Source organism: Streptomyces sp. NPDC048389 (genome assembly GCF_040706335.1).
GTDB lineage: Bacteria > Actinomycetota > Actinomycetes > Streptomycetales > Streptomycetaceae > Streptomyces.
This window is the reverse complement of the sequence record NZ_JBEZKP010000006.1, coordinates 1-56,019: the sequence shown is the minus strand read 5'-3', so window position 1 is coordinate 56,019 and position 56,019 is coordinate 1. Positions and strand designations below refer to the sequence as shown.

Annotated in this window: 51 protein-coding genes (1 of these 51 only partly in view); 26 read left to right on the top strand and 25 right to left on the bottom strand. The window is 72.3% G+C overall.

Annotated elements, in window-relative coordinates; all coding sequences use genetic code 11:
* Positions 1–1,364: the 3' portion of a PucR family transcriptional regulator ligand-binding domain-containing protein gene (locus tag AB0903_RS06750; RefSeq protein WP_366699679.1), read on the top strand. 325 nt of this gene lie to the left of the window's left edge; 1,364 of the gene's 1,689 nt are visible here — the last part of the coding sequence; its start codon lies off the left edge, out of view; its stop codon occupies positions 1,362–1,364.
* 310 nt (positions 1,365–1,674) lie between these two features.
* Here AB0903_RS06750 and AB0903_RS06745 read toward each other — a convergent pair whose 3' ends face one another.
* Entirely contained in the window at positions 1,675–2,424 is a 750-nt protein-coding gene (locus AB0903_RS06745; RefSeq protein WP_366699677.1) for a cation transporter, read from the bottom strand.
* Positions 2,424–2,759, bottom strand: a complete 336-nt coding sequence (locus AB0903_RS06740; protein WP_366699675.1) for a metalloregulator ArsR/SmtB family transcription factor — start codon at positions 2,757–2,759, stop codon at positions 2,424–2,426. Before AB0903_RS06740 ends, AB0903_RS06745 begins: the two co-directional genes overlap by 1 nt.
* Positions 2,760–3,270: 511 nt before the next feature.
* Between AB0903_RS06740 and AB0903_RS06735 the strand changes: the two genes are divergently transcribed.
* A complete protein-coding gene (locus AB0903_RS06735) occupies positions 3,271–4,068 on the top strand; it encodes a hypothetical protein (RefSeq protein WP_366699673.1) in 798 nt (265 codons plus the stop codon).
* Positions 4,065–4,583: a protein phosphatase gene (locus tag AB0903_RS06730; RefSeq protein WP_366699671.1), complete on the top strand. Its 519-nt coding sequence runs from the start codon at positions 4,065–4,067 to the stop codon at positions 4,581–4,583. The genes AB0903_RS06735 and AB0903_RS06730 overlap by 4 nt, the downstream gene beginning before the upstream one ends.
* Here AB0903_RS06730 and AB0903_RS06725 read toward each other — a convergent pair whose 3' ends face one another.
* The 3 genes from AB0903_RS06725 to AB0903_RS06715 form a co-directional block, all read right to left on the bottom strand.
* Positions 4,584–4,940, bottom strand: coding sequence for a hypothetical protein (locus AB0903_RS06725; protein WP_366699669.1), 357 nt, complete (start codon positions 4,938–4,940; stop codon positions 4,584–4,586).
* A gap of 281 nt (positions 4,941–5,221) precedes the next feature.
* Positions 5,222–6,376 (bottom strand): hypothetical protein, encoded by a 1,155-nt coding sequence (locus AB0903_RS06720; protein WP_366699667.1) that lies wholly within the window; start codon positions 6,374–6,376, stop codon positions 5,222–5,224.
* 48 nt (positions 6,377–6,424) lie between these two features.
* The gene (locus tag AB0903_RS06715; protein ID WP_366699894.1) at positions 6,425–7,279 is read right to left on the bottom strand and encodes a GntR family transcriptional regulator; all 855 of its coding nucleotides are present in this window, start codon (positions 7,277–7,279) and stop codon (positions 6,425–6,427) included.
* 59 nt (positions 7,280–7,338) lie between these two features.
* On the opposite strand from AB0903_RS06715, the gene AB0903_RS06710 reads away from it, so the two are divergent.
* A complete protein-coding gene (locus tag AB0903_RS06710) occupies positions 7,339–8,184 on the top strand; it encodes a (2Fe-2S)-binding protein (RefSeq protein ID WP_366699665.1) in 846 nt (281 codons plus the stop codon).
* 222 nt (positions 8,185–8,406) lie between these two features.
* A complete protein-coding gene (locus AB0903_RS06705; protein ID WP_366699663.1) occupies positions 8,407–9,489 on the top strand; it encodes a DUF2637 domain-containing protein in 1,083 nt (360 codons plus the stop codon).
* A 74-nt stretch (positions 9,490–9,563) separates the two neighbouring features.
* On the opposite strand, the gene AB0903_RS06700 is transcribed toward AB0903_RS06705, so the two are convergent.
* Positions 9,564–9,998 (bottom strand): ATP-binding protein, encoded by a 435-nt coding sequence (locus AB0903_RS06700; RefSeq protein ID WP_366699661.1) that lies wholly within the window; start codon positions 9,996–9,998, stop codon positions 9,564–9,566.
* Positions 9,999–10,179: 181 nt separating this feature from the next.
* A complete protein-coding gene (locus AB0903_RS06695) occupies positions 10,180–11,955 on the bottom strand; it encodes a protein phosphatase 2C domain-containing protein (protein ID WP_366699659.1) in 1,776 nt (591 codons plus the stop codon).
* A gap of 706 nt (positions 11,956–12,661) precedes the next feature.
* Here AB0903_RS06695 and AB0903_RS06690 point away from each other — a divergent pair.
* Together AB0903_RS06690 and AB0903_RS06685 are read left to right on the top strand one after the other, a co-directional pair.
* Complete coding sequence (locus AB0903_RS06690; RefSeq protein ID WP_366699657.1) at positions 12,662–13,654, top strand: helix-turn-helix domain-containing protein; 993 nt, start codon at positions 12,662–12,664, stop codon at positions 13,652–13,654.
* A 17-nt stretch (positions 13,655–13,671) separates the two neighbouring features.
* A complete protein-coding gene (locus tag AB0903_RS06685) occupies positions 13,672–14,157 on the top strand; it encodes a DUF456 domain-containing protein (protein WP_366699655.1) in 486 nt (161 codons plus the stop codon).
* 70 nt (positions 14,158–14,227) lie between these two features.
* On the opposite strand, the gene rsgA is transcribed toward AB0903_RS06685, so the two are convergent.
* Both rsgA and AB0903_RS06675 read right to left on the bottom strand, forming a co-directional pair.
* The gene (gene rsgA / locus AB0903_RS06680) at positions 14,228–15,325 is read right to left on the bottom strand and encodes a ribosome small subunit-dependent GTPase A (RefSeq protein WP_366699892.1); all 1,098 of its coding nucleotides are present in this window, start codon (positions 15,323–15,325) and stop codon (positions 14,228–14,230) included.
* 335 nt (positions 15,326–15,660) lie between these two features.
* Positions 15,661–16,695: a PHP domain-containing protein gene (locus AB0903_RS06675; RefSeq protein WP_366699653.1), complete on the bottom strand. Its 1,035-nt coding sequence runs from the start codon at positions 16,693–16,695 to the stop codon at positions 15,661–15,663.
* Between the two features lie 330 nt (positions 16,696–17,025).
* On the opposite strand from AB0903_RS06675, the gene AB0903_RS06670 reads away from it, so the two are divergent.
* Complete coding sequence (locus tag AB0903_RS06670; RefSeq protein ID WP_366699651.1) at positions 17,026–17,463, top strand: subtilase-type protease inhibitor; 438 nt, start codon at positions 17,026–17,028, stop codon at positions 17,461–17,463.
* 71 nt (positions 17,464–17,534) lie between these two features.
* On the opposite strand, the gene AB0903_RS06665 is transcribed toward AB0903_RS06670, so the two are convergent.
* Both AB0903_RS06665 and AB0903_RS06660 read right to left on the bottom strand, forming a co-directional pair.
* On the bottom strand, positions 17,535–18,320 hold the full coding sequence (locus tag AB0903_RS06665; protein WP_366699649.1) for a hypothetical protein: 786 nt from the start codon (positions 18,318–18,320) through the stop codon (positions 17,535–17,537).
* Entirely contained in the window at positions 18,320–19,582 is a 1,263-nt protein-coding gene (locus AB0903_RS06660; protein ID WP_366699647.1) for a VWA domain-containing protein, read from the bottom strand. The genes AB0903_RS06665 and AB0903_RS06660 overlap by 1 nt, the downstream gene beginning before the upstream one ends.
* Positions 19,583–20,878: 1,296 nt before the next feature.
* Here AB0903_RS06660 and AB0903_RS06655 point away from each other — a divergent pair.
* From AB0903_RS06655 to AB0903_RS06635, 5 genes are all read left to right on the top strand, one after another.
* Positions 20,879–21,493, top strand: a complete 615-nt coding sequence (locus AB0903_RS06655; protein WP_366699890.1) for a hypothetical protein — start codon at positions 20,879–20,881, stop codon at positions 21,491–21,493.
* A 13-nt stretch (positions 21,494–21,506) separates the two neighbouring features.
* Positions 21,507–21,680 carry a hypothetical protein gene (locus tag AB0903_RS06650; protein WP_366699645.1) on the top strand — a complete coding sequence of 58 codons (174 nt, stop codon included), beginning with the start codon at positions 21,507–21,509 and terminating at the stop codon, positions 21,678–21,680.
* 104 nt (positions 21,681–21,784) lie between these two features.
* The gene (locus AB0903_RS06645) at positions 21,785–22,180 is read left to right on the top strand and encodes a BlaI/MecI/CopY family transcriptional regulator (RefSeq protein WP_366699643.1); all 396 of its coding nucleotides are present in this window, start codon (positions 21,785–21,787) and stop codon (positions 22,178–22,180) included.
* Positions 22,181–22,189: 9 nt separating this feature from the next.
* On the top strand, positions 22,190–22,717 hold the full coding sequence (locus tag AB0903_RS06640) for an amino-acid N-acetyltransferase (RefSeq protein WP_366699641.1): 528 nt from the start codon (positions 22,190–22,192) through the stop codon (positions 22,715–22,717).
* A 146-nt stretch (positions 22,718–22,863) separates the two neighbouring features.
* Positions 22,864–23,202: an Lsr2 family protein gene (locus AB0903_RS06635; RefSeq protein ID WP_366699639.1), complete on the top strand. Its 339-nt coding sequence runs from the start codon at positions 22,864–22,866 to the stop codon at positions 23,200–23,202.
* On the opposite strand, the gene AB0903_RS06630 is transcribed toward AB0903_RS06635, so the two are convergent.
* Positions 23,181–23,744 (bottom strand): SCO3374 family protein, encoded by a 564-nt coding sequence (locus AB0903_RS06630; RefSeq protein WP_366699637.1) that lies wholly within the window; start codon positions 23,742–23,744, stop codon positions 23,181–23,183. The genes AB0903_RS06635 and AB0903_RS06630 overlap by 22 nt on opposite strands.
* A gap of 431 nt (positions 23,745–24,175) precedes the next feature.
* Between AB0903_RS06630 and AB0903_RS06625 the strand changes: the two genes are divergently transcribed.
* Positions 24,176–26,701 (top strand): ATP-dependent Clp protease ATP-binding subunit, encoded by a 2,526-nt coding sequence (locus tag AB0903_RS06625; protein ID WP_366699635.1) that lies wholly within the window; start codon positions 24,176–24,178, stop codon positions 26,699–26,701.
* A gap of 94 nt (positions 26,702–26,795) precedes the next feature.
* Here AB0903_RS06625 and dacB read toward each other — a convergent pair whose 3' ends face one another.
* Complete coding sequence (gene dacB / locus AB0903_RS06620; protein ID WP_366699633.1) at positions 26,796–28,397, bottom strand: D-alanyl-D-alanine carboxypeptidase/D-alanyl-D-alanine-endopeptidase; 1,602 nt, start codon at positions 28,395–28,397, stop codon at positions 26,796–26,798.
* A gap of 564 nt (positions 28,398–28,961) precedes the next feature.
* On the opposite strand from dacB, the gene AB0903_RS06615 reads away from it, so the two are divergent.
* Positions 28,962–29,636: a M23 family metallopeptidase gene (locus AB0903_RS06615; RefSeq protein WP_366699631.1), complete on the top strand. Its 675-nt coding sequence runs from the start codon at positions 28,962–28,964 to the stop codon at positions 29,634–29,636.
* 100 nt (positions 29,637–29,736) lie between these two features.
* Here the strand turns inward: AB0903_RS06615 and cseC are convergent, their stop codons facing one another.
* The 6 genes from cseC to AB0903_RS06585 all read right to left on the bottom strand — a co-directional run bounded on the left by cseC (position 29,737) and on the right by AB0903_RS06585 (position 35,237).
* A complete protein-coding gene (cseC, locus tag AB0903_RS06610) occupies positions 29,737–31,098 on the bottom strand; it encodes a two-component system sensor histidine kinase CseC (protein ID WP_366699629.1) in 1,362 nt (453 codons plus the stop codon).
* 10 nt (positions 31,099–31,108) lie between these two features.
* Complete coding sequence (cseB, locus tag AB0903_RS06605) at positions 31,109–31,813, bottom strand: two-component system response regulator CseB (protein WP_366699627.1); 705 nt, start codon at positions 31,811–31,813, stop codon at positions 31,109–31,111.
* A 20-nt stretch (positions 31,814–31,833) separates the two neighbouring features.
* A complete protein-coding gene (locus AB0903_RS06600) occupies positions 31,834–32,502 on the bottom strand; it encodes a hypothetical protein (RefSeq protein ID WP_366699625.1) in 669 nt (222 codons plus the stop codon).
* Positions 32,490–33,065, bottom strand: coding sequence for a SigE family RNA polymerase sigma factor (locus AB0903_RS06595; protein WP_366699623.1), 576 nt, complete (start codon positions 33,063–33,065; stop codon positions 32,490–32,492). The genes AB0903_RS06600 and AB0903_RS06595 overlap by 13 nt, the downstream gene beginning before the upstream one ends.
* 294 nt (positions 33,066–33,359) lie before the next feature.
* Positions 33,360–34,274, bottom strand: a complete 915-nt coding sequence (locus tag AB0903_RS06590; RefSeq protein WP_366699621.1) for an A/G-specific adenine glycosylase — start codon at positions 34,272–34,274, stop codon at positions 33,360–33,362.
* Between the two features lie 309 nt (positions 34,275–34,583).
* A complete protein-coding gene (locus AB0903_RS06585) occupies positions 34,584–35,237 on the bottom strand; it encodes a phosphatase PAP2 family protein (protein ID WP_366699619.1) in 654 nt (217 codons plus the stop codon).
* A gap of 174 nt (positions 35,238–35,411) precedes the next feature.
* On the opposite strand from AB0903_RS06585, the gene AB0903_RS06580 reads away from it, so the two are divergent.
* A complete protein-coding gene (locus tag AB0903_RS06580; RefSeq protein ID WP_366699617.1) occupies positions 35,412–36,254 on the top strand; it encodes a hypothetical protein in 843 nt (280 codons plus the stop codon).
* A 214-nt stretch (positions 36,255–36,468) separates the two neighbouring features.
* Here AB0903_RS06580 and disA read toward each other — a convergent pair whose 3' ends face one another.
* Both disA and radA read right to left on the bottom strand, forming a co-directional pair.
* Positions 36,469–37,593, bottom strand: a complete 1,125-nt coding sequence (disA, locus tag AB0903_RS06575; RefSeq protein ID WP_366699615.1) for a DNA integrity scanning diadenylate cyclase DisA — start codon at positions 37,591–37,593, stop codon at positions 36,469–36,471.
* 44 nt (positions 37,594–37,637) lie between these two features.
* The gene (gene radA / locus AB0903_RS06570; RefSeq protein WP_366699613.1) at positions 37,638–39,080 is read right to left on the bottom strand and encodes a DNA repair protein RadA; all 1,443 of its coding nucleotides are present in this window, start codon (positions 39,078–39,080) and stop codon (positions 37,638–37,640) included.
* Positions 39,081–39,264: 184 nt separating this feature from the next.
* On the opposite strand from radA, the gene AB0903_RS06565 reads away from it, so the two are divergent.
* A complete protein-coding gene (locus AB0903_RS06565; protein ID WP_366699611.1) occupies positions 39,265–40,947 on the top strand; it encodes a hypothetical protein in 1,683 nt (560 codons plus the stop codon).
* A 405-nt stretch (positions 40,948–41,352) separates the two neighbouring features.
* Here the strand turns inward: AB0903_RS06565 and AB0903_RS06560 are convergent, their stop codons facing one another.
* Positions 41,353–42,165, bottom strand: a complete 813-nt coding sequence (locus AB0903_RS06560; protein WP_366699609.1) for a hypothetical protein — start codon at positions 42,163–42,165, stop codon at positions 41,353–41,355.
* Positions 42,166–42,205: 40 nt separating this feature from the next.
* On the opposite strand from AB0903_RS06560, the gene AB0903_RS06555 reads away from it, so the two are divergent.
* From AB0903_RS06555 to ilvD, 4 genes are all read left to right on the top strand, one after another.
* Positions 42,206–43,138 carry a Ppx/GppA phosphatase family protein gene (locus AB0903_RS06555; RefSeq protein WP_366699607.1) on the top strand — a complete coding sequence of 311 codons (933 nt, stop codon included), beginning with the start codon at positions 42,206–42,208 and terminating at the stop codon, positions 43,136–43,138.
* 22 nt (positions 43,139–43,160) lie between these two features.
* Entirely contained in the window at positions 43,161–43,979 is an 819-nt protein-coding gene (locus tag AB0903_RS06550) for a sugar phosphate isomerase/epimerase (protein ID WP_366699605.1), read from the top strand.
* Positions 43,976–44,584 (top strand): TetR family transcriptional regulator, encoded by a 609-nt coding sequence (locus tag AB0903_RS06545; RefSeq protein WP_366699603.1) that lies wholly within the window; start codon positions 43,976–43,978, stop codon positions 44,582–44,584. Before AB0903_RS06550 ends, AB0903_RS06545 begins: the two co-directional genes overlap by 4 nt.
* 243 nt (positions 44,585–44,827) lie before the next feature.
* Positions 44,828–46,678, top strand: coding sequence for a dihydroxy-acid dehydratase (gene ilvD, locus AB0903_RS06540; RefSeq protein WP_366699601.1), 1,851 nt, complete (start codon positions 44,828–44,830; stop codon positions 46,676–46,678).
* A gap of 34 nt (positions 46,679–46,712) precedes the next feature.
* Here ilvD and AB0903_RS06535 read toward each other — a convergent pair whose 3' ends face one another.
* On the bottom strand, positions 46,713–48,917 hold the full coding sequence (locus AB0903_RS06535; RefSeq protein WP_366699888.1) for a serine/threonine-protein kinase: 2,205 nt from the start codon (positions 48,915–48,917) through the stop codon (positions 46,713–46,715).
* Positions 48,918–49,280: 363 nt separating this feature from the next.
* On the opposite strand from AB0903_RS06535, the gene AB0903_RS06530 reads away from it, so the two are divergent.
* The 5 genes from AB0903_RS06530 to proC all read left to right on the top strand — a co-directional run bounded on the left by AB0903_RS06530 (position 49,281) and on the right by proC (position 52,835).
* A complete protein-coding gene (locus AB0903_RS06530; protein ID WP_366699886.1) occupies positions 49,281–49,535 on the top strand; it encodes a peptidase in 255 nt (84 codons plus the stop codon).
* Between the two features lie 33 nt (positions 49,536–49,568).
* A complete protein-coding gene (locus tag AB0903_RS06525; protein ID WP_366699599.1) occupies positions 49,569–50,087 on the top strand; it encodes a hypothetical protein in 519 nt (172 codons plus the stop codon).
* A gap of 222 nt (positions 50,088–50,309) precedes the next feature.
* Positions 50,310–51,077: an ABC transporter ATP-binding protein gene (locus AB0903_RS06520; RefSeq protein WP_366699884.1), complete on the top strand. Its 768-nt coding sequence runs from the start codon at positions 50,310–50,312 to the stop codon at positions 51,075–51,077.
* A complete protein-coding gene (locus AB0903_RS06515) occupies positions 51,074–51,811 on the top strand; it encodes an ABC transporter permease (protein ID WP_366699597.1) in 738 nt (245 codons plus the stop codon). The genes AB0903_RS06520 and AB0903_RS06515 overlap by 4 nt, the downstream gene beginning before the upstream one ends.
* A 214-nt stretch (positions 51,812–52,025) precedes the next feature.
* Positions 52,026–52,835, top strand: a complete 810-nt coding sequence (gene proC / locus AB0903_RS06510) for a pyrroline-5-carboxylate reductase (protein WP_366699595.1) — start codon at positions 52,026–52,028, stop codon at positions 52,833–52,835.
* A 302-nt stretch (positions 52,836–53,137) separates the two neighbouring features.
* Here proC and AB0903_RS06505 read toward each other — a convergent pair whose 3' ends face one another.
* Positions 53,138–53,902 carry an SDR family oxidoreductase gene (locus AB0903_RS06505; RefSeq protein WP_366699593.1) on the bottom strand — a complete coding sequence of 255 codons (765 nt, stop codon included), beginning with the start codon at positions 53,900–53,902 and terminating at the stop codon, positions 53,138–53,140.
* 400 nt (positions 53,903–54,302) lie between these two features.
* Positions 54,303–55,301, bottom strand: a complete 999-nt coding sequence (gene trpS / locus AB0903_RS06500; RefSeq protein WP_366699591.1) for a tryptophan--tRNA ligase — start codon at positions 55,299–55,301, stop codon at positions 54,303–54,305.
* Positions 55,302–56,019: the final 718 nt, after the last annotated feature.

Here is a 56,019-nt window from a genome sequence, read left to right as displayed (position 1 = left end):
CGTTCGCGACTATCACCGAGTACGTCGTACGCCAGGTCTCCGGGGAACGGGCGGGTGACCTCGCGGCTGTCGTCGACAGACACAGACGGCTGATGACATCCGGCCCCGCGGGCGGTGGGCCGGACGCCGTCCTGGACCTGCTCGGCTCCGATCTGGACCTGCACGCCTGGGTCCTGTCCCCCACCGGAAGGCAGATCGCGGGCGTCGGCGAAGGACTGCCGACCGAGGTCGGCGCGGCACTCGCCGGTGAACACCTGGCCGCCGTACGCCACGGCCGGCGGGCCCCGCACCGGGCCGTCGCACGGGGTGTGACGTACTCGCTCTTCCCGATCCGCAACACCGGACGGGGCGCCGCCGCCCCCGCCGTGCGGGACGTGCGGGAGGGCGTGCTGTCCGACTGGCTGCTCGCCGTGGAGGCGGACGCCGCCGACTGGCCGGCCGCGCGGCTCGACCTGCTGCAGGGCGTCACCCAGCTGATCGCCGTCGAACGGGACCGGCGCGAGGCGGCCCGCACGGTACGGCGCCGGCTCGCCCAGGAGGTCCTGGAACTCGTCCAGACCGGCGCGGCCCCCGCGGAGATCGCGGCGAGGCTGCGGGTCGCCGCGCCCGTGCTGCTGCCGGGGCTGGGGAGCGCACCGCACTGGCAGGTCGTGGTCGCCCGGGTCGACTGGGGCGGCGACGCGGCCGTGGAGACCGGGCAGGTGACCCAGTCCCTCCTCGAGGAGATCCTCATCGACCCTGCCGCGACCGGGCAGGACTCCGCGGACCGGATCGCGGTCGCCCACAGCGGCGACGAGGCGATCGCGCTGGTGCCCCTGCCGGCGGTGAGCCTCGGCGGCCCGGAGGACGCCCCGCCCCCCTCCGAGGCCGGATTGCACGCCGACGCGCTCCTGGAGTCCGTACGCACCCCGCTGGCCGCGGGCCTCGCCGACGACGGCCGCCTCACGCTGGGCGTCAGCGCGGCAGTGCACTCCGCGGAAGGACTGCGCGGAGCCCTGGAAGAGGCCCGGCACGCCCGCCGGGTCGCCGCCGCGCGTCCGGGCCTGGTCTGCGCGGCCGGCCACCACGAACTGGCGTCGCACGTCCTGCTGCTGCCGTTCGTACCTGACGACGTACGCCGCGCCTTCACCGCGCGGCTGCTGGACCCGCTGCGCGACTACGACCGGCGCCACCGGGCGGAGCTCATCCCCACGCTGGAGGCGTTCCTCGACTGCGACGGCTCCTGGACCCGCTGCGCAGCCCGCCTGCATCTGCATGTGAACACGCTCCGCTACCGGGTGGGCCGGATCGAACAGCTGACGGGCCGGGACCTGTCGCGCCTGGAGGACAAGCTCGACTTCTTCCTGGCGCTGCGGATGAGCTGACGGGCGCGGCTCTCGGCCCGGGAGCCTGCGCAGCCCACGGCCGCACCGCGGCGACGACCCGAGCACCCTCGTGGTCGCCCACGGACGCGGTCGTTGCCGTCGCGGTCGTTGCCGTCGCCCACGGACGCGGTCGTTGCCGTCGCCCACCGCCACGCTCGTCCACGCCACGGTCGCCACCCGCGTCGACGGCGAGGTCGAACGGCCGGTCACCGTCGCCGTGTTCCAGCCGCCGGTTCACGCGGCCCGGCCGGTCGGGAGGCTCCGGTGCCGGCCGGTCGCCGTGAGGCGAGTGCTGCCCGGGCGCGGCGGTTCACCGGCCGGCCGCGCTCCCGGGCGTGCTCCCGGGCGCGCAGCAGGCGCATCCCGGTCGGCAGCCGCACGGATCTTCCCCGGCTGCGGCCGGACCGGTGGCCGGCTTCGCGGGGGCCGGCGCGCAGCAGCCCCTGCCCTGCCAGGCGTCGCGGCCTTCCTTGAGGGCGATGGCGGCGATGACCAGGGCGGCGACCGGGTCGGCCCAGGTCCACCCGAGAGCGGCGTTGAGGAGCAGCCCCACCAGGAGCACGGCGGACAGATAGGTGCACAGCAGGGTCTGCTTGGAGTCGGCGATCGCGGACGCGGAGCCGATCTCCCGGCCCGCGCGGCGCTGGGCGGCGGACAGGAACGGCATGACTGCCAGCGACAGAGCGGCGATGACGAGGCCGGGGACGGATCGCTCCGCCTCAGCGCTGCCCGCGAGCGCCCGGACCGCGTCGGCGCCGACATAGGCGGCGAGCGCGAAGAACGACACGGCGATGATCCGCAAGGTGGTCTTCTCGCGGGCCTCACGCACTTTGTGATCGCGTGCGGAGAACTGCCAGGCGACCGCCGCGGCCGAGGAGACCTCGATGACGGAGTCCAGTCCGAAGCCGATCAGCGCGGTGGACGATGCGAGCATCCCGGCGGTGAGGGCGGCGATCGCCTCGACCACGTTGTAGGCGATGGTCGCGGCGACCAGCAGGCGTATCCGGCGGGCGAGCGCGTCACGCCGGGCCGGGGACGGCGCGAGCGGTGTCACGGTCATCAGCAGCACCCTTCCTGACGCGCGTCGCCACAGGTCCGGTCGGTCTCGACGGCCACCACGGCGCTCCGCAGGTCGTCGAGTGCGTGACCGAAACGCTCATCGGCCAGCTCGTACCGGGTGCGGCGCCCATCGGGAACGGTGACCACCAGGCCGCAGTCCCGCAGACACGCCAAGTGGTTCGAGAGCCGGGTGCGGGAGATGCCGAGCGCGTCGGCGAGATCGGAAGGGTAGGCGGGGGCTTCGCTCAGGGCGAGCAGGAGCCGGCAGCGGATCGGGTCGGCGAGCGCGCGGCCGAACCGGGCCAGCACCTCGATGTCGGAGGCAACGGTGAGCACGTCATGACAGTACAGGTATTGCTGAATTCAGGAAACCTTGAACTATGAGTTCGCGTCAGCGGGTACGGGAGGCCGAGGCCGACACCTCCGCCCCACGCCCTCGGCAGCTCCATCCCCGGCCCCCCGCACCTCACCGCGCGAAGCGCGGTACCAGCCCGGCGGCACACCCCGGGGACGGCGTGCAGTGGCGGGCGATCGCCGTGTCACCCGGATCAACCCTCGCCGCCGTCATCCGTGGGGGTCATGGAAAGACTCGCTTGATTGACGCCGACGCGGCAGCGGCGCATCCGCGCCGGTCACACCTCCGAAGGTGCCGACACCCCGTCAACGACAGAGGCCACGTCGCCCTGGCGGGTCCCGGTGACGGCACCCCCGGCGGCCCGGCCGACCACCGAAAGATTGTGAACTGATTCACCTGACCTCTTGGCCAGGCGTGCCGATCCGTGCTGAGATGCGGTCTGACTCAACAGCTCAATGGCGTGCTCGGGGAGGGCAAGTGGCGCATACCGCCATGTCTGGTTCCGGAACCACAGCAGGTGACGATCCACTCCAGACCGCGGTATGGCGGCTGCGTTCGCGCGGCTGTTGGACCGATGCGGCGGCCCTTCTCGAGCCCCGTGCCGCGGAGCCCGCGGCGGCGTTGGAGAGGGCGGGGCTGCTGATCGAGCGCGCTCTGTTCACCTGCGACGGTTGGGCGGAGGCGGAGGACGCGCTGCGAGGCGCGGAGGCCGTCGCCCGCGACGACGAGGAACGCGGCGGCGCGGCGAGCGAGCGCGGCCGGCTCGCCTACGCGGCGACCCGCCTCGGGGTCCGGGACCGGGCCGACGAGGCCCGTTCGGCGCTGGGCAGGGCGACGGCGCTGCTCGCGCCCTCCTCGCCGCGGCGGCCGCTGCTGGACTTCCGGCGGGGCCTGGTCTCCGAGCACATCGCGGACTCCCCGCAGGCGGCCCTCGCCGCCTACCAGCGGGCGCACGCGGGCGCGCAGGCCCAGGACGACCCGCTGCTGCTGTCGTTCACCTGGCAGCAGTTGGCCGGACTCGCCCTGAGCGACGGCGATTCGGCGACGGCACGGCAGGGCTTCTCCGAATGCCTGCGCATCAGGGAGGAGCTGGGCTATCTGATCGGGACGGCGCCGGCGCTGGCGGGTCTCGCGGACTGCGAGCCGGAGCCGGAGGCGGGCCGGCTGCGCGCGGAGGCGTACCGGCTGTTCCGGCTGCTGGGCGGCGTACCGGTGTGGCTGGGTGCCCAACTGTCCCCCGTCGTACCGCCGCAGGTCTCCCTGGCCGAGCCCGAGCCCGCCGGCCAGTGAGGACCCGTCGCAGACAGGGCGACGTCCCCGAGCCGCGGACGCGGTGGGACGAGATCACCACCGGCCTGTGGGTCGGCGGCCATGTCTGGTCCGGCGGCGGCCGACGGCACCAGGACGTGGTCGTGGCCGACGAGTTCGACGTCGTGATCAGCCTCTACACGCGGGACGGCCACGGCCCCGCGGACGGCGTCGAGCACCATGTCGTCCCCATCCCGGACGACTGGCTCACCGCCGACGAGATCGACCGTGTGCACCGGGTGGCGCTGACGGCCGCCGACGCCGTTCGGGCACGCCGCCGGGTCCTGGTGCGCTGCTACTCGGGCTACAACCGCTCCGGGCTGGTCGCCGCCCAGACCCTGATCGAGCTGGGTCACGACGCGGAAGGCGCCATCGACCGGGTCAGACTGCGGCGTTCCCCCTGGGCGCTGCACAACGCGGCGTTCGAGCAGTACCTGCTGACCGGGCTGGACATCGCCTCGCTGCTGTCGGGACTGGAGCCGCCGCGCGAGAGCTGATCAGGCGAGCCAGCCGAAGACCCGCTCCGGGTTCATGGCGACCAGCGCCAGGACGACCGCCACACCGACCCAGACGAAGGCGCGGGCCCTGCCTCGCGGCTTCGGCGCCTGCCGGTCGGGCCAGGCCCGCCAGCCGTCGGGCTGCGCCCGGACCGGCTTCCCCCGGCGCGCGAGACGCCGCACCCTGCCCTGCTGCCCGGCCGCCTCCTCGTCGGCGCGCCGCAGCCGCTCGGTGACCATCCGCGCCCGCGCGGACGGCTCCTTGGGCGCGGCCAGCCGCGCGGGGCCCTCGCTCTCGAGCTGGAACTTCGCCCACTCCTCGTCGGGTATGGGCGACTCCGGCAACTCCGCGGCCATACTTCCCCCCTCACAGGACAACCGGCGCCACAGGTTAGTGCAGCACCGGCTGAGGGACACGTCGGGTGACCGACGGCGGCGGCACCGTGCCGCGCGAGGCCGACGGCGAGGTGGAGCCCGTCGGCGTCAGCAGCCGGTCGCGGCAGGGCGGTTGCTTCGGCGAGGGCGGGACCCGCACCGGGGCCGTCGCGGCGCGCGCCGACAGCGTCGCGCTCGAACCCGCTCCGCCCCGGCAGCCGTTGCCACCCCGGCGGAGCCCAGCCCCGGAGACACGCGCGGCCCTAGCGGGGCCGCAGGGCGACCAGCGTGCCGTCCGTGCCGACGCAGAGTGTGCCGTCCGGCGTCACCGCGACGGCGCGGACCGCCGGGCCGGGACGGAACGGGAGCACCCGGCGTGCCCCCGGGAGGAACAGCCTCACCAGGCCGTCCGCCCACGCGACAGCGAGGGCTTCCCCCGCCGGTGTGGGTCCCGCGTGCAGGGCGACGACCGGGTACGGGCGCTCCGTCACGGCCGGACGGTGCCCGGCGGCGCCCGGCGACCAACTGTGTACGACGCCGTCGGCGCCTCCGCTGTGGACGGTGGGGGAGGCCGCCCCCGCGGTGGCCGACAGCGCGGTCACCCGGCCGGAGTGCAGCGCCGCCTGATGCAGGCCGTCCAAGCCGAAAGCGTGCACGGAGCCCATGCGGTCGCCGACCAGCACGGTGTCCGCCACGGCGGCGAGGGCCGTGCCCGGATGGCTCTCGAGGGTGGCGGCGACGGCCTTCGTCAGCGGTGTCTCGGTGCCACCGTGCCGATGGAGACGGCCCCGTTCGTCGAGGAGCAGCCAGGTGTCGTCGTCCAGTGCGGCAACCGCCCTGGCACGGGCGGCCGTCGACGGCCGCGGGCCGTCTTCGTCCACCGTGCGTACGCCGCCGCCCGGGTCGGCCACCACAAGGGCGCCCGACGCGACGGTCAGTGCGGCGACCGGGCACGACCGGGACCACTCCACGGTCCACGGCGCCCGCTCGGACAGTCGGGTCAGTGCTCCGCGCATCCGTGGTTCGGCGTCCGGCGGCAGGGAGGCAAGCAGCACGAGGGCGCGCCTGGCGGGGCCCTGGTCGCGGATCAGTGACTGGCCGGCCCGCAGCCAGGCCGCGCGCAGACCGCCGTGCTCCTCGGCCGCGGACTCGTAGGCGGAGGTGACGTGGAGGGGGTCGGCCGAGCAGACCGACTCCGGGTCGTCGAGGTCGGGCGCGCGGCGGTCCTCCGGCTCGTCTCCGGGGGCCTCGACAACAACCCGCAGCCGACCGAACCCCCGCAGCAGGGACACCAGTTCGGCGATCTCATCGGGGTCCTGACCGGCCGGCGCGAGCCGCACGGTGCGCGGCGCACCGGACAGCAGGGCGGACAGCAGTCCGGCCGGGGTTCCGGCCACCACGCCCAGCTGGTTCGCCACCGTCCATACCGTGCCGCGCACGTCGTCGTCCCGTCAGTGTCCGATGGTTCAGGCGTCGGAGCCCGCGAAGTGCTCCCGGACCAGCGACCGGACCACTGGCAGGTCCTGTGCGACCAGGGCCTCCAGCAACGCCATGTGCTCCGCCGCGTCGGCGATCAGGTCGGCCCGGCGGGTGGCGGGGGCGCTGGTGAGGGGCCACTGGGAGCGCCGGTGGAGGTCGTCCGCCACGGCCAGCAGCTGCTCGTTGCCCGCGAGGGCGAGGACCGCGCGGTGGAAGGCGCGGTCCGTCTCCGCGTAGCTCGACCGGTCGCCGGTCGCGGCCGCCGCGGCCGTCGCCTCGGCCAGCGGACGCAGCGAACGCCAGCGGTCCGCCGGGACCGTACGGGCCAGCCGGAGCATGACGGGGACCTCGATCAGTGCCCGGACCTCCGCCAGCTCGGCCAGTTCGCGGGCGCTGCGCCGGGAGACGCGGAAGCCGCGGTTCGGCACGACCTCGACGGCGCCCTCGATGGCCAGTTGCTGCATCGCCTCGCGTACCGGCGTCGCGGAGACGCCGTAGCGCTCGCCGAGGACGGGCGCCGAGTAGACCTCGCCGGGCACCAGGTCACCGTCGACGAGGGCCGTGCGCAGGGCATCCAGGATCTGGCCGCGTAGCGAGTGGCGCTGCACGAGACGGGGGGCGGGCGGCTCGCTGTGGGTGTGCTCGCCGCGGGCCTGTTCCCGCGGTACTGCTCCGGGGCCTTGCTGGGCGGGGACGCGGGCGGACCCGTACGGCCGCGAAAGAGGGAGGTCGCGCGTTCCGGCCTGCTCCACTCGGGCCCTCCTCCGACAGTCGGCCTGGCCCGGCTCGCTGTTGCGGGGCCCTGAGTGCACGATAGGCGGCCCGGGCCACAGTTCAAACATCGAAGACATCGGGTAAGGTAAGGCTAACCTGCTAACGATCGCGATTCGGTGGTCCCGGCATGACCGTTCCTGCCTTGCTGTCCGGCCTCGCCTCCCCGGTGGCCGATGCCTACGCGCGCCTCGCGGAGGTCTTCCCCGGGCTGAGCGTCATGGAGCTGCCCGAGGGGGCACCGCCGCCCTCCGGCGCCGGATGGGTCGCAGCGGCCGACCTCGCGGCCGGCGGCGCGGCGCTCGAGTCCTTCCTCGCCTGGGACGACGCCCAGGTGCTGCGGGACTACGGGCAGCGGGCCCGCCCGGACGTCGTCGCCAGCTTCGGTCTGCACCGCTACGCCTGGCCCGCCTGCCTGCTGGTCACCGTCCCCTGGTTCCTGCACCGCCGGGTGCCCAGGGTCCCCGTGGAGGGTGTCGCCTTCCACCGCGCGCTGGGCCGCATGACCGTGCGGGTGCCGGACTTCGCGTGCCTGCCGGACGACCCTGCCGCACACCTGCCCGGCGCCCGTGTCGTAGCGGACGAGGAGGCCCTGCGCGACGAGGTCCGCGCCGCCGTGGCCGAGCACCTCGGCCCCGTCCTCGACGGATTCGCCGGACCGATGCGCCGTGGCAAGCGAGCGCTGTGGGGCATGGCGACCGACGAGATCGTCGAGGGCCTGTGGTACATCGCACACCTGCTCGGCGAGGAACGGCGCGCGGTGTCGGAACTCGAGCGGCTGCTGCCGGGCACGACGAAGCCGTACGTGGGCACGGCCGCGTTCCGCGAGCTGACCGGTCCGAACGGCGAGCGGCTGCCGACCCGCGACCGGGCGAGCTGCTGCCTGTTCTACACGCTCCGGCCCGAGGACACCTGTGTCACCTGTCCGCGTACCTGCGACGCCGACCGGGTGACCCGGCTGTTGCAGACGGCGTAGGCAGCCGAGTAGGCACCCGGCACCATTCCACGCCACTCTTTCGGGTGGCATGAATTCGAACTCAACTCTTAGCTCTCCGGTGTCAGTTCGACCAGGTCGCACCTATTCGCGTGCCGAGCGACCCCGTTGGCGTTCTCTTGCACGGAAAGCCCCCTGCATGTCCCCCCTGTTCGGCCACTATGGCGGCCGAAACGCCCTACCGCGATGCAAGGGACACCGCACATGAGACTGACCGACATATCGCTGGACTGGCTGCTTCCGGGCGCCGTGATGATCCTGGGAGTCCTGGCAGCGGTGGCAGTGCTCGCGCGCGGCAAGCGCGCCGGTGACAAGGCCGCGGAGGACTCGTGGGAGCGCAGCGAGGAGCGGCGCAGGCGCAAGGAGGCCGTCTACGGCACCGCCTCGTACGTACTTCTCTTCTGCTGCGCCGCCGTCGCGGCCGCGCTCTCCTTCCACGGCTTGGTGGGCTTCGGCCGGGAGAACCTGAGCCTGAGCGGCGGCTGGGAGTACCTGGTCCCCTTCGGGCTGGACGGGGCCGCCATGTTCTGCTCGGTCCTCGCCGTGCGCGAGGCCAGCCACGGCGACGCCGCCCTCGGTTCCCGGCTGCTGGTGTGGACGTTCGCCGGAGCGGCCGCCTGGTTCAACTGGGTGCACGCGCCGAGGGGGCTCGGACACGCGGGCGCGCCGCACTTCTTCGCCGGCATGTCCCTGTCCGCGGCCGTGCTGTTCGACCGGGCGCTGAAGCAGACCCGCCGCGCGGCACTGCGCGAACAGGGCCTGGTGCCCCGCCCGCTGCCGCAGATCCGGATCGTCCGGTGGCTGCGGGCACCCAGGGAGACCTTCGCGGCCTGGTCGCTGATGCTTCTGGAGGGCGTACGCACCCTCGACGAGGCGGTCGACGAGGTACGCGAGGACCGGCGGCAGAAACAGCAGAACCGGATGCGCCGGCGCGACCGGGAGAAGCTGGAGCGCGCCCAGATCCGGGCGCTCAACCGCCAGCACCGCACCTGGGGCCTGGGGCGGGCCGACCGCGGCGGGGCGCAGTTGCCGGCCCTCGGTCCGGCGACGGGCAGCGGGCAGCAGGCCGGGGGCTCGTCGTCCGCCGTGGAGCCCGTCATAGCCGAGCCCGTCACAGCGGAGCCCGGACAACTGCCCGTACGGGCCCGGCCCTCACTGCAGGCCGTGAAGCAGGCCGGAACGGAACCGGTCACGGTCGACCTCACGGCTGAGGACGACACGCAGACGCTGCCGCGTCTCGACTCCTTGGAACGAAAACTCAAGGATCTCGAGCAGCAGTTCGGCTGAGCGGCAGTTCAGGCCGGGCGGCGGTTCAGGCCGGGCGGGTGCGCACCGCGGTGGCCCGGCCCCCGACCAGGGGGTCAGGCCACCCCCGCGTGCAGTTCGAACCAGATCACCTTGCCCACCCCGTGCGCGGTGCGCACACCCCAGGCGTCGGCCAGACGCTCCACCAGGATCAGCCCTCTGCCGCTCGTACCGAGGCCGGCGTTCGGTGCGTCGGAAACGGGCAGTCCCGCCATGAAGTCCTGGACCTCGACATGGAGCCTTGAGTCCTCGACGGTGGCCGTGACCACCGCTCCGTGCTCGGTGTGGATCAGCGCGTTGGTCACCAGCTCGCTTGCGAGCAGCTCGGCCACGTCCACCGCGTCCGCCGCCGCGCCCTTGTCCGGGTCGGGCCACTTGCCGAGCAAATCGCGTAAAGCGTGGCGCACTTCGGGTACGGCCGTGAGATCACCGCGGCCGAGTCTGCGATGCAGTCGAGCGCGAACTCCCGCGCCCCCGTGACGTCCAGTCATTTTCCCCCACCCACACGTCGGAACAAGCTTCGGCTTCACAACGGTCACCGGATGCATGCCCCGCCCGCGGAGCACCACTCATGTCGATTCCGTCAGCTGTCGCCGCCGACACGACGGATGGCCGCGGCGGACGGAGTCCCGTGGTCCGTCAACCCGGGACCGGGCCGCCGCACCTGTGCGGTTACGCCTCCCAGACGGCGACCGCCGTCCGGTCGTCGGCGTAGCCCTTGACCCGGAGCTGCGTGTCGGCGAGGAACTGCGCCATGCCCGGCGGCGGGGACCCGTGCCAGCGCTCGGCGAGCTCCTGCGCGAGCGCCGCCTCACCGCGCACCGGTTCGGCGAGGCCGTTGCTGCACAGCAGCAGCGTGTCGCCGGGGCGGGCCACGGAGGCGCGGAACCGGAACGGTTCGGCCGGCGGGGGCGGCGGGGCCTCGATGTACGGCGACGCGGGCGTGGGGATGCCGAAGTCCATGGTGAGCCGGTCACCGTCGGGCGTCGCCTCGGGCACGGCCGACCCGAAACCCACAACCGGCGCGCCGGTGACCTCCGACCGGTCGGGGACGGGCGGTTCCAGATCCTGCCAGACCCCGTCCCGCAGCCGGAACAGTCCGCCGGCGCCGACACCGAAGAACACTCGGGTACGGCAGGCGGGGTCGGCGGAGAGGAGCAGGCACCGCAGCCCTGCCGTGTACGTCTCCGGCTCCAGACCCAGCTCGGTGGCGCGGGCGCGGAGCTTGCCGAGGCTGCGGTCGGTGAGCCGGTGCAGGCCGGACTTCAGGTCGCCCAAGCGGCCGGCCCTTATGTCCTCTGCGAGGCGTGCGTGACTGCGGCCGACGGCACCGCCGATCCAGCGGCAGGCATCGGCGGCGGCGAGATGCGCGGTCCCGGCGACGCGGTCGCCGCCGGCGAGGGCGACGAACACCAGCGCGGCGGGGCCGGTGCCGAAACGCGCGGTGAGCAGCGCATCGCGGCGGGGCTCGCCACGGAACCGCGCGGAGTCGCCCCGTACGGAGGCGGCCCGCAGTGTGTACGTGCCGTACCGGGCACCGTCGAGCACGGTGTCGGGGACGAGCCGGTCCAGCGCGTGCGCCTCTGCGGCGGGCAGCGCGGTCGGCTCCGCGTCGTACGTGGGCGGCCCACCCCCGACGACCCCGCCCCGTGGCGCCTGCACGGGCACGACGCCCCGCCCGGCGGCGGGGGACGCGGCGGCCGGGGGCCGGGCCGGTAGCGGCGGCGCGGGCGCGTCGCCGCTCGGGCGGGGCGGGAGCGCGTCTCCCGCAGGGCCCGGCGGCGGCGCGTCTCCCGCAGGGCCCGGCGACGGTGCGAGGGTGCCGTCGCCCGGGCCCCGCGAGGGTGCGGGGGCGCCTTCGCCCGGGCCCGGCTCACCGCGTGCCGGACCGGGCGCCGGACCGGGCGGGACGGCGGGTGTGTCGCCGTCCGGGGCGGATGCGCCGGGGCGCGTCTCGTGGACCTGCTCGTTTGACGCCGGCGGCGGGGCCTGGACGGGGTCGGCGCGCCGCGGATCCGATTGCTCCCTCGCCACCGGCGGCCCGGACCTGCCGGGCGCCGGGTCGGCGGCCCGGGGGTCCGGCGGTGCTGCCGGGCGTGGCGGTGCGGGAGCGTCGTCGTGCGGGCCCCCCGCGCCGGAAGGCGGCATCTGCGCCGACGGGGCGCGGGTGGGGCGCGGCGGCGGTTCCGGGTCCGGGGCGTCCCCACCGGGCGACCCGGCCCGGACCGGCCGGGGAGGCGAGGCGGGCGGGGCGGGGGTGGGGTGGTGGTCCCACCAGGCCGCGGGGCGGGTGGTCACCGTGTCGGCCACCGAGTCGAAGCGGTCGTCGAGGGTGTCACCGGACGACGCGGCCGGCGGGCCGGTGTCCGGGGCGGAGTCGTCGTACAGCCTGCTCCACCAGTCGTCCTCGGTGGTGGGCCGGTCGGGCATCTCCCCCTGCTCGCTCATGTCCCTATTGTCGACCTCACCACCGGCCGGAAAACGGGCATTGACGAAAAGACACCCGCCAAGGGTCCGTCGGCCGGCCCAACCCCCCACGGACAGGGCGCCCGCCGGACCGGTCCCCGACCGGCGTGTCGGCGCGCTGAGCCGTCAACGCACCGTCTACGCGTCGGTCACGAACCGGGAGACGAAGTCGCCCTTGGTGTCCGTCGGTTCGGTTCCCACGGTGACGGACCTGCCTTCCCCACGGGGTCCACGATCGCGGTCCACTGCTCGTTGCCGCGCCGGTCCGTCGCCGCCTCGGTCCACGCCTCGCCCCCGTCGTACGGATACGACGGCTTCGTGGCCGGTGAGCGCACCCGGCTCACGACCCGCGTGGTGGTGCGCAGCGCGATCCGCAGGCGACGTCACCGGCTTCCTGCCGCCCGGCGGCCGCCGACAGCACCGCTGCCGTGACGCCAGGACGGCCAGGACGGCCAGGACGGCGGTGGTCTCCGGCCCCACTGCCGTACGCGACATCAGGCGCATCACCCTCCCGTCCGAATCCAGCCGCATGCGGACACAAAGGTCTTCCGGCCGGGGGCTGCAGGTGCTGCGGTGGCACCACATTGGCAGAGCGACCGCCGGTGCGGGGATGATGTCCGCGGCGGGTTCACGCCGTGGCCGGTTTCCGCCACGACGGCAGACGGTCGCAGGTCCGGGGAGGGTTTCGTTGCTTGGAGCGATAGGGCTCGACGAGAAACAGGAGTCGGCCTACCGCGCGCTGGTCGCGCTCGGAGCCGCGGAGATCGCTGATCTCGCGCACCGGCTCGCGCTGCCGGAGCCGGACATGGAACGGGCCCTGCGGCGGCTGGAGCAGCAGGGGCTGGCCGCCCGGTCGTCCGCGCGCACCGGCCGCTGGGTCGCGGCGCCGCCCGGTGTCGCGCTCGGCGCACTGCTGACGCAGCAGCGGCACCAGCTGGAGCAGGCGGAGCTGGCGGCGGCGCGGCTCGCCGACGAGTACCGGACGGATTCCGAGGAGCCGGCCGTGCACGATCTGGTCGAGGTGGTGACGGGGGCGAGCGCCGTGGTGCACCGGTTCGTGCAGTTGCAGCTCGGTGCGACGGAGGAGGTGTGCGCGCTGGTCACCGGCAGGCCCGTCGCCGTCATGGACGACAACGGGGAGGGGGACGTTGCGACGAGGGGGGTGGCATACCGGGTCGTCGTCGAGCGCGAGGTGCTGACGACACCCGACGGGATCGGCGAGTTGGCGGCCGCGCTGGGCCGTGACGAGCGGGTTCGCGTGGTCGACCGGGTGCCGACGAAGCTCGTCGTCGCCGACCGTACGCTCGCGATGGTGCCCCTCAGCGGCCGCGGCGCCGAGCCCGCCGCGCTCGTCGTCCACGCCAGCGGACTGCTGGAGTCCCTGATGGGGCTGTTCGAGGCGGTGTGGCGGGACGCCCTCCCCCTGCGGCTGGGGGCGGGCGGCCAGGGCGTCGAGGAGGACGCGCACGGCCCGGACGCCACGGATCTGGCTGTCCTTTCCCTGCTGCTGGCCGGCATGACCGACGCGAGCGTCGCCAAGCAGCTGGATCTGGGGCTGCGTACCGTGCAGCGCCGGGTGAAGGGGCTGATGGACCTGGCCGGAGTGACGACCCGCCTGCAGCTGGGCTGGCACGCGTACGAGAAGGGCTGGGTGGCGCGCGACCTGCACGAACACCTCTGATCCTGCACTCTGGGCATGTGGGCGCGTGGCAGCTGCTGATGGTCGTCGGGGTGATGCTGCTGGGCCTTGGCGGGGTGATCCTCCCGGGTGTCCCCGGGTCCTGGCTGGTGTGGGCCGCCGTCCTGTGGTGGTCACTGCAGGTGCAGACCGGTCTGGCGTGGTTTCTGCTCGTCGGTGCGACGGCGGTCCTGCTGCTCGTCCAGGCCGTCGTCTGGCTGCTGCCGGCCCGCCGCCTGCGCGGCGTGGGCGTCACGCGGCGCATGGCCGCGTACGCGGGGCTGGGGGCAGTCGTGGGTTTCTGCCTCGTTCCCGTCGTCGGCGCCGTCCCCGGCTTCGTCGGCGGCATCTACGGCACGGAGCGGATGCGGCTCGGCGGCCACGGCCCTGCGCAGGCGTCGACCCGCGCGGTGATGCGGGCGGCGGGGACGAGCGTGCTGGTCGAGCTGATGGGATGCCTGCTGGTCGTCGGGGCGTGGGTGGGGGCGGCGGTGGCGGGCTCGTAGGCCCGCCGCCGGGTCGTCCCGGGGGTGCCGCGCCACCCGCGAACGGCGCGGCACCCCGCGAGCGGGGCCGTCAGCGCAGCCGGCCGCGTTTGGCCTGCATGGCCGCCCGGCCCTCCGCGCCCTTCATCTTCCAGTCGCGCCGGATCCCGGCCCGCAGCCGCGCGTCCGTCTTGGCCACGATCCGCTGGTTCTCCCGGACGAGCTTGCGGAAGCTTTCCAGCCGCCGCTCCGGCAGCGTGCCGTCCTCGATCGCGCCGAGCACGGCGCACCCGGGCTCCGCCTCATGCGCGCAGTCGTGGAAGCGGCATTGCTCCGCGAGTTCCTCGATCTCGGAGAACACCTGGTTCACGCCGGTCGCCGCGTCCCACAGTCCCACGCCCCGCAGTCCGGGGGTGTCGATGAGGACTCCACCGCCGGGCAGGACGAGCAGGTTGCGCGTCGTGGTGGTGTGGCGGCCCTTGCCGTCGACGTCCCGGGTCGCCCGGACGTCCATGACGTCCTCGCCGAGCAGGGCGTTGACCAGGGTGGACTTGCCCGCTCCGGAGGTGCCGAGGAGGACGCTGGTGCCGTCGGCGACGATCGCCCCGAGCACCTCGACCCCCTCGCCCGAGGTGGAGCTGACGGGCAGCACCTGGACGCCGGGCGCGGTGGTCTCGACGTCCTGCACGAGGTACGACAGACCGGTGATGTCCGGGACGAGGTCGGCCTTGGTCAGAACGACGAGCGGCTGGGCGCCGGACTCCCAGGCCAGCGCGAGGAAGCGTTCGATCCGCCCGAGGTCGAGTTCGACCGCGAGCGAGACGCAGATGACGATGTGGTCGATGTTGGTGGCCAGTACCTGGCCCTCGGACCGCTTGGACGACGTCGACCGCACGATGGCGGTGCGCCGCGGCAGCAGGGTCCGTACGAATCGCGGGTCACCGCCGGGATCGACGGCTACCCAGTCGCCGGTGCACACGATCCGCATCGGATCGCGGGGCGTCACGAACTCCGTGTCGGCACGGACCACACCCGCCGGGGTGACCAGGTCGCACTGGCCGCGGTCGACCCGCAGGACCCGGCCGGGCAGCAGCCCCTGCGCGGTGTACGGGGCGAACTCGGCCTCCCGGTCGGCGTCCCAGCCGTAGGGGCCGAGCACGTCCTGAGCGTCGGAGACGGAGGGAGGCATGCCGGACGAAGCGTTGAACGATGAGGGCATGCCGGTCGAAGCGTTGGACGACGCGGACATGTTGGACGAAGCGTTGGACAAGGGGGACCCTTCGAAGGGTGGCCCCGGCGCCCGCGCGCCGTGCGCGCGGAGAAGCGAGGGGTGTCAGCCGGAGACCACAGGGGTGGAAACGATGAACTCCTGAATGCGGGCAGCGCCCGTCGCCATGACAGTCGTCAATGTCCTCACCTCCTGCTTCGGGTCTCGACGTACCGACGTACCGACGTACCGACGTCGACGGGCAGAACCATAGGCCCGCCCCCGGCCGGCGCGCCAGCTATTTACCGGCCGCCCGCTCAGGCGGCTTCCGGGGGCCGCCGTGTCCGGGTCCACTCGAGAAGCCGGTCCGCCGTCCAGGTGTTGACGATCCGTCCGGCCGGTACGCCGCATTCCTCCGCGCGTTCGCAGCCGATGATCTGCCAGTCCAGTTGGCCGGGGGCGTGCGCGTCGGTGTCGATGGCGAAGAGGGCACCGGCGTCGACGGCGCGGCGCAGCAGCCGGCGTGGCGGGTCCCGCCGTTCGGGGCGGCTGTTGATCTCCACGGCGGTGCCGTGCTCGGCGCAGGCCGCGAACACCCGGTCGGCGTCGAACTGCGATTCGGGCCGCTTTCCCCGACCACCGGTGACGAGCCGCCCGGTGCAGTGGCCGAGCACGTCGGTGAGCGGGTTCTCGACGGCGCGGATCATCCGCCGGGTCATCGCCGCGGAGTCCATGCGGAGCTTGGAGTGGACGGAGGCGACGACGAGGTCGAGCCGGTCCAGCAGCTCCGGTTCCTGGTCGAGGGTGCCGTCGGGAAGGATGTCGCACTCGATGCCGGTCAGCAGCCGGAAGGGCGCCCACTGCTCGTTGAGGGCGGCGACGGTGTCGAGTTGGGCGCGCAGCCGCTCGGCTGTGAGACCGCGGGCGACGGTGAGGGTCGGCGAGTGGTCGGTGAGGGCGGCCCACTCGTGGCCGATCGCGGCGGCGGTGCGGCCCATTTCGTCGATGGGGCTGCCGCCGTCGGACCAGTCGGAGTGGAGGTGGCAGTCGCCGCGAAGGGCCGCGCGCAGTTCGCTGCCGCCCTCGGCGATCGGCTTGCCCGCCTCCTCCTCCAGACGCCGCAGATACGAGGGGGCGCCCCCGGCCAGGGCCTCCTCGATCACCCGGGCGGTCTTGGGGCCGATGCCCTTCATCCTGACGAGCGTCCCCGCGGAGGCCCGGTCGGCGATCTCCTGCCTCTCGAGGTCCGCGATCGCCGCCGCGGCGGTTCTGAAGGCCCGTACGCGATAGGTCTCGGCCAGCGACCGCTCCAGGAGAAAGGCGACCCGGTTCAGCGCCTCCACCGGTTCCATCGTCACCTCCCTGGCCTCAGCCCAGTGAACACCGGTCCCGACGCTCCGTCCAACGCGAGGAGAACCCCGACCGAACTCGGCGAGACCTTTCAATCAACGGTTCAAGTATTCGATGGCCTCACATTCAACTGATCAACAACGCCGAACGTCTTTCTTCAGCCGATTCCATGGGCTACTGAACCGCTGGTCAGCCCCCGCAAGCCGGTCACGGCCTGCCAACCGGGTGTCACGACACGTGACCGAAACCGCACGTAGCAACGAGCGTTCTTCACCGCTGTGCGTAAGACTCCCGTCCGATTTCCGAAACAACGACCCAGGGGAGTGTTCGAAATGCGGTACATCGCCAGAGGACTCGCACTCGCGGCCACCACCACGCTGGCCCTCGTCGCGGCACCCGCCGTCGGCAGCGCGGGCGCCGCGCAGAACGGCACGGAGAGCCTCTACGCGCCATCGTCCCTCGTGCTGACCGTCACGGCAGGGGACGACGCGGCAACCGGTACGGTCCTGCGCGCGGTGACCCTCGACTGTGCGCCCACCGCCACGGGGACCCACCCCGACCCGGCGACGGCGTGTGCCGAACTGCGCGCCGCCGACGGCCGCTTCGAGGCCGTCACCACGCGGGACTCCGGTGCCATGTGCACCAAGCAGTGGGAGCCGGTGACCGTGACCGCGGACGGCGTGTGGAACGGCAAGCGCGTCAGCTACTCCCACACCTTCGGCAACGCGTGCGTGCAGAGCAGCACCAGCGGCACGGTGTTCGCCTTCTGAGACGTGCCGGCGGGCGGCCGCGGAAGAACCCGCGGCCGCCCGGCGGGCGCTCAGGCGCCGGCCACCTGCGCTCAGACGCCCGGCGTCATGCGCGAGAGGCGCCCGGCGCCCCTGGCCAGGACATAGCCGGCCACACCGGCGAGGGCGGCAAGCAGCCCTCCGGCGCCGGTCCACACCCAGCGGTCGGACCACCGGCCCGAGGACCACTCCAGAGCCGCCTCCTCCTCGTTGCGCCGCTCGTCGGCGGACACACCGGGCACCAGCGGCTCGGCGAGCGCACCGTCGACCGCGTACCCCCCGCCGGCGTCCTTCGACACCGCCTCGACCTCGGCCGCCACGGGCAGCCCCAGATCCTCCTCAGGGAGAGCGGTCACCGTCAGACGCACGTAGTAACTGCCGGGCAGCGGGTCGTTCGACCACGGCTCGGCGAGCGAACGCACGGCCCGCAACGTGCACGACAGCTCCACGGAGCCGGCGTCGGCCCCCACCGTCCGGGCCTGCATGCCGTACATGCAGGGCTGGCGGCGGCGGAGCCCGTCGTAGACGTCGACCCGCCATGTCGAAGCGCCGTGCCGCTGCGCCGAGTCGGGCAGCGTGACACGGGCCCGCACGGTGGGCCGCTGCTCGGCGTCTGCCGGGAACACCCAGTACAGGTAGTCACCGCTGGACGCATTCGCCGTGGCCTTCTGGTCCTGCTCGATCGGGGTGGCCGTACGGAAGGTGGTGCCGGCCTCCGTGGGTGCGCGGTCGCCACCGCTCGGGCTCGGCGACGGATCGTCCGCCAGGGCGGCACCCACCGGGCCGAGCAGTGCGGCGGCGCTCAGGGCCGCGGCCGTCAGTACGCGTACGACACGCATCAGTTGGTCCTCCAGACGGCGACACGCCAGCGCGAAACCCAGCCCCAGAGCAGCCCGGCCACGAAACCGGTGAGGACCAGGAGGCCCAGCAGCCACCAGCCGCGGCCGAGGCCGAACGAGGCCACGTCAGAGGCCGCGTTCGGCGCGTCGACCACGTCGACGGTGAGCTCCACGGGCATACCCGGCTCGGTCTTGACGGCCGGTGGCGCGGAGAACGAGTTGCTCACCTGCAGGCACACCGTCTCCGCCGCGGGCTCGTCCCCGCTCTCCTCCGGTTTCGGGTAGCGCAGACCGGTCGATACGAGATCGGTGCGGCCGTCGCCGGCCTCCGAGCCCCGGACGATCTCCCGGCCGTGGACCGTGACGGCACGCAGCAGCACTCCGTAGTCCTTGTTCACCGCGCGGTCCGCGCCGACGCTCACCGAGGCGCGCAGCTCCTGCCCGGGCAGCACGTCCACCCGGTACCAGCGGTGCTCGCCGAACTTCTCCCGGTCCGTGTAGAGGCCGGGCTCCAACCGCGGCGCGTCGGCGCACTGCCCGGCGCCCCGCGTGGCCACGGGCGTCACCACCGGGTCCGCGGCGCGCTCCACCAACTGGCTGACCCGGTCGGACAGTTCGTCCGTGTGCTGAACGGAGGTGTACGTACCGCCGGTCGCCTCCGCGATGCAGCGCAGCTGCGCCCGTGTCTTGGCATCGGGCACCAGGCCCAGCGTGTCGATGACGAGATGGATGCCCTTCGCCGCGATCTCCCGCGCGACCTCGCACGGGTCGAGCGGTGCGCAGGTGTCCTCGCCGTCGGTGATGAGCACGATCCTGCGGGTCGCGTCACCGCCCTCCAGATCCTCCGCCGCGCCCAGCAGCGCCGGGCCGATCGGCGTCCAGCCGGTGGGCGCCAGCGTGGCGACGGCCGTCTTCGCCTCCGTGCGGTCCAGAGGCCCCACCGGGTAGAGCTGCCGGGTGTCCTTGCAGCCGCGCTTGCGGTCCTCGCCGGGATAGTCGGCGCCGAGGGTCCGGATGCCGAGCCGCACCTCCTCCGGTACGGCATCCAGTACCTCGTTGAACGCCTGCTTCGCGGCTGCCATCCGGCTCTTGCCGTCGATGTCACGCGTCCGCATCGAGCCGCTGACATCGAGCACGAGCTCGACCTTGGGGGCTTCCTTCGTCACCGGTTCATCGGCCACGGCCGGGGCCGGGGCGAGCCCGGCGATCAGCACGGCGAGCGCGGCGAGGGCGCCGGCCGCCGACCATCTTCTTATGATCATCGGCGGATCGTATGGGCGATCCCCCACTGATCCAAACCGAGCCGACCGAACGCCCCTCTCCCCGACCCCGGTTACGCCTCCGGGCGAGTGCCGGCCCGGCGCGCTCGACGTCCGGGCGGGGCGGTACCGGGCGCAGCCCGGTGGGTCCGGGCTACGTCCCCGGGTGCGGCCGGGTCCCTCCGGCCGGGTCACGTGACCGGACTTGGCCCGGTCCTGTCCGGGTGGCGTCCGGGCGCCGCGCGTCCGGGCGGGGCCCGGTGGGCCGGGTCACGTGGCCGGGTGTGGCCCGGTCCTGTGCGGGTGGCGTCCGGGCGCCGCGCGTCCGGGCGGGGCCCGGTGGGCCGGGTCACGTGGCCAGGTGTGGCCCGGTCCTGTGCGGGTGGCGTCCGGGTGCCGCTCCGGTGGTCGTGTCCGGGACTGCTTTCCTCACCGCGCTTCGCGCGAGTTGCGACGCTTTACGTCCCGGACACGACCCCCTGCGCGTCCCCCTCCCCCGACGCGGCGGTTTCGCCTCCGCCCGTGGACAGGTGCGGGCAGGGAGCAGCACCCTGCCCGAAACCGGGCTCCGCCCCAGCACGCACGCCAGGACCTACCCCCACCGGGCCGGCCTCTCGCTCCCGCCGGTGGGCAGATGCGGATGAGGAACAGCGCCCGTTCCCGAAACCGGGGCGCGCACGCCGGGGTCGGTCACCCCTCAACCGTGGGCTGTGAACCGGTGTCGGGGTCCTGGCCCGGAAGGAGGAGGCGGCGACGCCCCGGAGGTAGGGGCGGCCCGCTGCCCGGGCGCGCACCGGCCCCCCTTGGCGGCACAGTGCCACCGGCCGACGGCGAGGACCACCGGGCGTGACAGGCCGAGACGGCGGGAGGGGGGCGGGGTCGCAGGAGGGGGGTGTCCGGAAGTAAAGCGTCGCAACTCGCGCGCAGCGCGGTGAGGAAAGCCATTCCGGACACCCCCCTCCGGAGACCCCGCCCCCCGCCACCCACCACCGACACAGCCACCACAGCCACCACAGCCCCGGCCCGGGCGCAGCACACCCACCAGACCAGCCCCCGACCGCAGCGACGCCCGGGGGCCCCGGCCTCCGCACCCACCACCGACGGCGAAGCCGCCCCCGGGGGCCCGGCCGGGCCCGGTACGGCGGAGCTGCCGCCAGGGCCGACCGGGCCGCGACCGACCCGCCACGGCGCGCTACGCGCGCCAAACGTGCCACGCCCAGGTTTGTGGCGTTAAGCCGATTTTGTCCCATTAGAGCGTATCGTCGGGACATGCCCACGCCATACGGAACCCGTGGCGGCATGGCGTTCGGTGCGGACGAGCTGCGTGTGCTCCGACGCGCCCTTGCCGTCGCCCTTCACCCCGTCCCCCTGGCCGACGACGACGTCCGGGAGTGTTTGCGCCTGGCCGACTCCGTGGACGAGGCGGTTCGCGAGGCAGGTCGGCTGCGGGCGTTCCTCCTCGCCGAGCTCGCCCGCTACCGCGACGCCCTGCCCGGGACGGCCGCCGGCTACCTGGAGCGCCTCCAGGACGCCCTGGCCGCCGGCTACGACCCCCGACCGGACGATCTGACGGCTCTGCGCACCCTGCGCGGCAACCCGGCCGCCGCGGCGGTGCTGCGCCGCTGCCAGGCGCTGGCGGAGCAGTCGGTGCGGAACCGGCTCGCGGGGCGGGCCGTGCCCGTCCCGGCGCCGGCGCGGCCGTCCGTACCCGCCGCCGCGGCCGCGCCGGCACCCCGCCGCGCCCGCCTTCTCGCGCTGCCGGGCGGCCGTGCCGCGGACGCGCCGAAGCCCGAGCCCCGGCCGCAGCCGCAACCGGAGCCGAAACCGGACGAGCGCCCGGTGCCGAAGCCTTCGGAAGTGTTCCCGCCACGCCGTAAGCCCGTGCCCCCGCCGGAGCAGTGGGCCGTCTGCTAGATATCCTGGACGCATGGACTACGTTTCCGCGCTTGTGCCCCCCGTGGTGATGGCCGTCTTCTTCGTCGGTCTGGTCGTGACGATAGTCAAGAGCCAGGGCGGTCCGAACAAGGCCAAGGAGGACGCCGCCGTGGACGCGGCACTGGCCCGTGCGGAGTCCGGCCCGCAGGCCGGGCGCGACAGCTGACCGCCGTCCCCGACGGCGCAGGACGTACGGCGGAATCCCCGCCGTACGTCCTTTTTGTTACGTCAATAGTCGTTTGATCACCGATCTCCCACTATGGTGGCGGTGTGCCCCGCCAATTGGGAGAGCTCGAAGACGCCGTCATGACACGGATCTGGCAATGGAACCGGCCCGTGTCGGTCAGGGAAGTCCTGGAAGACCTGCAGCAGGAACGGTCCATCGCGTACACCACCGTCATGACGGTAATGGACAATCTCCATCAGAAGGGCTGGGTCCGCAGGGAAGTCGAGGGCCGGGCCTATCGATATACGGCGGTGTCCACCCGCGCCGCGTACTCGGCCGCACTGATGAACGAGGCATGGTCCAAGAGCGACAACCCCGCGGCGGCGCTTGTCGCCTTCTTCGGGATGATGTCCCCCGAGCAGCGCGAGGCGTTGCAAGCCGCCGTGCGCCTGGTTCAGGGCAGCGGGCCCGGCGAGGAGCCGGGGACCGCGGAGCGATAGCGTCGGGCCATGCCTTATGCCGCAGCAAATGCCTTCAGCGTCCGGCAGGCGAGGACGGCTGATGTGCCGGACGTGCGCCGGCTCGTGGACCCGTACGTCGGCGAAGGCATCCTGCTCGACAAAGCCACGGTGACGCTTTACGAAGCCATCCAGGAGTTCTGGGTCGCCGAGCGCGACGAGGACGGCCTGGTGGTCGGGTGCGGTGCTCTCCACGTCATGTGGGAGGACCTCGCGGAAGTACGCACTCTCGCCGTGGACCCCGCGTTCAAGGGGCACGGCATCGGCCGCCGGGTTCTCGAGAAGCTCGTGGCCACCGCCCGCAGGCTCGGTGTACGACGGGTTTTCTGCCTCACCTTCGAAGTCGACTTCTTCTCCCGGCACGGCTTCGTCGAGATCGGAGAGACTCAGACGCCCGTGGACACCGATGTCTACGCGGAGCTCCTGCGTTCCTATGACGAGGGTGTCGCCGAGTTCCTGGGCCTCGAACGAGTGAAGCCGAACACCTTGGGCAACAGTCGGATGCTGCTGCACCTGTGATCGTCGCAAGCGCCGCCTGATCCCTATGTCCGAATCGCGCACGTTTCCCGCGTTCTCGCGGTTCTGAACCTCTGCCAAGGGTTTGTGTTTTCCAAGGAAAAGCGGTTTCCTTTCCGCGTACTACATTTTCGATGAAAGGAAATCCGGTGGCACAGAAGGTTCAGGTCCTTCTTGTCGACGACCTCGACGGCGGCGAGGCGGACGAGACGGTGACGTTCGCTCTGGACGGCAAGACCTATGAGATCGACCTCACCACCGCCAATGCGGACAAGCTCCGGGGTCTGCTCGAGCCTTACGCGAAGAGCGGTCGCCGCACCGGTGGCCGGGCCGCGACCGGCCGGGGCAAGGGCCGTGCGGCGGCGGGCGGCGGCAACAAGGACACCGCGGAAATCCGCGCGTGGGCGAAGGCGAACGGCTTTGAGGTGAACGACCGGGGCCGTGTCCCTGCCACGGTTCGTGAGGCTTACGAGAAGGCCAACGGCTGAGCTCGCGTCTTTCGCGTATTCGTGCGTGCCGTACGGATCAGCCGGGCGCGGTGGCACTCCGTGGCGGCCGTGTCCACCAGCCGTACGAGATCGGGGGCACTCCCACTGCCCCCGAGTCCGGCGAGGGCCGGCAGTCGCAGGCGCCCCGCCGCAGGGGGCCGCAGCCACACAGCGGCTCCCTGGGGGGTGCGGCACCCGGGTGGCGGCGGGGCGGGGATGACTCCGCCCGCGCCGAGGGCGGTCAGGTCGAGATCCACTCCGCCCCATTCCAGCCAGTCGAGCAGCCCGGGCAGCTCCTCCGCGCTTCCCGCGGCCACCAGCAGGTGCACGGTCGCCCCGGAGAGGGCCACGGGCCCGGTACGGGCCCCTCGGCGCAGCACGGCCGCGCCGGCGTCCGCCGGCAGCTCCAGCACGTCGAACCGCGTCCCGGTCGCCAGCCGCACGGGACTGCCGTCCGTCGCGTCCCAACCGAGCTCGCTGCGGTACCACTGCGCGTCGCCGCCCTCAAGGGGCGTGCGGGGTGAGGGCACGGTGAAGGGCATGCCACGGGAACTCCCGATCCGGCTTTCGAGTTACGCGTCGTGTGAACCGTGTCGCGGTGCGTCACGAAACCAGAAGCGTGTGAACGGGTTGAACGGCGCAAAGTTGTTCGCCCGTAGCTGAGGGACGGGGGGCGCGCCGCATGGACTGTCCGTGCCGGCGGGTAAGACATCCCTAGTGGGGAGGGGCGACACGCTCGCAGGGCAGTCTCACGTTCGCCATCGGCGTAGTGGCGGTGGGGGTAACTGCCTGGCCTGCGGGAACATCGTCTCGCACCATCGGGTTGGAGCAGTTGTCGGCGTTCAGGGGTCAGGAGGCCACAGACGGGTGTCGGCAGTTGGAATGAGCGGTCCCCGCTTGCGGGACTAAGCTGCGGAAGGACAGGGAGGGGACCGACCCCTTACTGCCTGACCGCTCTGAGGAGCGATTAACGATGTTCGAGAGGTTCACCGACCGCGCGCGGCGGGTTGTCGTCCTGGCTCAGGAAGAAGCCCGGATGCTCAACCACAACTACATCGGCACCGAGCACATCCTCCTGGGCCTTATCCACGAGGGTGAGGGTGTCGCCGCTAAGGCCCTGGAGAGCCTCGGGATTTCGCTCGAGGCGGTCCGCCAGCAGGTGGAGGAGATCATCGGCCAGGGCCAGCAGGCCCCGTCCGGTCACATCCCCTTCACGCCCCGTGCCAAGAAGGTCCTGGAGCTGTCGCTCCGCGAGGCTCTTCAGCTGGGCCACAACTACATCGGCACCGAGCACATCCTGCTCGGCCTGATCCGCGAGGGCGAGGGCGTCGCCGCCCAGGTCCTCGTGAAGCTGGGCGCCGATCTCAACCGGGTGCGGCAGCAGGTCATCCAGCTGCTCTCCGGATACCAGGGAAAGGAGGCCGCCACGGCGGGCGGCCCGGCCGAGGGCACTCCCTCGACCTCCCTCGTCCTCGACCAGTTCGGCCGGAACCTCACCCAGGCCGCTCGTGAGTCCAAGCTCGACCCGGTCATCGGGCGCGAGAAGGAGATCGAGCGGGTCATGCAGGTGCTGTCCCGCCGCACGAAGAACAACCCGGTCCTCATCGGCGAGCCCGGCGTCGGTAAGACGGCGGTCGTCGAAGGACTGGCGCAGGCCATCGTCAAGGGCGAGGTGCCCGAGACCCTCAAGGACAAGCACCTCTACACCCTCGACCTCGGCGCGCTGGTCGCCGGCTCCCGCTACCGCGGTGACTTCGAGGAGCGCCTGAAGAAGGTCCTCAAGGAGATCCGCACCCGCGGCGACATCATCCTGTTCATCGACGAGCTCCACACCCTGGTGGGTGCGGGCGCCGCCGAGGGCGCGATCGACGCCGCGAGCATCCTCAAGCCGATGCTGGCGCGAGGCGAGCTGCAGACCATCGGCGCCACCACGCTCGACGAGTACCGCAAGCACCTGGAGAAGGACGCCGCGCTCGAGCGCCGCTTCCAGCCCATCCAGGTCGCGGAGCCGTCGCTGCCGCACACCATCGAGATCCTCAAGGGCCTGCGCGACCGTTACGAGGCCCACCACAGGGTCTCGATCACGGACGAGGCGCTGGTCCAGGCCGCCACCCTGGCCGACCGGTACATCTCGGACCGCTTCCTGCCGGACAAGGCGATCGACCTGATCGACGAGGCCGGTTCCCGGATGCGCATCCGCCGGATGACCGCGCCGCCGGACCTGCGCGAGTTCGACGAGAAGATCGCCGGTGTCCGCCGTGACAAGGAGTCCGCGATCGACTCCCAGGACTTCGAGAAGGCAGCGTCCCTCCGCGACAAGGAGAAGCAGCTGCTGGCGGCGAAGGCCAAGCGGGAGAAGGAGTGGAAGGCCGGCGACATGGACGTCGTGGCCGAGGTCGACGGCGAGCTGATCGCCGAGGTCCTCGCGACCGCCACCGGCATCCCCGTCTTCAAGCTGACCGAGGAGGAGTCCTCGCGTCTGCTGCGGATGGAGGACGAGCTCCACAAGCGCGTCATCGGGCAGAAGGACGCCATCAAGGCCCTTTCGCAGGCCATCCGCCGTACGCGGGCCGGCCTGAAGGACCCGAAGCGCCCCGGTGGATCGTTCATCTTCGCGGGCCCGTCCGGTGTCGGTAAGACCGAGCTCTCCAAGACGCTCGCCGAATTCCTCTTCGGCGACGAGGACGCGCTGATCTCCCTCGACATGTCGGAGTTCAGCGAGAAGCACACGGTTTCCCGTCTCTTCGGTTCGCCCCCCGGATACGTGGGCTACGAAGAGGGCGGCCAGCTCACCGAGAAGGTGCGCCGCAAGCCGTTCTCCGTCGTCCTCTTCGACGAGGTCGAGAAGGCCCACCCCGATATCTTCAATTCCCTTCTGCAGATCCTGGAGGACGGTCGTCTGACCGACTCCCAGGGCCGCGTCGTGGACTTCAAGAACACGGTCATCATCATGACGACCAACCTCGGGACCCGGGACATCTCGAAGGGCTTCAACCTGGGCTTCGCCGCCCAGGGCGACGTGAAGTCGAACTACGAGCGGATGAAGGTCAAGGTCAACGAAGAGCTCAAGCAGCACTTCCGCCCCGAGTTCCTGAACCGCGTCGACGACACGGTCGTCTTCCACCAGCTCACCGAGGAAGACATCATCCAGATCGTCGACCTCATGATCGCCAAGGTGGACGAGCGCCTCAAGGACCGTGACATGGGCATCGAGCTCAGCCCCACGGCCAAGTCGCTGCTCGCCAAGAGGGGCTACGACCCGGTCCTGGGCGCCCGGCCGCTGCGCCGGACGATCCAGCGCGAGATCGAGGACATCCTGTCGGAGAAGATTCTCTTCGGCGAGCTGCGCCCCGGTCACATCGTGGTCGTGGACACCGAGGGCGAGGGTGAGGAGAAGAAGTTCACCTTCCGCGGCGAGGAGAAGTCGGCTCTGCCGGACGTCCCGCCGATCGAGCAGGCGGCAGGCGGCAGCGGACCGAACCTCTCGAAGGACGCGTGACGCACCGCCCGGGCCGACCGGGCGCGTAAGCAGCAAGGGGCCGGCCCCGGACCGTACACACGGTCCGGGGCCGGCCCCTTCGGCTGCCCGGGTTTCAGCAGGAATTCGGTTTCCGCCAGGAGCATTCGAGCCCGCTCGCGGGCGGCTCGGCGCCGCGGGTGAGGCGGGGCGGCACGGCCGTGATCGTGGCGGTGGCGGTGTCGGAGGAGGCCAGGGTCGTGACGACGGCGTCCTCGATGCTCTTCACCGAGGAGGCGAGGTAGTTGTTGAGGACGACGCTGTAGACGAGCTCGCGGCCGCCGGCGTCGGTGACGTAACCGGAAAGGGCCGACGCGCCCGTGAGGGAGCCGGTCTTGCCCACGGCGTTCAGCGCGGCCGGGGTGCCGCACATACGGGAGCGGAGCGTGCCGCCGACGGCGCGGTCGCGGGCGCAGGCGACCGGGAGCGAGGCGTACCAGTCGGCGAACCAGGGCGCGTCACGGACCGAGAGGAGCAGGGCCGCCAACTCCTCGGCGGGAAACAGGTTCATCCGGGACAGGCCGGAGCCGTCGGCCTGCCGGATCGCGGACGTGGTGACGCCCTCCTCCTCCAGCCGTGCGCCGATCGCCGCGAGGCCCGCGTCCCAGGTGCCCCGGCCGGAGACCTTGTGGCCCATGGTCTTGGTGAGGGCCTCGGCGTGCATGTTGTTCGAGAGCTTCATGAAGGGGTGCATCAGCTCCTTGAGCGGCATGGAGCGGTGCGAGGCGAGCGTGCGCGCGCCGGGCGGCGTCGGGCGGCCCAGGCGGGGGCTGCCGGTGATCCGTACACCGTGGTCGGCCAGCGCGTCGGCGAACACGGCGGCCGCGTAGCCCGTCGGCTCCCAGACCGCGATCCACTCCTTGGCCGTGTTCGCGCCGACGGGCACGGCGCCGCTGACCGTGATCGTGTTGCCGCCGTGCTCACGTGAGACGGACAGGGTGTCCGGCCGGTCCTGGGCGGCCGTGGTGGCGGTGACGTCGAGGCGTACGTAGTCGGTGGGCGGGGTCAGCTTCACCCGGGGGCGGGCACCGGGGTGGGGCCCCGGAGTCACCTCCACGACGACGGTGCCGGCGTCGTAGTCGGTGTCGGGAGCCAGGGTGAGTGCCGAGATCTGCGCGGAGTAGTAGGCGGACTCGTCGTCGGCCGCCCAGGAGCGTCCCAGGCGCTGGTCGTCGAAGCGTGTGTCGTCGGCCACGAGGCGTCCGGTGACGCGGTCGACGCCTGACGCGGCGACGTCGGCGGCGAGCCGCTGGTAGTCCGCCGCGAGCACGGTGGGGTCGCCGCTACCGCGCAGATACAGGTTTCCGACGACGGTGGAGCCGAGGCGGCGGCCGGTGGTCAGCACATCGGTGGTGTAGCGGTGGTCGGGGCCGAGGACGGCCATGGCGGCGGCAGAGGTGGCGAGCTTGGTGTTGGAGGCGGGCATCAGCCGGTCGCCGGCGTCGCGCTGGTAGACGCGTTCACCGGTGGCCGCGTCGGCGATCACGACGCTCACCGCCCCGCCGTCCATCCGGGAGTCGGCGAGGATCGTGTCGAGGGGGCCCTTGAGGCCGGTGCCGGAAGGCCCTGCCCCGGCGGGCGAGCTCCAGGTGAGGGTGCAGACGAGCCCGACGGCGAGGGGCCATGACCATGCGCGGTGCAGCGCGCGGCGGCGTACACGAACCAGGGGTCTACTCATGCCGAGGAGGATCCCGGAAGCGGCGCCTCGCCGAAAGGACGCACGGCGGGCCTTTCGGGCGGTGTCGGGCGGCCTTTCATGTGGCCCCGGTCACCGTAAAACCCCTTTTCACGAGGGTGGTCGGCGCTTTCCGGACGGCCGGTGCACGTGGCCTGAGTCACGATTCCGGGGGCTCTCGAGGGGCCGCTCCGTGACAAGGCGCACAGGCGATTTGGGGCCTACTAGGCGGATTAGTGACTGGAATATCCGTTTTGTCCTACGGGAGTGAGGTGCCGGGCCCTCGGTCTTCGCTCTTCTCGGGATCCGGCCGGGGCGGGGAGGCGTCTCTCCCGTCCTGTCACGGCTCGGAAGTGCGGTTAAACCATCCCGGGCAGGGCATGAGGGGGCCCTTCTTCGAGCGGTTGGCAGGGGTGGGGGGAGGGGTCAAGAGTCCTGTTTCCGCCACCTTCGCTACGACCTGATGTCGTAGATGGGCGGTTTGAGGCGACTTGGGGTCACGGGTTACCAATGTGGAGCCAGCCCGGCGAGCGTGCCGGGTCCTTTCATGCCCGGAGGTTCTCCCGTATGTCGAAGCGCACCATGATCCACCAGCTCCGCCCGTCCGTGCTCCGTACCCGTGGTGCCGTCGTGGCCGCCGGAATGGGTGCCGTGATGGTCGTCGGAGCCGGTGCGGGTGTCGCCTCCGCCGACGCGGGCAAGGCGGCCAAGCCCGCCGCCGTGAACGCCGCTGCCGCCGTCGCCGCCCAGGCCGACGCGCAGGCGAGCGCCGCGAAGGCGAAGGCCGTCAAGGCGGCCGCGAAGAAGCCCGCCAAGAAGGCCCCGGCCTGGGTCAAGCCGGTCAACAAGTACACGCTGACCGCGAGCTTCGCGCAGGGCGGCGCCATGTGGTCCGCCAAGCACTCCGGCCAGGACTTCGCCGTGCCGATCGGCACCCCGGTCAAGGCCGTCGGCGCCGGCACCGTGGTCAAGGCCGGTCCCAACGGTGGCGGCGACGGCCCCGCGTACGGCAACGCCGTCGTGGTCAAGCACAACAACGGCAAGTACTCGCAGTACGCCCACCTGTCGAAGATCAACGTCAAGATCGGTTCGAAGGTGAAGGCCGGCCAGACCATCGCGAAGTCCGGCAACACCGGGAACTCGTCCGGCCCGCACCTCCACTTCGAGATCCGCACGACCCCGAACTACGGCTCGGCGCTGAACCCGATGGCGTTCCTGCGCTCCGCCGGCGTCAACCTCTGACGCACGCCCGGGTCACTCCCTCCGGCTTGAGGCCCCGCCCCTGGGCGGGGCCTCAAGCCGTTTCGCCCGCCCGCGGCCGGGGTGTCCTGACGTGCGGCCCTCAGCCCTTGCCGCCAGAGCGCTTCGGCCCCTGCGCCTTCCGGTCCGCCCGCGGCTGCAGCACCGGGAAGCTCCCGGTGTTCGTCGGCGCGTGCTCCGGCAACCAGAGCACCGCGACGGCCCCGCCGGAGACTCCCGGCGGCGTGACGCCCCCCGGCGCGGCGTTGCGGAACGTCAACCGCGCCCCGAGCACCCTGGCCTGGCCCGCCGCGATCGTCAGCCCCAGGCCGTGGCCCGCGGCGGCACGGTCGCTCGCACCCGTACGGAACCGGCTCGGCCCCTCCCGCAGCAGCGCCTCCGGGAACCCGGGGCCGTGGTCGCGCACCCGCACCACACGGCCCTCCACGGTGACCTCGATCGGGCCCTTGCCGTACTTGGCCGCGTTGGTGAGCAGATTGCCGAGGATGCGCTCCAGCCGCCGCGGGTCGGTGCTGACCCACGAGCCGTGCACCACCCGGACCTCCGCGTCGGGGTGGAAGAGGGCCACTCGGCGCGCGACGAATTCACCCAGCTGGATCTCCTGGAGTTCCGCCCGCTCGGAGGCGCTGTCCAGTCTGGCCACCTCCAGTACGTCCTCCACCAGCGTCCGCATCGCCTGTGCCCGATCCCGCACCAGCTCGGTGGGCCGGCCCGGCGGCAGCAGCTCGGCCGCCGTGAGCAGGCCCGTGACGGGCGTGCGCAGTTCGTGCGCGATGTCCGCGGTGACCCGCCGCTCGGCCTCGATGCGCTCGTTCAGCGCGTCGGTGAGCGCGTCGACGGCCCGGGCCAGGTCGTCGGTCTCGTCACGGACCACACCGCCGATCGCCTCCCGCACCCGCACCTCGTGATTGCCCTCCGCGACGTTGCCCGCCGCCGCGGCGGCCTTGCGCAGCCGGCGGGAGAGCTGCCCGCCGATCAGGACACCGAGGGCGGAACCGCCCAGGACGACCGAGACGGAGCCGATGATCAGAGCCCGGTCCAGGTCCTGCATGATCACGGCGCTGCGCCCGGCGAACGCGGTGTGCAGAGAGAGGACGTCGCCGCTTGCCAGGGGCACGGCCGCCCAGATCTCCGGCGTTCCGTCGCGGCCCTCCTCGACGTACGAGCCGCGTCGCTTCTCCCGCATCAGACGCTTCAGCGCGGCGGGCAGCGCCGGGTCGTTGATCTTGCTGTTGAAGCGCGGGTCCTTGTTCTTCGACGTCTCGTACCAGCGCTGGGCGAGCAGCACCCGGTCCATCTGCACATCGCGGGCGTTGTCGAGCATGGAGACCCGGGCCGCGTTGTGCACCACCAGGCTGAGTGCCATGGCGATCAGCGCGCCGACCGCCGCGATCGCGATGCTGATCTTCCACCGGACACCGGTGCGCAGGGCAAGACGTCTCATACCGTCGGCCTCACGCCTTGAGCTTGTAGCCGAAACCGCGGACCGTCTCGATCCGGTCCTGGCCGATCTTCGTCCGCAGCCGCTGGACATGCACGTCCACGACGCGGGTGTCGCCGCCCCAGCCGTAGTCCCAGACCCGCTCCAGCAGCTTGTCGCGGGAGAGCACGGTGCCCGGGGCCGTCGAGAACTCCAGCAGCAGCCGCATCTCCGTCGGCGTCAGGGACACCGGCCGGCCCGCCCTGAGCACCTCCATGCCCTCGGTGTCGACCGCGAGATCGCCGAAGACGAGCGCCCCGCCCTGCTCCCGCTGCCCCGTCCCGCCACCGTCGCCCGCCGCGCCGCTCGCGTGCCCGAAGCGGCGCAGCACGGCGCGGATGCGGGCGACGAGCACGGCACCGTCGAAGGGCTTGGTGACGTAGTCGTCCGCGCCGGCCTCCAGGCCGAGCACCACGTCGATCGAGTCGGCGCGCGCCGACAGCATGATCACGGGAACCGTCGACTCGTCGCGGATACGGCGGCACAGGCTCACCCCGTCGAGCCCCGGCACCATCACGTCCAGCAGCGCGATGTCCGGCCGGTCCGCACGGAACGCATCGAGGCCCTGGAGGCCGTCGGACACGGCGGTGACCGCGAAGCCGTCCCGTTCCAGCGCGAGCTGGGTGGCCTCGCGGATGACGTCGTCGTCCTCGACGAACAGGACATGGGTCTCGGCCATCCGGCTGCTCTCCCCGCTCTCTAGTTCTCGCCGGGCGCGGGCGCCTCCGTGGCGACCACCTCGCCCTCGCCGACCGCACGGCTGAATTCGTTGCGCACCCAGAACTCCCGGGTGAACTTGCCGTCCGACCAGCGGTACGTGCTCACTTCCTCGCCCGACGGCTCCGCCACCGGGTCGTTCCTGGTGTACACCTGCTTGGTCACCACCAGGTCCCCCCGGTCGACCGCCGCGTAGACCGCGGGCTCCTCGACGGCGAAGACGTTCTCGTACGCCTTGCCCTTCTCCCGGTATACATATGTGCCCATGCCAACCGCGTCGCCGCAGGTCAGCACGTTGACGACGACGTCCGGCGTGTCACTTCCGGTGAGCTGGGCGTACGAGGTGTCGACCGGGTACGAGTCCTTCGCGCACGGCCGGAGATCGGCCTTGACCCGTGAGCTGACCTTCGGGTCGGCCAGCAGCAGCCTGACCGCGTCCACCGACTTCGTGAAATGCCCCGGGCTGCCGGACGGCACCGGGGAAGGGGGCGCCTTGCTCGCCGCCTCCGAGGGCACCGCGCCCTCGTCCTGCACCCCGGTCCCACCGGTGGAGCAGCCGGCCGCGAGCAGGAACACGGCGACGAGCCCGGCCGTCGCCGTGCCGCCCGCCGCCATGATCCTTCTGCTGCCCCTGTCTTTCAGGCCGCGCACCGCTCCTGCTCCCGTCCGTCACACCCGTGTGCCGCCCGCCGCGTCCCGTGGCGCTCCAGGGAGCGGGCGTCCAGGTCCCGTGCCTCGAGCTCTTGTCGGAGCCGGGCCAGCGCCCGGTGCAGCGTGCTCTTCACCGTACCGGCCGACATGCCGAGAGCGGCGGCGGTCTCCTCGGTACTCATCTGCTCCCAGTGCCGCAGCACGACCACACTGCGCTGCTTGGGCGCCAGCACCTTGAGCACGTCCATCAGAAGGGCACGGGCGGCGCGCTGCTCGCTGCCGTCGTCGACGCTCGCGTCGGGCAACTGCTCGGTCGGTACCTCCTCGAGCTTGCGGGCCCGCCACCACTCGGTGCGCGTGTTGATCATGACGCGGCGGAGGTAGGCGTCCGCGAGCGACTTGTCCGCGATTCCGTCCCAGCGGCCGTAGGTGCGGACCAGAGCGGTCTGGAGCAGGTCCTGCGCGTCGATCGGGTCGGGGACGAGTCGGCGGGCGCTGCGCAGCAGCGCCTCCTGCCGGGTGCGTACGTACTCCTCGAATTCGAGCACCTCGCCGTGCGCCATTCCAACCGCCTCCGTCCCCGTGAACCCCGTGTGTCCTTGCGTCACAAGAACCTACGGAGCTGTTGTCACGGCGCTGTGCGGAGCAGCCGTCGGACGGCGCACGGCCGTCCATCGGTTGTGTAACAGCGGATGTTTCAGGTGTGCCGGAAGGGGGGTAGGGATCTTGGCTCCCTTCGAGCCTGCGGCCCGGCTTCCCGCCCTGTGCGCCGCCCGTCGGGCCGGGCAGGCTCTGGTGGTCAGGTCAGGTCAGGTCAGGTCGGATCGGGTCATGCCGGTTCGTCTGGGCCGGCCGGGTCAGGTCAGGGGGAGGCGGTAGTGACCGTTCTCCAACGGCTCGACCAGTCCGTCGGCGACCAGCCCGTCCAGCGCCCGCCCGCGCTGCACCGGCTCGTGCCAGACCGCGTCCAGCGCCGACTGCGGCACCGGGTTCACCGCCTCGCGCAGCACGGCCAGCAGCCTGCCGCGGACCTGGCGGTCCGTGCCGGCGTACGTCTGGCCCCGGCGGGCCGGGCCCTCGTGCGCCGGCTTGCCCGCCAGTCGCCAGGCACACCGGTCCGCGATCGGGCAGCGGGCACAGTCCTCGTTCCTGGCGGTGCAGACCAGCGCACCGAGTTCCATCGAGGCCGCAGCCCAGCGTGCCGCCGTCCGCTCCTCCTCCGGGAGCAGCAGGCGCGCGAGCTTCCGCTCCGCGGCGGTCGTCGCGTTCGGCGGGTACTGGATGCCGGTCGCGGCGCGGGCGAACACCCGGCGGACGTTGGTGTCCAGGACGGCGTGCCGCTGCCCGTACGCGAACGAGGCCACGGCCGCCGCGGTGTACTCGCCGATACCCGGCAGCGCCAGGAGCTGGGCGTGCTCGGTCGGGACCTCGCCGCCATGCCGCTCCGTTATCGCCTGCGCGGCGCCGTGCAGACGCAGGGCGCGCCGCGGGTAACCGAGCCGGCCCCAGGCGCGGACGGCCTCGCCGGGCGCCTCCTGCGCGAGGTCGGCCGGGCGCGGCCAGCGGGCCAGCCACTGCTCGTACACGGGCAGCACCCGGTTCACCGGGGTCTGCTGGAGCATGAACTCGCTCACCATCACGCCCCACGCGCCCGCCTCGGGGCGACGCCAGGGCAGGTCGCGGGCGTGCTTGTCGAACCAGGCGATGACGGGGGCGTGGAGCGAGGCGGGATCGAGGATGTCGGACGTCTGGGTTGCGTGAGTGACAGTCATGGCACCCCGATCCTGGCACGTCCGCCGGTGCGGGTGCGGCATCCGCCTGCCGGGGGGTGTCTCGGGGGCGGCACGGATGGGCCTGCGGCCTGCCCGCTCCCGGGGGAGCCCCCGGGCCCCGTGCCCGCTGCACGGGCGTGCGGTGGTCGGTCGGGGGCCCCTCCCCCACGGCCGTCAGCCCGTGGAGGGAGCGTGGCGTTCGGGGCAGCGCCCCGGCGGGACCGGTATGTTCCCGCCCTGCCGGTGACCGAGACGCGGGAGCCTGACGGGGGCGAGCCCCCGTAGCGCCCCCGCGGTGTGCACGGGAGGTCAGGCGCGGGGCTCGTACGCGCGGCGTTCCTGAGGGAGGCGCTCCGCCGTTCCCGGGCCCGCGAACCACACCACCAGCGCCGTACGGCTCATCCGCATCGTGCCCAGCAGGGAGCCCGCCGGCCGTACCAGGAGCAGCATCACCGCCGTGGCGACGGCCGCGCCGATCACCAGGCCCGTCAGCACGTCGTGCGGGTAGTGGACACCCACGAAGACCCGGGAGAAGGCCATCAGCAGCGCCATCGGCACGGTGAGGAGCGCGATCCGCGGCCAGGCCAGCGCCAGCGCGATCGCCGCCGCGCCCGCGATCGCCGCGTGGTTGCTCGGGAACGACCAGTCGCCCGTAGGCGGGCACGGCACCAGTGACGCCGCCGCGTCCGTGACCGTGCGGCACGGGCGTTCCTCGTCCACGACCGACTTCAGTGATTCGCTGACGACGTAACCGACGGCCGTTGCCAGCGGAGCGAGTACCGCGAGGGCGATGGCCCGGGTGTCGCCGGTACGCGATCGCCACCAGGCCACGACGAAGAGCACTCCGAAGAGCAAGAGCCCCGCCTCCGTCCACAGTTCGGCGAGGTGCTGCAGCCAGGGAGGGGTGGTGTGGGCGAAGTCGATGATGTCGCGGTAGAGATCGCGGGTGATGCTGCTGTCCATGGTCAGGGACGGTACCTGCTTTGGGGGAGGGCCACCCGTGGCGATCGGCCTGAGCCACCCCCGACGAAAGTAACGGCCTTGCGGGGTGCGGCCCGTGATGATGATCGGCAGAGTTTGCGAGTACGGCGGCGGGTGGGGCGGGAGTCGGCGCCGATCTCTCGTAGAGTTTGAGCCGTGGGATCTCTGCGCAATCCGATCGGGCCGCTCCCCTCCTCCATCTACTGGCGACGGAGGGCAGTCGCGGCGTCCCTGGTCGCGCTCTTCGCGGTGCTGATCGTGTGGGCCGTCAGTTCGGCGGGAGGCAGCGGCGGGACGGACGGCAAGGGCGCCGGCGGTACGACTCCCGCTCCCTCGATCACACCGGGCCCCGACCAGTCCGGCCCCGCGATCAGCGAACAGCCGGGCGGGCGCGACGAGTCGGGCGCGGGCGGTGGCGACGGCAGCAACGACTCCGGTGGCTCGGCCGGTTCCGGTGATGCCGGTGGTTCCGGTGGTTCCGGTGGCTCGTCCGGTTCCGGCGGTCCGGGTGGGAGCCCGGGCGGCACGACGGACGGTGCCTCCGGCGGTTCTGCGGCCGGGGGTGCCGCAGGACGGCCCGTCCCAGCAGGCTCGACTCTCCCCAACTGCGCCTCCGGATCCCTCAAGTTGACGCTGCGCAGCGACAAGGTGGCCTACGAGCCGGGCGAGAAGCCGGTGTTCCGTCTCGTCGTCACCAACTCCTCCTCGACGGCCTGCAAGGCGGACTTCGGCCCCAGGTCCGCCGTGTTCACGGTGACCGATTCCGAGGACGAGACCGTGTGGTCCACCAAGGACTGCCCGCGCCCCGCCGGAAGCCGCCTGCTCCAGGTTCCGGCCCGTTCGACGATCACGCACGCCGTGGAGTGGGGCCGTGAGCGGAGCGCGCCGCAGTGCGCGACGCCGAAGGGCGGTGCCGTAGGGGCGGGCACGTACCTGTTGGAGGCCACGTTCCCCGGTGCGACGGTGCTGCCGGCTTCCTTCCGCCTGGAGAAGGACTGATCCCGGCTGCCGTCCTCGAGACGGACCGACCCGGTCCGAAAGCCCCGGACCGCTCACAAGCGGTCCGGCGGCTCCCGCAGTTCCCGTGGCTCCAAAGGCTCCGGCTGTTTCCGTGGCTCCGGCAGCTTCCGTAGTTTCCGCGGCCCCGGCAGTTCCCGCAGCTCCGGCAGATCCGCGCGGGAGCGCTGCGGAAGCTTCGCAGCCTCCGGACCGCTCACACGTACCGCTCGAGGATCGAGGACTCGGCGAGCCGCGACAGGCCCTCCCGCACGCTGCGTGCCCGCGCCTCGCCGACGCCGTCCACCGTCTGCAGGTCGTCGACGCTGGCCGCGAGCAGCTTCTGCAGTCCGCCGAAGTGCTCGACGAGCCGCTCGATGATCGCTCCGGGCAGCCGCGGAACCTTCGCCAGCAGCCGGTAACCGCGCGGTGAGACCGCGGAGTCGAGCGTCTCGGGCGCGCCGCTGTACCCCAGCGCCCTTGCCACGGTGGCCAGTTCGAGCAGCTCCGCGTGGCTGAGGGCGTCGAGCTCGGCGAGCGCCTCTTCAACGGTGCGGGAGCGCTTCGCGGTGGGCTCGGGGACGTAGTCCCGCACGACCAGCTCGCGCTCCGGCTCCACGCCCGCGATCAGCTCGTCCAGCTGCAGGGCCAGCAGACGGCCGTCGGTGCCCAACTCGACCACGTACTCGGCGATCTCGGTCGCGATACGGCGCACCATCTCCAGGCGCTGCGCGACCGCCGTGACGTCCCGGACCGTGACGAGGTCCTCGATCTCGAGGGCGGAAAGCGTGCCCGCGACCTCGTCGAGGCGGAGCTTGTACCGCTCGAGGGTGGCGAGGGCCTGGTTGGCACGGGACAGGATCGCCGCCGACTCCTCCAGGACCCGGCGCTCCCCGTCCACGTACAGCGCGATCAGGCGCATCGACTGGGACACGGACACGACCGGGAAGCCGCACTGGCGGGAGACACGGTCGGCGGTGCGGTGGCGGGTGCCCGTCTCCTCCGTCGGGATCGACGCGTCGGGGACCAACTGCACACCGGCGCGGTGGATCTTGGAGATGTCCTTGTCGAGGATGAGCGCGCCGTCCAACTTGCACAGCTCGCGCAGCCGGGTGGCGGTGAACTCCACGTCCAGCACGAAACCGCCGGTGCACATCGACTCGACGGTCTTGTCCATGCCGAGAACGATCAGCCCCCCGGTGTTGCCGCGGAGGATGCGCTCCAGGCCGTCGCGCAGGGCTTGGCCCGGGGCGACGGCGCTCAGGGCGGCGCGGATCAGCGCTTCGTTGCCGGAGCCTCCGCCGGACTTTCCGGGTGCTGATGCCCCGTCCTTGGCTGCCACTGCACTCCTCCGGCTCGTACGGGTGGGCGAGACCAGGGCAAAGTCTACCGGCGAGCCTCCTCCGCCCGTGGGGCCTGTGCCCGCTCTCTGCGCGAGGCGCCGCCGGAGCCCCCCTGACGGCCCCTCGGCAGCACCCGTAGAGCATCTCCCATGTCCGCGACTTCCGTGACCCTCATACCGGGTGGGATCTTCCCCGGATCGCACGGGACCAGGGCCTGTGTGAAGCCCAGCCGGTGTGCCTCCGCCAGTCTGCGCTGGACGCCCGTGACCCTTCTGACCTCGCCCGCGAGGCCAACCTCGCCGATCGCGACCAGGTTCTTCGGCAACGGTGTGTCGCTCGCGGCCGACGCCAGGGCGAGCGCGATCGCCAGGTCCGCGGCGGGCTCCGAGAGCTTCACCCCGCCGACCGTGGCGCTGTAGATGTCCCGCTTGCCGAGGGCGGTGATCCGGCCGCGCTGCTCGAGTACGGCCAGCATCATCGACACCCGCGACGTCTCCAGGCCGGACGTGGTGCGCCGGGGGGAGGGGATCTGGGAGTCGACGGTCAGCGCCTGCACCTCGGCGACCAGCGGCCGGCGGCCCTCGAGGGTCACCGTCAGGCAGGTGCCGGGGACCGGCTCGTCGCGGCGGGTCAGGAAGAGGCCGGACGGGTCGGCGAGGCCGGTGATGCCCTCGTCGTGCAGTTCGAAGCAGCCGACCTCGTCGGTCGCGCCGTACCGGTTCTTCACACCGCGGACCAGACGCAGGCGGGCATGGCGGTCCCCCTCGAAGGAGAGCACCACGTCCACCAGGTGCTCGAGCAGCCGGGGGCCCGCGATCGCGCCGTCCTTGGTGACGTGGCCCACCAGCAGCGTCGACATGCCACGCTCCTTGGAGGCGCGGATCAGGGCGCCCGCGACCTCCCTCACCTGCGCCATGCCGCCGGGGGCGCCGTCGATCTCCGGGGACGCCACGGTCTGCACCGAGTCGAGGATCAGCAGGGACGGCTTGACCGCGTCGAGGTGCCCCAGCACGGCGGACAGGTCGGTTTCCGCCGCCAGATAGAGGTGGTCGTGGAGCGCTCTGATCCGGTCGGCGCGCATCCGCACCTGGCTCGCGGACTCCTCGCCCGTCACATAGAGCGTGCGGTGCTCGTCACTCGCCGCCTTCGCCGCGACGTCGAGCAGCAGCGTCGACTTGCCGACGCCCGGCTCGCCCGCGAGCAGCACGACGGCACCGGGGACCAGGCCGCCGCCCAGCACCCGGTCCAGCTCGTCGACACCGGTGGAGCGGGCGGTCGCCTGTCGGCCGTCGACCTGGCCGATCGGCAGGGCGGCGGTGGAGACCCGGCCTGCGGCCGTGGTCCGGACGGCGGGCGCGCCGTACTCCTCGACCGTCCCCCATGCCTGGCACTCGGGGCAGCGGCCGAGCCACTTGACGGTCGTCCAGCCGCACTCCGTGCAGCGGTAGGACGGCCGGTCCTTCGCGGATTTCGTACGGGCAGCCATGCGCACACCGTATCCGGGAGGACCGACAGTGCCCGCGTTCCGCCGGAAGGGGGATGCCATTCGGCAGCGCATTCGGGTAGGAGCACGCCCCTGCTGTCCCCCTTCGAGGGACGTGTTCACCCGTAGGGATTAAAAGTGTTCAAGGGGTACGAACGGGCTGTGGTCCTGCCCCTACGGTCACGGAGTGACGAGCAGCAGGCTGGAACCCCCTACCCACACCACCGGCGCACACCGGTCGCACCGACGCGCCCCCCGTACGAGCCCCGGACGCCCGCCCGCACGTTACGAGCCGTACCTGGACGGCCTGTTCACCTATTGCCTGTCCGTGCTGTGCGACCACGACGCAGCCACGGCGGTCCTCGGTGACGTGCTCGCCATCGCCGAACGCCAGCGCGGGCGCTGCCCGACCGGCGCGGCCGAGCGCAGGGCCTGGATGTACGCGCTCGCGCGATGGGCCTGTCTGCGCCGGCTGACCGAACAGCGGCGCAGGCGCCAGGGCGCGCACACCGGGCGGCCCGCCGCCCCGGAGGAGCCCGCACTCCGTGTGCCGCCGGAGACCGCGCAGCGCCGGCGCGCCGAACTGGCCGTGCTGGCCTGGCCGGAGGCCGCCGGAACCACACCCGAGCAGCGCGAGGCACTCGAACTCGCCGTGCGGCACAGGCTCGAGGCATGCCAGGTCGCCGCCGTGCTCGGCGCGGAACCGGCGGCCACACGCGAGCTTCTCGCGGCCGCGGCCTGCGAGGTCGAACGGACCCGCGCCGCGCTGGCGGTCGTCGAGACGGGCAACTGCCCGGCCGTCGGCCGGCTCACGGGCGACAACCGGGTGCTGCTCTCCGCGGCGCTGCGCCAGGAACTCGTGCGGCATGTCGACGACTGTCCGCGCTGCCGGCGCGCCGCGGAGCGGGCCGGTGTGGGCGGGCCGTGGCCCGGCTCCGCGGTCACCCCGGCCGCGCTGCCGCTGGTCGAGGCGCCGCGCTCGGCGGCCTACCTGGCCATGCTGCACGTGCCGCGGGCGCGGACGGGCGGCCCGCGCTTCGGGCCCACCGGTTTCCCCCTGGACCCCAAGGACCATGCGGCCCGGCGCGACCGGCTGCGCGCCCGGGCCGTCACGACGACGGTCGTGGCCACGGTCGTCGCGGCCCCCGTGTTCGCCCTGTGGGCGGCGTACCGGGGCGCGCCGCTGACGGGGGAGGCGCGTGGGCCCTCGGCCAGCGCGGACGAGCGGGCGGACGGAGACGGGGCGGCGGCCCAGCCGTACGACCACTACGAGAACGCGGGCAACGCGAGCGTGACGCCGGACCCGCGGTTCAGCGCGAACCGGCGTTCGCCGGACGTCTCGGTCGAGGTCGTCAGCACGGACGGGCCCGTGCCGCCGTCCGGCCCCGGTCGGACCGGCCCCGGCCGGATCACGGTCGAGGCGGAACCGGCCGGCGGGAGCACGCGCATCACGCTCACGGCATCGGGCGGAACGCCGGTGCGCTGGGAGGCGTGGACGGACGCGCCCTGGCTCTACGTGAGCCAGTCGTCCGGCACGCTGGAGCCCGGCGAAACGATCACCCTCCATGTGAGGGTCGACCGTTCACGCGAGCCGGCCGGGCGCTGGATGGCGCGGGTGGGCGTCGACCCGTCGGGCGCGGTCGTGTCGATCCGGGGGTACGGGGGGACGTCGAGTCCGCCGCCGTCGTCTCCGTCGGATCCGGACCCGACGCCGCCGTCGAGTCCGCCGCCGTCGTCTCCGTCGGATCCGGACCCGACGCCGCCGTCGAGTCCGCCGCCGTCCTCTTCTCCACCCGACCCGGCCCCGACCCAGCCGGAGCCGACCACGGCCCCACCGTCCGAACCGGCGGAACCGCCGTCGGCGGACTGACGCGGGAGCTTTCCCGTCCCTGCCCCTTTCCGTAACCGGGGCTTCGCCACGGCCTCCGCCCACGGGGCTCGGCGCGGTGATTCCGGGGCTCAGTCCGGTGCCTGATCCGGGCCTTCCAGGAGGTATGTCCGGCTACGCGGCACCGGTCCCGTTCCCCCTCCGCGAGCGTGCCGGGCTGCGCCCGGGCCCGGTACCGCGCTTCAGTGTGGTGCCGGACCCCATCTCCTTGTGCGGCCCGGCCGCCGTGGGAGGGCCCCGGCCGGCCCTGAAGCGCCGCTGCGCGGCACGTCCAGCCCGGCGGGCGTTGAGGCCCGAGGGCCGGAGGCGGAGCCCCCGGTTCGAGAACGGGCGGAGGGGGAAACGGCCGTCGCAGGCGGATGGTGGCCGGGTCGGGTGGTGGCCCGGTCAGCCGGCGGGGTCCGCCGGGTGGGGGGCCAGGAGGGGGAGGGCGGAGGACAGACGGGCCGCGCACAGGTCGACGAGGACGTCGTACGCCGCCTTGCCCATCAGCTCCGTCAGCTCCGGGCGGTACGTGACGTACACCGGGTCGCCCGCGCCGTGGGCGGAGGTCGCCGAGGTGCACCACCAGTGCAGGTCGTGACCGCCGGGGCCCCACCCGCGGCGGTCGTACTCGCCGATGGAGACCTGGAGGACCCGCGTGTCGTCGGGCCGGTCGATCCACTCGTACGTGCGCCGCACCGGCAGCTGCCAGCAGACGTCCGGCTTGGTCTCCAGCGGCTCACGGCCCTCCCGCAGCGCCAGGATGTGCAGCGCGCAGCCCGCGCCGCCCGCGAACCCCGGGCGGTTCTGGAAGATGCACGAGCCCTCCCAGCGCCGGGTCTGGTGCTCGCCGTCGTCCTCGTCCTCCTGGACCCAGCCGCCCGTGCCCGTGCCGACGTCGTGGAACTGCCACACCTCCGGTGTGAGGCGGGCCACGTGCCCGGCGACGCGCTGCTCGTCCTCCTCGTCGGAGAAGTGCGCCCCCAGCGTGCAGCAGCCGTCGTCCGCGCGCCCCGCCTGAATGCCCTGGCAGCCGCTGCCGAAGATGCACGTCCAGCGCGAGGTCAGCCAGGTCAGGTCGCATCGGAAGACCTGTTCGTCGTCCGCCGGGTCGGGGAATTCCACCCAGGCGCGGGCGAAGTCCAGGCCCTTCTCGTCTGCTTCGGTCTCGGTCAACGGGTTGGCTTTGCCCGGCTTCGCCTTTTTCGTCTTTGGCACAGGTCCAGCGTATGCGCGCGGCCGCAGTAGCGTTCCGTCCATGAGACTCGGAGTCCTCGACGTCGGTTCGAACACGGTTCACCTGCTCGCGGTGGATGCCCACCCCGGTGCGCGGCCCCTGCCTGCCCACTCCCACAAGGCGGAACTGCGCCTCGCCGAGCTGCTGGACGCGGACGGGGCGATCGGCCCCGACGGTGTGGACCGCCTTGTCGAGACGATCGCCGACGCACTCCAGGCCGCCGAGGACAAGGGCTGCGAGGAGGTGCTCGCCTTCGCGACCTCCGCCGTGCGCGAGGCCACCAACGCGGATGCGGTGCTGGCGCGGGTCAAGGACGAGACCGGTGTGCTGCTGACGGTGCTCAGCGGCGAGGAGGAGGCACGGCTCACCTTCCTCGCAGCCCGCCGCTGGTTCGGCTGGTCGGCCGGGAAGCTCCTCGTCCTCGACATCGGCGGCGGCTCCCTGGAGATCGCGTACGGCATGGACGAGGAGCCCGACAAGGCGGTGTCCCTGCCGCTCGGCGCCGGGCGGCTCACCGCCGGGATGCTGCCGGGCGACCCGCCGGACATGGGCGACGTGAGGGCCCTGCGCCGCCATGTGCGGGCGGAGATCGCCCGCACGGTCGGGGAGTTCAGCCGCTTCGGAAAGCCCGATCACGTCGTGGCGACGTCCAAGACCTTCAAGCAGCTCGCCCGGATAGCGGGCGCCGCCCGCTCGGCGGAGGGACTGTACGTGCAGCGTGATCTGAGTCGCAGTTCGCTGGAGGAGTGGGTGCCGAAGCTGGCCGGCCTGACCGTTGAGCAGCGTGCCGCGCTGCCCGGTGTGTCCGAGGGCCGGGCCCGCCAGATATTGGCGGGAGCCCTGGTCGCGGAGGGTGCGATGGACCTGTTCGGCGTGGAGCAGCTGGAGATCTGCCCGTGGGCGCTGCGCGAGGGACTCATTCTGCGCCGCCTCGATCACCTCCCTACCGGCTAGTTCTGCCCCGTACCCTGTCCCCGTGGCAGAAGCACTCGTGCGTATCCCGGATGCGAAGGTTGTCCTGTCGACGGCTTCCGTCTATCCGGAGTCGACGGCGACCGCCTTCGAGGTCGCCGCGCGCCTCGGCTACGACGGTGTCGAGGTCATGGTGTGGACCGACCCGGTGAGTCAGGACATCGAGGCGCTGCGCCGGCTCTCCGACTACCACCGGATGCCCGTCCACGCCGTCCACGCGCCGTGTCTGCTGATCACCCAGCGGGTGTGGTCCACCGACCCGTGGGTCAAGCTCCAGCGGGCGCGGGCCGCGGCGGAGAAGCTGGGGGCGTCGACGGTGGTCGTGCACCCGCCTTTCCGCTGGCAGCGCCAGTACGCCCGCGACTTCGTCAGAGGGATATGGCGGATGGCGGACGAGACGGACGTGCGGTTCGCGGTGGAGAACATGTACCCGTGGCGCTACCGGGACCGCGAGATGCTGGCGTACGCGCCGGACTGGGACGTCACCAAGGACGACTACCGCCATTTCACGATCGACCTCTCGCACACCGCGACGTCCCGCACGGACACCATGGCGATGGTCGACCGCATGGGGGACCGGCTGGGCCATGTCCACCTCGCTGACGGCAAGGGATCCGCGAAGGACGAACACCTGGTGCCCGGTCGCGGTGACCAGCCGTGCGCCGAGTTGCTGGAGCGGCTCGCGCGTACGGGCTTCGACGGCCATGTCGTCATCGAGGTCAACACACGGCGCGCCATGTCCGCCGCCGAACGCGAGGCCGACCTCGCGGAGGCTCTGGCCTTCACGCGGCTGCATCTGGCGTCGGCCAGCCGTATCTCATGACGCAGCAGCGCAGGGGGCGCGGCCGTCCGGCTCGTAGGGCGGCCGAGGAGGGACCGGGCGCGCGGGAGCGCATCCTGCAGGCGGCCCGTGACGAGTTCGCGGAGCGCGGCTACGACAAGACGACGATGCGCGGTATCGCCAGGGCGGCCGGGGTGGACGCGGCGCTCGTCCACCACTACTTCGGAACCAAGGACGACGTCTTCGCGGCCGCGATCGAGGTCTCCTTCGAGCCCGCCCTCGTCGTTCCGGCGATCCTCGGGCAGTCCCCGGAGGGCATCGGCGAGCGGCTGGCCAGGTACTTCATCGCCGTGTGGGAGAACCCGGCGAGCCGGGCGCCCATGCTGGCGATCATCCGGTCCGCGGTGACGCACGAGGCTGCGGCGAAGGTGATGCGCGGGTTCGTGCTGCGGCGGTTGCTGGAGCGGGTGGCCGCCGACCTCCAGGTGCCCGACCCTCAGTTCCGGGCCGAGCTGGCGGCCTCGCAGATGGTCGGGGTCGCGATGATGCGGTACGTGCTCAAGCTGGAGCCGCTCGCCTCCGCCGACCCGGAGGACATCGTGGCCATGGTGGCTCCGACACTCCAGCGGTACCTCGCAGAGGCGTGAAGGCGCGGCCCGAGGTGCGAACCGGGCATGATCGAGGCACGGGCTCGGTACGGGCGGGACGTGAACCCGGGTACGGGCGGGACGTGAGCCGGGGGTGACCGGGACGCCGTCGTGGCGTGACCGGGTACTGAGCCGGACGTCCCGCATTGCGGACATGCTGTCCAGATCTTGGAGAGGCGGCGTACGCTCGACACAGACCCGTCTGTCCTGAAGGACACCAAGGACACTAAGGAGCGAGCGACGATGCCCGAGCTGAGGTCCCGCACAGTCACCCACGGCCGCAACATGGCGGGCGCCCGCGCCCTTATGCGGGCGTCGGGCGTAGCGAGCGAGGACATCGGCAAGCCGATCATCGCCGTCGCCAACTCCTTCACCGAGTTCGTGCCCGGCCACACCCACCTGGCGCCCGTCGGCCGGATCGTCAGCGAGGCGATCAAGGCGGCGGGGGCGGTGCCCCGGGAGTTCAACACGATCGCCGTCGACGACGGCATCGCGATGGGTCACGGCGGCATGCTCTACTCGCTGCCGTCGCGCGACCTGATCGCCGACTCCGTCGAGTACATGGTCGAGGCGCACTGCGCGGACGCGCTGATCTGCATCTCCAACTGCGACAAGATCACCCCGGGCATGCTCAACGCGGCTCTGCGGCTGAACATCCCGACCGTCTTCGTCTCCGGCGGCCCCATGGAGTCCGGCCGGGCGACACTCGTCGACGGCACGGTCCGCACGCTGGACCTGGTCGACGCGATCTCGGACGCGGTCAACGACAAGATCTCGGACGAGGACATCCTCCGTATCGAGGAGAACGCCTGCCCGACCTGCGGCTCCTGTTCGGGCATGTTCACCGCCAACTCGATGAACTGCCTGACCGAGGCCATCGGTCTCTCCCTGCCGGGCAACGGCTCCGTCCTCGCCACCCACACCGCCCGCAAGGCGCTGTACGAGAACGCGGCCGCGACGGTCGTCGACATCACCAAGCGGTACTACGAGCAGGGTGACGAGTCCGTCCTGCCGCGCAACGTCGCCACCTTCGCCGCGTTCGAGAACGCCATGGCGCTGGACATCGCCATGGGCGGCTCGACGAACACGATCCTGCATCTGCTGGCCGCCGCGCAGGAGGCGGGCGTCGAGTTCGGTCTCGACGAGATCGACGCCGTCTCCCGGCGTGTGCCGTGCCTGGCGAAGGTCGCGCCGAACGTGGCCAAGGACCGCACGTACTACATGGAGGACGTCCACCGGGCCGGCGGCATCCCCGCCCTGCTCGGCGAGCTCCACCGTGCCGGACTGCTGAACGAGGACGTGCACTCCGTGCACAGCCCCTCCCTCGCCGACTGGCTCAAGAGCTGGGACGTGCGCGGCGGTTCGCCGGCCGCCGAGGCCGTGGAACTGTGGCACGCGGCGCCCGGCTGCGTCCGCTCCGCCACCGCCTTCTCCCAGTCCGAGCGCTGGGAGGTCCTGGACGAGGACGCCGAGAACGGCTGCATCCGCTCCTCGGAGCACGCGTACTCCAAGGACGGCGGGCTCGCGGTCCTGCGCGGCAACCTCGCCGTCGACGGCTGCGTCGTCAAGACCGCCGGTGTCGACGAGTCCATCTGGACCTTCGAGGGACCGGCCGTCGTCTGCGAGTCGCAGGACGAGGCCGTCGACAAGATCCTTCGCAAGGAGATCACCCACGGCGACGTGGTGGTCATCCGCTACGAGGGCCCCAAGGGCGGCCCCGGCATGCAGGAGATGCTCTACCCGACGTCCTTCCTCAAGGGCCGCGGCCTCGGCAAGACCTGCGCGCTGATCACCGACGGCCGCTTCTCCGGCGGCACGTCCGGTCTCTCCATCGGCCACGCCTCCCCGGAGGCCGCCTCCGGCGGCACGATCGCGCTCGTCGAGGACGGCGACCGCATCCGTATCGACATCCCGGGCCGCACCATCGAACTCCTCGTCGACGACGCCACGCTGGCGTCCCGCCGGGAGGCCCTCGGCGGCGTCTACGCCCCGAAATCCCGCGAGCGCAAGGTGTCCGCCGCGCTGCGGGCGTATGCCGCGATGGCGACCAGCGCCGACAAGGGCGCCGTCAGGGACGTCTCGAAGCTGGGCTGACGCCGCAGGCGCCGCCGACCGGACCCGGTGTCGCTCACCAGCGCGCCGGGTCCTTCGCGTCCACGGCGAAGACGGAGCCGTCGGGGGCGGTGGCGTACACCGTTTTGCCGGCGACGACCGGTGCCGGCAGCAGGGACGCGAAGGTGGAACCGTCGTCGGCCATCCGCAGCCCCGTCTGTCCCACGATCCTGCCGTGCTCCGCGTCCACGGCGAGCAGACGCCCGTCGGCGGCCGACAGATAGACCGCGTCCGCCCCGGCGGCCGGGCGGGACAGATGGGCCACCCCGGTCTCCAGGCGCCACAGCTCGGCGTCCTTCGCACGGTCACCCGACCGGGTCGTGTCGACGGCCGTGAGGGAGCCGCCGGCCCCGGCGACGTAGACCACCCGCCCGGCGACCGTGGCCTGCGCCTGATCGGCCGGGACGCTCAGCGGGATCCGTCGCGCGGGGCGGCCGGCGGTCGTGGTGTCGAGCGTCACGACCGCGCGGGTGAAGCCGTCGGGGTCGGACGAGAGCAGATACAGGGAACCGTCCGAGAGCCGCACGGGCGCCAGGGAACCGGGCAGCCGCCTGGTCCAGAGCAGGTCACCATCCCCGGGGTCGACGGCGCTGATCAGGGTCGACGTCCCGTCCGGCGAAGGCGCGGCGGCGATCGCGGGTCCGTCGCCGCCCGGCTGGGAGACCCAGCGGGCGCCCGGCCCGCCGTGCCGCTCGCGCCAACGCTCCTCGCCCGTCGCCGCGTCGACGGCGCGCACCAGCCCGGCGTCGGTCACCAGCAGCACGGTGCCGCCGACGGGGAGGACCGTCGAGTACGCGGGGACCTCCAGGTCCCAGCGCGGTTCGCCCGTCCCGGGGTCGAGCGCCTCGTAGCGGCCGGCGCCGGGGGTCACCACGTGCAGCAGCCCTCCGGCCAGTTGGGGTGCCAGACCCTCGTCGCTCTGGCCGCCGGCGCCCTCGCCCCCCTCGTCGCCCGCGAACCAGACGGAGGTGCCGTCGGCCGGGTTCAGCCGGGCGGCCTTCACGCCGGGGGCGGCGCAGTACAGGGCGTCCTCACCGCCGGCCGAGCACACCGGGGTGACGTCCCCGGACCCTCCCTGCAGAGCGACGCTCCAAGGGCGGAAGTCCCGTCCGGCGAGGGGCTTCACGGGGGAGCCGTCCTCGGCGGACGCGCCGATGGCCACGGCACCGGCCGACGCCACGACGGTGAACGCGGTGGCCGCGAGGGCCCATCGGGTACGGCGGCCGCGCCGGCGCGGAGCCGCTTCGCCCGCCGCCCGCTCCGGGGCCGGCGCGGCAGCGGCTGCGGACGGCGCCGGCTTCTGCGGGGTGGTGTTGCCGTGCGGCGCGGGCTTCTGTGCGGTGACGTGTTCGCGCGGCGTCGGGATGTACGGCTGAGTGTCGTACCCGGAGGAGGGCGACGCCGCCCGCAGAGCGACCATCAGCTCGTACGGCGTCGGCCGCTCCCGCGGGTCTTTTGCGAGGCAGCGCGCCAGCAGTGGGACGAGATCCTCCGGCACGTCCGACAGGTCCGGCTCGTTGTGCACCACCTGGTACGCCACGATGTACGGGCTGTCGGAGTCGAACGGGCCGCGCCCCGTCGCCGCGTGCACCAGCACCGCCCCCAGCGCGAAGACGTCCGCCTCCGGGCCCACCTCTCGAGGCCGCTGGAACTGCTCGGGCGCCATGAACGGCGGCGTGCCGATCAGCTTGCCGGTCTCCGTGCGCAGATCGCTGTCGACGGGACGCGAGATGCCGAAGTCGATGACTTTCGGCCCGTCTTTCGCCAGCAGCACGTTGCTGGGTTTGAGATCCCGGTGCACCACTTCGGCGCGGTGGATGTCGCGCAGCGCCTCCGCGAGTCCCGCGCCCGCCCTGCGGAGTTCGGCCGGATCCAGCGGGCCGTTCCGCTTCACGCGGTCCGCGAGCGTGGGGCCGTCGATGAAGAGGGTGGCCATCCAGGGCCGGTCGGCGCCGGGATCGGCGTCGACGACCGGTGCGGTGAACGCGCCGCTGACCCGGCGGGCGGCGGCCACCTCCTGCCGGAAGCGGGCTCTGAACTCCGGGTCCAGGGCGTACTCGGCGTGGATGACCTTGACCGCCAGCCGCAGACCGGAGGCGGAGGTGGCCAGATGGACGACGCCCATGCCTCCGTTGCCCAGGCATGCTTCGAGCCGGTACTGGCCGGCAAATTCCGGATGCTCCGCTTCCGGGAACGGCCCGGTGCTGCGCAGCGGTGGCATCTCCCACCCCCGTTTGATGGTGCGCACGCGCGACGCTCGGAGCCTAGTCGATGATGCGTGCGATCCAGCCATGGCTTGCTAGCCTGCGCGCGGCGACCACGCCACTCGTCCATGTCAACGGGGGGAAGTCCGATGGCTCTTGAAGAGATCCAGACCGCAGAGACGCAGACCATAGAGACCAGGGCCGCAGAGACCCCGACTGCAGAGACCCCGACCGGAGAGACCAGGGCCGCAGAGACCCCGACCGCAGAGACCAGGGCCGCAGAGACCAGGGCCGCAGAGACCCCGGCCGCAGAGATCCGAACCGAAGAGATCCGGACCGCTACGGCCGGAGGCGAGGCGAGCGCCGAATCGATCGGGACCATGTCGGCTCAGCGCTATCCGGTCGCGCCCGGCGTTCGTCTCAACGTCCGGTCCGGTCCCGGCACCAACTACCGGCTGGTCAAGATCCTCCCGTACGGCGCGACCGTGCCGATCAACTGCCAGAAGGCCGGCGAGACCATCACCGGTACGTACGGCACCACCAACTTGTGGGACAACATCGCCAACGGCCAGTTCGTCTCCGACGCGTACGTGTACACGGGCAGCGACGGCTACGTCGCCCCGCGCTGCTCCTGACCGGGCGCTGACGCAGTGGGGATAATCGACCCCGTGAGCGAGCACACCGAGAACACCACGACGGGCGGCGGCGGCCCGGAACCCGAGCCCATCCGTTTCTTCGGCACGACCTGGGTCGGCCACGACGGGGGGTACGGGCTGCGCCGGGCCGGCGTCGCCGCCGGTTCTCTGGTGACCGCCTTCGCGGCGGCCCTGGTCCTGCGCTTCGCCTACCAGGGCCTCGCGATCGCCGAGGTCGGCAGCTTTGTGAACGTCCTCGTCATCGTCATGTTCGCCGTCTGCAGCGCCATCGCCTTCCGCAAGACGTGGGAGAGCTTTTCCCGCCGCCCCGACGGCTCGTCGGCCGAGGACTCCCTGCGCACCCTGAAGATGATCGGCTTCATCGGCTCGCTCATCGCGTACGCCCTGCGCTGCCTCGTCGAGGCACCGGGGGAGCGGATGCGCCGCGCCGAGTACGAGACCGCGCGGGCGCAGTACGAGAAGCGCCGCGGTGTCCGCTCCGGCAACCCCGCCGCCCGCAGATCGAAGGGCGGCAGGCCCAGGCGCGGATGACCGCACCGGCGGTTGACCACCAGGGGAAGCCGTCGCCACGGGAACGCGCGAAAGACCTGGGAAGAGACCTGGGAAGCCGTCGCCGCGGGGGGACCGCGCAGAAGACCACATGGAGAACCACCGCAGGAAGCCTCCGCAGACCGCGCCCGGTCACGCCCCCAGGGGTGTGGCCGGGCGCGGTGCTTGACGGCTCCGAGCACCGGGAGCATTATTCATCACATGATGAATAATGCTCCCGAGGTCGCCGTGCTCGCACGCGACCTCACCGTCGTACGGGGAGACCGCACCGTCCTGCGCGGCCTCGACTTCACCGTCCTCCCCGGCCGTATCACGGGCCTCCTCGGCCCCTCCGGCTGCGGGAAGTCGACCCTGATGCGCGCCGTCGTCGGCACGCAGGCGAAGGTCACCGGCACCCTGGAGGTCCTCGGCCGGCCCGCCGGCGACGCCGAACTCCGCTCCCGCATCGGCTACGTCACCCAGGCGCCGTCCGTCTACGACGACCTCACCGCCCGCCAGAATCTGGAGTACTTCGCCTCCGTCCTGCTGCCGGGGCACCGGAGCCGCGACACCCGCCACGAGTACGTCACCCGGGCCATCGAGGACGTCGATCTGGCCTCGCACGCGGACTCACTCGCCGGCCGGCTCTCCGGCGGCCAGCGCAGCCGCGTCTCGCTCGCCGTCGCCCTGCTCGGCACACCGGAAGTACTCGTCCTCGACGAACCCACCGTCGGGCTCGACCCGGTCCTCCGCCGCGACCTGTGGGACCTCTTCCACCGCCTCGCCGACGAACGCGGCACGACGATCCTGGTCTCCTCCCACGTCATGGACGAGGCCGAACGCTGCCACCGACTCCTCCTCATGCGCGACGGCGAGATCCTCGCCGAGGACTCCCCCGACGACCTGCGCGCCCGCACCCGCTCGGAAACCGTCGAAGCGGCCTTCCTCCACCTTGTCGACCAGGCCGATGCCCTCGAGGAGAACGCCCGATGAGCCCCGCCCGTACTCTCGCCACCGCCGCTCGGATCCTGCGGCAGCTGCGGCACGACCCGCGGTCCATCGCCCTGATGATCCTCGTGCCGTGCGTGATGCTGTTCCTCCTGAGGTTCGTGTTCGACGGCAGTCCGCGGACCTTCGACTCCATCGGGGCGTCACTGCTCGGCATCTTCCCGATGATCACGATGTTCCTGGTGACCTCCATCGCCACCCTGCGGGAACGCACCTCCGGCACCCTGGAACGGCTCCTCGCCATGCCGCTGGGCAAGGCCGAACTGATCGCCGGCTACGCCCTGGCCTTCGGGCTCGTCGCCGTCGTCCAGTCGCTGCTCGCCACGGGCCTCGCCCTGTGGGGCCTGGGGCTCGACATCACCGGCTCTGCCTGGCTGCTGCTCCTGGTCGCGCTCCTCGACGCACTGCTGGGCACGGCGCTCGGACTCTTCGTCTCGGCCTTCGCCGCCTCCGAGTTCCAGGCGGTCCAGTTCATGCCGGCCGTGATCTTCCCCCAGCTGCTGCTGTGCGGTCTGTTCACCCCGCGCGAGAACATGCAGCCCGTACTCGAAGCGATCTCGGACGTGCTGCCGATGTCCTACGCCGTCGACGCCATGAACGAGGTCCTGCGCAACGCCGACGCCACCGGCGCGTTCGTCCGCGACATCCTCGTCGTCGCGGCCTGCGCCCTGCTCGTCCTGGGACTGGGGGCCGCCACCCTGCGCCGCCGCACCGCCTGACCGGATACGCCCCGCGGTCCGGTAGCCCGCACCGCCTGACCCGGTACGCCACGCCGTCCCGTAGTCGGCCCCGCCCCGTAGTCGGCCCGTCCGGCAGTCCGCCCGATTCGGTACGCCGAGCAGGGCGTACCGACACTCGGACGGGACGGCATGCCACCGCCCGACGGTGACAGGATGTGCGCATGTGTCCCCACCGGCGAGGTGAACTTCAGCCATGACCCAGACAGTCGCAGTCCTCGGTACCGGCAAGATCGGCGAAGCCCTGCTCAGCGGCATGATCCGCGCCGGCTGGCACGCCGCCGACCTGTTGGTGACCACCCGGCGCGCCGAGCGCGCCGCCGAACTGCGCGACCGCTACGGCGTGGACTCCGTCACCAACGCCGAGGCCGCCAAGCGCGCCGGCACCCTGATCCTGGCCGTGAAGCCCCAGGACATGGGCAAGCTCCTCGACGAACTCGCCCCGCACGTCACCGCCGACCGCCTCGTCATCAGCGCGGCGGCCGGTATCACCACCTCCTTCATCGAGGAGCGGCTGACTCCGGGGACCCCCGTCGTCCGCGTCATGCCGAACACCCCCGTGCTCGTGGACGAGGGCATGTCGGTGATCTCCGCCGGCAGCCACGCCACGGGCGAGCATGTGATGCACGCCGAGGAGATCTTCGGCGGCGTCGGCAAGACCCTCCGCGTGCCCGAGTCGCAGCAGGACGCGGCCACCGCCCTCTCGGGGTCCGGCCCGGCGTACTTCTACTTCCTCGTCGAGGCGATGACCGACGCGGGCATCCTCCTCGGACTTCCCCGCGCCCAGGCCCATGACCTGATCGTCCAGGCCGCCATCGGTGCCGCCGTGATGCTCCGCGACAGCGGCGAACACCCGGTGAAGCTCCGTGAAGCGGTCACCTCGCCCGCCGGCACCACCATCAGTGCCATCCGCGAGCTCGAGAACCACGGTGTGCGCGCCGCACTGATCGCCGCCCTGGAGGCGGCCCGTGACCGGAGCCGCGAACTCGCCTCCGGCAACGGCTGACCCGACCCGGGGCACCGAAGGGCCCCTGCCGAGCGGCTCAGGTGCCAGAAACGTTCTCGCCCGTCGTGCGCCGCGCGCGCAGTGCCTCGTTCGCGGCGCGCGCGTCCGACAAGGCGTATGGCGCGGACGTCACGGGGGCCAGGCGGTCCTCGGACACCGGCGGAGCATGGGCACCGGGAGAGCATGCCCTTCAGTGGACCCGACACCACTCCGGCCTCGCCGGTGCCGACCGCAGTCGGAAGCCGCCACCGCGGTGTTCAGCCGGGACAGACGCGCGGGGGACCGGCCCGGCGTCTCCCGCGTCAGAGCCGGGAGCCGCCCGTTGCGTCGATGTACTGGCCCGTGATCCAGCGGGACTCCTCGGAGGCGAGGAATCCCACGACGTCCGCGATGTCCGCGGGCCGGCCGATCCGGCCGAAGGCCGAGAAGCTCTCCAGATGGGCCCGGCCCTCCGGGGTCGAGCGCAGCGGCGCGTTCATGTCGGTCTCGACGAAGCCGGGTGCGACCGTGTTCACGGTGATGTGCCGCCCGGCGAGTTCCTTGGCGAGGGCCAAGGTGAAGGTGTCCACCGCGCCCTTGGTCATCGAGTACGCGATGGCCTCCGGGAAGGACATCCGTGTCACCCCCGACGAGATGTTGACCACGCGCCCTCCGTCCCTCAGCAGCCCGAGGCCCCGCTGGACCACGAAGAACGGCGCCTTGACGTTGACCGCGAGCAGCAGGTCGAAGTCGTCCTCGGTCACCTCGTGGATCGAGGCCACCGGTCCGAGTGCGGCGTTGTTCACCAGCACGTCCAGCCCCGGCTCGGCGCCCAGCGCGGCCATGGCCTCGCCGAAGCCCTCGTAGAGCGCGGCCACGCCGTCGCGGTCGGCGAGATCGGCGCGCACGGCGAAGGCCCGGCCGCCCGCCCCGGTGATGGACTCGACGGTCTCCTTCGCCTCCGCCTCGTTGCTCCCGTAGTGGACCGCGACGAGGAAACCGTCCCGTGCCAGCCGCTGCGCGATCCCCCGGCCGATGCCCCTGCTCGCGCCCGTGACCAGCGCCGTCCCTGCACCCGAAGCAGTCATGCGACCGCCCCTCCCCTTCGAAGTGATCGATGTACGCGTCGATGTGACGATGTGACGTGACGTGTCGCCGGCGGGCACGGCGGCCTGTCGGCGACAAACAAACCGAACAGTCCTTATCTTACGGCGGGGCGGACGGCCGCTCCGCCGTCGAAGGTCTACGAGCTTGGGGGTCATGCCGCCGAAAAGGGCCCAGTCGCAAGCTCCGCCGGGCGGTTTCCGTGCCGACAGGCACGCTGGTTGCCGCGGTCCTTGGCCGAAGTGGCCCTGCGCGGGCCGCCGGGCCTGCCACGGATGTCGACCGACCGTGCCCTGCCCGGCCTGCGGGGGCGGCACCGAGGGCCCCGACCGCGCCCCGCCGCAGGTCCGGCCGTTCCCCCCCGGTGCCCCGGTCCGCCTTCCGTCACTCCGCCGGCAGCAGCCCGATCGCCCGGTACGCGGCGTCAACAGTCGGACGGGCCATCCCCCTGGCGCGCTCGGCCCCCGTCCTCAGCACCTCGTCGACGTGTCCCTGATCGGCCGCGAGCTCCGCATGCCGCTCCCTGATCGGCCGCAGCAGCTCCAGCACCGCCTCTGCCGTGTCCTTCTTCAACGCGCCGTACGAGGTGTACGCGTCGGCCAGCTCCTTCGGGTCCCGTCCGGTACAGGCCGCCAGGATCTCGAGCAGATTGGCGATGCCGGGACGCGACGGCGGGTCGTACTCGACGTCCGACCCGCTGTCGGTGACCGCTCGCATGATCTTCCTGCGGACCACGTCGGCCTCGTCGAGCAGATAGATGATCCCGGCACCGGAGTCGTGAGACTTCCCCATCTTCGAGGTGGGGTCCTGCAGATCCATGACCCGGGCCGCCACCGGCGGACGCATGGCGCGGGGCACGGTGAACGTGTGCCCGTACCGCTGGTTGAACCGCACGGCCAGATCGCGGGTCAGCTCCACATGCTGGGTCTGGTCCTCACCCACCGGCACCTCGTCGGCGCCGTAGGCCAGGATGTCCGCCGCCATGAGTGCCGGATACGTCAGCAGCGACAGCCGCACGCTCTGTCCGGCGGCGCGAGCCCGAACGCTCTTCTCCTTGTACTGGACCATGCGCCGCATCTCGCCGTCCGTCGCCGTGCATTCGAGGATGTACGCCAGCCGGGCGTGCTCGTTCACGTGGCTCTGGACGAAGATCGTGCACAGCTCGGGGTCCAGACCCGCGGCGAGCATCAGCGTCGCCGCCTGTCGGCTGAGTCTGCGTACACGGCCGGGATCGTGTTCGACGGTGAGCGCGTGCAGGTCGACGACGCTGAACAGCGCGTCCGCCTGGTGCTGGTCGGTCTCGACCCATCCGCGCAGAGCCCCGAGGTGGTTCCCCAGGGTCAGGTGTCCCGTCGGCTTGATCCCGCTGAAGATCCGCTTCATTCCGTACTCCGTCTCGTGACCGGAGCCGCCGCGTCCGGCGGCCGGACCCCGGAGAGAGGGAGATACGCGAACGGCCGCCGAGGCGGCGGCCGTGAGTGCAAGCGCAGGTGCCGGCCGCCGTCAGGCGGCCCACCACTGAAGAAGGCACATGCGCGATGTCATGCCGCCCAGGCTAGCGCCCCGGGCCAGGCCGGGGGCGGGTTGACACCGGGAACCGGCATCCGTAGTGTTCTCCGGGTTGCCCGACGTGAGCACCGACTCCGGTCGGCCCCGGGCAGCCATTCCGCAAGACCACTTCGACGAGCGACATTTCGTGTCGCTTGCCTTTCGTGCACTTTTGCGAAATGAAGAATCCGCGTTCGAAAGGACCGGGCCCCGATTAGCATCGGAGTCGATGATTCGCTAAAGTCTCACTCGTCGGAACGGCCCAACAGCCGCGAAGGCAAATCCCGCTGACCGGGAGTCAGACCCGAAAGAGTCTGATAGAGTCGGAACCGCCGGAAGGCCGAAAGGCCGGAAAGCGCCGAGGAAATCGGATCGGAAAGATCTGATAGAGTCGGAGACGCAAGACCGAAGGGAAGCGCCCGGAGGAAAGCCCGCAGGGAAGCCTGAGGGTGAGTACAAAGGAAGCGTCCGTTCCTTGAGAACTCAACAGTGTGCCAAAAATCAACGCCAGATATGTTGATACCCCGTCCATCTTCGGATGGTCGAGGTTCCT

Excerpts from the sequence above, each read along its gene's own strand:
- AB0903_RS06585 (WP_366699619.1), bottom strand. The coding sequence starts at position 35,237 with ATGGACAGCAGCATCACCCGCGATCTCTACCGCGACATCATCGACTTC.
- AB0903_RS06655 (WP_366699890.1), top strand. The coding sequence starts at position 20,879 with ATGGCGTTCGGTGCGGACGAGCTGCGTGTGCTCCGACGCGCCCTTGCC.
- AB0903_RS06695 (WP_366699659.1), bottom strand. The coding sequence starts at position 11,955 with ATGAGCGAGCAGGGGGAGATGCCCGACCGGCCCACCACCGAGGACGAC.
- AB0903_RS06665 (WP_366699649.1), bottom strand. The coding sequence starts at position 18,320 with ATGCGTGTCGTACGCGTACTGACGGCCGCGGCCCTGAGCGCCGCCGCA.
- AB0903_RS06530 (WP_366699886.1), top strand. The coding sequence starts at position 49,281 with ATGTCGGCTCAGCGCTATCCGGTCGCGCCCGGCGTTCGTCTCAACGTC.
- AB0903_RS06675 (WP_366699653.1), bottom strand. The coding sequence starts at position 16,695 with ATGGAACCGGTGGAGGCGCTGAACCGGGTCGCCTTTCTCCTGGAGCGG.
- AB0903_RS06715 (WP_366699894.1), bottom strand. The coding sequence starts at position 7,279 with ATGTTTGAACTGTGGCCCGGGCCGCCTATCGTGCACTCAGGGCCCCGC.
- radA (WP_366699613.1), bottom strand. The coding sequence starts at position 39,080 with ATGGCTGCCCGTACGAAATCCGCGAAGGACCGGCCGTCCTACCGCTGC.
- proC (WP_366699595.1), top strand. The coding sequence starts at position 52,026 with ATGACCCAGACAGTCGCAGTCCTCGGTACCGGCAAGATCGGCGAAGCC.
- dacB (WP_366699633.1), bottom strand. The coding sequence starts at position 28,397 with ATGAGTAGACCCCTGGTTCGTGTACGCCGCCGCGCGCTGCACCGCGCA.
- AB0903_RS06630 (WP_366699637.1), bottom strand. The coding sequence starts at position 23,744 with ATGCCCTTCACCGTGCCCTCACCCCGCACGCCCCTTGAGGGCGGCGAC.
- AB0903_RS06670 (WP_366699651.1), top strand. The coding sequence starts at position 17,026 with ATGCGGTACATCGCCAGAGGACTCGCACTCGCGGCCACCACCACGCTG.
- AB0903_RS06520 (WP_366699884.1), top strand. The coding sequence starts at position 50,310 with ATGAATAATGCTCCCGAGGTCGCCGTGCTCGCACGCGACCTCACCGTC.
- AB0903_RS06640 (WP_366699641.1), top strand. The coding sequence starts at position 22,190 with ATGCCTTATGCCGCAGCAAATGCCTTCAGCGTCCGGCAGGCGAGGACG.
- cseB (WP_366699627.1), bottom strand. The coding sequence starts at position 31,813 with ATGGCCGAGACCCATGTCCTGTTCGTCGAGGACGACGACGTCATCCGC.
- AB0903_RS06700 (WP_366699661.1), bottom strand. The coding sequence starts at position 9,998 with ATGACTGGACGTCACGGGGGCGCGGGAGTTCGCGCTCGACTGCATCGC.
- AB0903_RS06555 (WP_366699607.1), top strand. The coding sequence starts at position 42,206 with ATGAGACTCGGAGTCCTCGACGTCGGTTCGAACACGGTTCACCTGCTC.
- AB0903_RS06625 (WP_366699635.1), top strand. The coding sequence starts at position 24,176 with ATGTTCGAGAGGTTCACCGACCGCGCGCGGCGGGTTGTCGTCCTGGCT.
- AB0903_RS06590 (WP_366699621.1), bottom strand. The coding sequence starts at position 34,274 with ATGACTGTCACTCACGCAACCCAGACGTCCGACATCCTCGATCCCGCC.
- AB0903_RS06505 (WP_366699593.1), bottom strand. The coding sequence starts at position 53,902 with ATGACTGCTTCGGGTGCAGGGACGGCGCTGGTCACGGGCGCGAGCAGG.
- AB0903_RS06515 (WP_366699597.1), top strand. The coding sequence starts at position 51,074 with ATGAGCCCCGCCCGTACTCTCGCCACCGCCGCTCGGATCCTGCGGCAG.
- AB0903_RS06735 (WP_366699673.1), top strand. The coding sequence starts at position 3,271 with ATGTCTGGTTCCGGAACCACAGCAGGTGACGATCCACTCCAGACCGCG.
- AB0903_RS06615 (WP_366699631.1), top strand. The coding sequence starts at position 28,962 with ATGTCGAAGCGCACCATGATCCACCAGCTCCGCCCGTCCGTGCTCCGT.
- AB0903_RS06705 (WP_366699663.1), top strand. The coding sequence starts at position 8,407 with ATGAGACTGACCGACATATCGCTGGACTGGCTGCTTCCGGGCGCCGTG.
- trpS (WP_366699591.1), bottom strand. The coding sequence starts at position 55,301 with ATGAAGCGGATCTTCAGCGGGATCAAGCCGACGGGACACCTGACCCTG.
- AB0903_RS06745 (WP_366699677.1), bottom strand. The coding sequence starts at position 2,424 with ATGACCGTGACACCGCTCGCGCCGTCCCCGGCCCGGCGTGACGCGCTC.
- AB0903_RS06710 (WP_366699665.1), top strand. The coding sequence starts at position 7,339 with ATGACCGTTCCTGCCTTGCTGTCCGGCCTCGCCTCCCCGGTGGCCGAT.
- rsgA (WP_366699892.1), bottom strand. The coding sequence starts at position 15,325 with ATGCCTCCCTCCGTCTCCGACGCTCAGGACGTGCTCGGCCCCTACGGC.
- AB0903_RS06660 (WP_366699647.1), bottom strand. The coding sequence starts at position 19,582 with ATGATCATAAGAAGATGGTCGGCGGCCGGCGCCCTCGCCGCGCTCGCC.
- ilvD (WP_366699601.1), top strand. The coding sequence starts at position 44,828 with ATGCCCGAGCTGAGGTCCCGCACAGTCACCCACGGCCGCAACATGGCG.
- cseC (WP_366699629.1), bottom strand. The coding sequence starts at position 31,098 with ATGAGACGTCTTGCCCTGCGCACCGGTGTCCGGTGGAAGATCAGCATC.
- AB0903_RS06725 (WP_366699669.1), bottom strand. The coding sequence starts at position 4,940 with ATGGCCGCGGAGTTGCCGGAGTCGCCCATACCCGACGAGGAGTGGGCG.
- AB0903_RS06595 (WP_366699623.1), bottom strand. The coding sequence starts at position 33,065 with ATGGCGCACGGCGAGGTGCTCGAATTCGAGGAGTACGTACGCACCCGG.
- AB0903_RS06545 (WP_366699603.1), top strand. The coding sequence starts at position 43,976 with ATGACGCAGCAGCGCAGGGGGCGCGGCCGTCCGGCTCGTAGGGCGGCC.
- AB0903_RS06650 (WP_366699645.1), top strand. The coding sequence starts at position 21,507 with ATGGACTACGTTTCCGCGCTTGTGCCCCCCGTGGTGATGGCCGTCTTC.
- AB0903_RS06535 (WP_366699888.1), bottom strand. The coding sequence starts at position 48,917 with ATGCCACCGCTGCGCAGCACCGGGCCGTTCCCGGAAGCGGAGCATCCG.